The 57,443-nt window shown below is 71.3% G+C and carries 45 protein-coding genes, 1 tRNA gene, 1 pseudogene and 1 riboswitch (1 of these 48 running past the window's edge); of the genes and pseudogenes, 18 read left to right on the forward strand and 29 right to left on the reverse strand.

All coding sequences use genetic code 11. From position 1 onward, the window contains the following. Positions 1-92: 92 nt before the first annotated feature. A complete protein-coding gene (locus tag GVV76_RS00400) occupies positions 93-749 on the reverse strand; it encodes a nucleotide exchange factor GrpE (RefSeq protein WP_159624111.1) in 657 nt (218 codons plus the stop codon). Continuing rightward, entirely contained in the window at positions 746-2,620 is a 1,875-nt protein-coding gene (gene dnaK / locus GVV76_RS00405; protein WP_159624113.1) for a molecular chaperone DnaK, read from the reverse strand. Before dnaK ends, GVV76_RS00400 begins: the two co-directional genes overlap by 4 nt. Before the next feature lie 523 nt (positions 2,621-3,143). Between dnaK and GVV76_RS00410 the strand changes: the two genes are divergently transcribed. Further along, positions 3,144-3,479, forward strand: coding sequence for a type II toxin-antitoxin system VapB family antitoxin (locus GVV76_RS00410; protein WP_159522465.1), 336 nt, complete (start codon positions 3,144-3,146; stop codon positions 3,477-3,479). 87 nt (positions 3,480-3,566) lie between these two features. Beyond that, a complete protein-coding gene (locus GVV76_RS00415) occupies positions 3,567-4,187 on the forward strand; it encodes a LytR C-terminal domain-containing protein (RefSeq protein ID WP_159624115.1) in 621 nt (206 codons plus the stop codon). A gap of 126 nt (positions 4,188-4,313) precedes the next feature. On the opposite strand, the gene GVV76_RS00420 is transcribed toward GVV76_RS00415, so the two are convergent. Beyond that, a complete protein-coding gene (locus tag GVV76_RS00420) occupies positions 4,314-5,714 on the reverse strand; it encodes a uracil-xanthine permease family protein (protein ID WP_159522461.1) in 1,401 nt (466 codons plus the stop codon). Positions 5,715-5,978: 264 nt separating this feature from the next. Here GVV76_RS00420 and GVV76_RS00425 point away from each other — a divergent pair, with 264 nt between their 5' ends. After that, a complete protein-coding gene (locus GVV76_RS00425) occupies positions 5,979-6,290 on the forward strand; it encodes a DUF4190 domain-containing protein (RefSeq protein WP_159624117.1) in 312 nt (103 codons plus the stop codon). A gap of 105 nt (positions 6,291-6,395) precedes the next feature. Then, entirely contained in the window at positions 6,396-7,130 is a 735-nt protein-coding gene (locus GVV76_RS00430; RefSeq protein WP_159624119.1) for a glutamine amidotransferase-related protein, read from the forward strand. A gap of 44 nt (positions 7,131-7,174) precedes the next feature. On the opposite strand, the gene GVV76_RS00435 is transcribed toward GVV76_RS00430, so the two are convergent. Both GVV76_RS00435 and GVV76_RS00440 read right to left on the reverse strand, forming a co-directional pair. Continuing rightward, complete coding sequence (locus GVV76_RS00435) at positions 7,175-8,026, reverse strand: purine-nucleoside phosphorylase (RefSeq protein ID WP_159624121.1); 852 nt, start codon at positions 8,024-8,026, stop codon at positions 7,175-7,177. Between the two features lie 135 nt (positions 8,027-8,161). Then, on the reverse strand, positions 8,162-8,350 hold the full coding sequence (locus GVV76_RS00440) for a helix-turn-helix transcriptional regulator (RefSeq protein ID WP_159522453.1): 189 nt from the start codon (positions 8,348-8,350) through the stop codon (positions 8,162-8,164). 151 nt (positions 8,351-8,501) lie between these two features. On the opposite strand from GVV76_RS00440, the gene GVV76_RS00445 reads away from it, so the two are divergent. Together GVV76_RS00445 and GVV76_RS00450 are read left to right on the forward strand one after the other, a co-directional pair. After that, positions 8,502-11,549 carry an ATP-dependent RNA helicase gene (locus GVV76_RS00445; protein ID WP_159624123.1) on the forward strand — a complete coding sequence of 1,016 codons (3,048 nt, stop codon included), beginning with the start codon at positions 8,502-8,504 and terminating at the stop codon, positions 11,547-11,549. Positions 11,550-11,700: 151 nt separating this feature from the next. Continuing rightward, on the forward strand, positions 11,701-12,642 hold the full coding sequence (locus GVV76_RS00450) for a fructosamine kinase family protein (RefSeq protein ID WP_159624125.1): 942 nt from the start codon (positions 11,701-11,703) through the stop codon (positions 12,640-12,642). Positions 12,643-12,739: 97 nt separating this feature from the next. Here GVV76_RS00450 and GVV76_RS00455 read toward each other — a convergent pair. From GVV76_RS00455 to GVV76_RS00465, 3 genes are all read right to left on the reverse strand, one after another. Further along, a tRNA-Ser gene (locus GVV76_RS00455) sits at positions 12,740-12,828 on the reverse strand. 162 nt (positions 12,829-12,990) lie between these two features. Then, positions 12,991-13,575, reverse strand: coding sequence for a DapH/DapD/GlmU-related protein (locus GVV76_RS10640; RefSeq protein ID WP_159624127.1), 585 nt, complete (start codon positions 13,573-13,575; stop codon positions 12,991-12,993). A 138-nt stretch (positions 13,576-13,713) separates the two neighbouring features. Further along, positions 13,714-14,145: a nucleoside deaminase gene (locus GVV76_RS00465; RefSeq protein WP_159624645.1), complete on the reverse strand. Its 432-nt coding sequence runs from the start codon at positions 14,143-14,145 to the stop codon at positions 13,714-13,716. A 309-nt stretch (positions 14,146-14,454) separates the two neighbouring features. Between GVV76_RS00465 and betT the strand changes: the two genes are divergently transcribed. Continuing rightward, positions 14,455-16,629 carry a choline BCCT transporter BetT gene (betT, locus tag GVV76_RS00470; RefSeq protein WP_159624129.1) on the forward strand — a complete coding sequence of 725 codons (2,175 nt, stop codon included), beginning with the start codon at positions 14,455-14,457 and terminating at the stop codon, positions 16,627-16,629. 52 nt (positions 16,630-16,681) lie between these two features. Further along, entirely contained in the window at positions 16,682-17,320 is a 639-nt protein-coding gene (upp, locus tag GVV76_RS00475) for a uracil phosphoribosyltransferase (protein WP_159522444.1), read from the forward strand. Positions 17,321-17,567: 247 nt separating this feature from the next. Here upp and GVV76_RS00480 read toward each other — a convergent pair whose 3' ends face one another. The 3 genes from GVV76_RS00480 to GVV76_RS00490 all read right to left on the reverse strand — a co-directional run bounded on the left by GVV76_RS00480 (position 17,568) and on the right by GVV76_RS00490 (position 20,338). Continuing rightward, positions 17,568-18,416: a MetQ/NlpA family ABC transporter substrate-binding protein gene (locus tag GVV76_RS00480; RefSeq protein ID WP_159624647.1), complete on the reverse strand. Its 849-nt coding sequence runs from the start codon at positions 18,414-18,416 to the stop codon at positions 17,568-17,570. 114 nt (positions 18,417-18,530) lie between these two features. Beyond that, on the reverse strand, positions 18,531-19,262 hold the full coding sequence (locus tag GVV76_RS00485; RefSeq protein ID WP_235905005.1) for a methionine ABC transporter permease: 732 nt from the start codon (positions 19,260-19,262) through the stop codon (positions 18,531-18,533). Further along, the gene (locus tag GVV76_RS00490; protein WP_159522442.1) at positions 19,259-20,338 is read right to left on the reverse strand and encodes a methionine ABC transporter ATP-binding protein; all 1,080 of its coding nucleotides are present in this window, start codon (positions 20,336-20,338) and stop codon (positions 19,259-19,261) included. The genes GVV76_RS00485 and GVV76_RS00490 overlap by 4 nt, the downstream gene beginning before the upstream one ends. Positions 20,339-20,342: 4 nt before the next feature. Continuing rightward, a riboswitch (SAM riboswitch) is annotated at positions 20,343-20,433 on the reverse strand. 114 nt (positions 20,434-20,547) lie between these two features. On the opposite strand from GVV76_RS00490, the gene GVV76_RS00495 reads away from it, so the two are divergent. Beyond that, entirely contained in the window at positions 20,548-21,561 is a 1,014-nt protein-coding gene (locus GVV76_RS00495; protein WP_159624131.1) for an alpha/beta hydrolase, read from the forward strand. A 120-nt stretch (positions 21,562-21,681) separates the two neighbouring features. Here the strand turns inward: GVV76_RS00495 and GVV76_RS00500 are convergent, their stop codons facing one another. After that, complete coding sequence (locus GVV76_RS00500; protein ID WP_159624133.1) at positions 21,682-22,341, reverse strand: low molecular weight protein-tyrosine-phosphatase; 660 nt, start codon at positions 22,339-22,341, stop codon at positions 21,682-21,684. A gap of 26 nt (positions 22,342-22,367) precedes the next feature. Here GVV76_RS00500 and GVV76_RS00505 point away from each other — a divergent pair, with 26 nt between their 5' ends. Continuing rightward, positions 22,368-24,119, forward strand: a complete 1,752-nt coding sequence (locus GVV76_RS00505) for a DUF885 domain-containing protein (protein WP_159624135.1) — start codon at positions 22,368-22,370, stop codon at positions 24,117-24,119. A 366-nt stretch (positions 24,120-24,485) separates the two neighbouring features. Here GVV76_RS00505 and GVV76_RS00510 read toward each other — a convergent pair whose 3' ends face one another. Both GVV76_RS00510 and GVV76_RS00515 read right to left on the reverse strand, forming a co-directional pair. Continuing rightward, complete coding sequence (locus tag GVV76_RS00510) at positions 24,486-25,841, reverse strand: amidohydrolase (RefSeq protein ID WP_159624649.1); 1,356 nt, start codon at positions 25,839-25,841, stop codon at positions 24,486-24,488. A 354-nt stretch (positions 25,842-26,195) separates the two neighbouring features. Then, positions 26,196-27,107 (reverse strand): ribokinase, encoded by a 912-nt coding sequence (locus GVV76_RS00515; RefSeq protein ID WP_159624137.1) that lies wholly within the window; start codon positions 27,105-27,107, stop codon positions 26,196-26,198. A gap of 192 nt (positions 27,108-27,299) precedes the next feature. Between GVV76_RS00515 and uriH the strand changes: the two genes are divergently transcribed. The 3 genes from uriH to GVV76_RS00530 are packed head-to-tail and all read left to right on the forward strand — an operon-like array spanning position 27,300 to position 30,653. Further along, on the forward strand, positions 27,300-28,244 hold the full coding sequence (gene uriH, locus GVV76_RS00520) for a uridine-preferring nucleoside hydrolase UriH (RefSeq protein WP_159624139.1): 945 nt from the start codon (positions 27,300-27,302) through the stop codon (positions 28,242-28,244). Positions 28,245-28,290: 46 nt separating this feature from the next. Continuing rightward, entirely contained in the window at positions 28,291-29,688 is a 1,398-nt protein-coding gene (locus GVV76_RS00525; RefSeq protein ID WP_159624141.1) for a NupC/NupG family nucleoside CNT transporter, read from the forward strand. A 14-nt stretch (positions 29,689-29,702) separates the two neighbouring features. Beyond that, a complete protein-coding gene (locus tag GVV76_RS00530; protein ID WP_159624143.1) occupies positions 29,703-30,653 on the forward strand; it encodes a nucleoside hydrolase in 951 nt (316 codons plus the stop codon). Positions 30,654-30,673: 20 nt separating this feature from the next. Here GVV76_RS00530 and GVV76_RS00535 read toward each other — a convergent pair whose 3' ends face one another. The 3 genes from GVV76_RS00535 to GVV76_RS00545 form a co-directional block, all read right to left on the reverse strand. Further along, positions 30,674-31,480: a hypothetical protein gene (locus tag GVV76_RS00535; protein WP_235904990.1), complete on the reverse strand. Its 807-nt coding sequence runs from the start codon at positions 31,478-31,480 to the stop codon at positions 30,674-30,676. A gap of 350 nt (positions 31,481-31,830) precedes the next feature. Continuing rightward, positions 31,831-32,805, reverse strand: coding sequence for a class 1b ribonucleoside-diphosphate reductase subunit beta (gene nrdF, locus GVV76_RS00540; protein ID WP_159624145.1), 975 nt, complete (start codon positions 32,803-32,805; stop codon positions 31,831-31,833). 112 nt (positions 32,806-32,917) lie between these two features. Next, the gene (locus tag GVV76_RS00545; protein ID WP_159624148.1) at positions 32,918-36,160 is read right to left on the reverse strand and encodes a glycoside hydrolase family 2 TIM barrel-domain containing protein; all 3,243 of its coding nucleotides are present in this window, start codon (positions 36,158-36,160) and stop codon (positions 32,918-32,920) included. A 222-nt stretch (positions 36,161-36,382) separates the two neighbouring features. Here GVV76_RS00545 and GVV76_RS00550 point away from each other — a divergent pair, with 222 nt between their 5' ends. From GVV76_RS00550 to GVV76_RS00560, 3 genes and pseudogenes are all read left to right on the forward strand, one after another. Next, positions 36,383-37,456 (forward strand): LacI family DNA-binding transcriptional regulator, encoded by a 1,074-nt coding sequence (locus GVV76_RS00550; protein ID WP_159624150.1) that lies wholly within the window; start codon positions 36,383-36,385, stop codon positions 37,454-37,456. Positions 37,457-37,469: 13 nt separating this feature from the next. After that, positions 37,470-38,172, forward strand: a pseudogene (locus GVV76_RS00555) (phosphoribulokinase). A gap of 75 nt (positions 38,173-38,247) precedes the next feature. Beyond that, positions 38,248-38,568, forward strand: a complete 321-nt coding sequence (locus tag GVV76_RS00560) for a thiamine-binding protein (protein WP_159522418.1) — start codon at positions 38,248-38,250, stop codon at positions 38,566-38,568. 5 nt (positions 38,569-38,573) lie between these two features. Here the strand turns inward: GVV76_RS00560 and GVV76_RS00565 are convergent, their stop codons facing one another. The 5 genes from GVV76_RS00565 to nrdH all read right to left on the reverse strand — a co-directional run bounded on the left by GVV76_RS00565 (position 38,574) and on the right by nrdH (position 43,252). Further along, the gene (locus GVV76_RS00565) at positions 38,574-39,686 is read right to left on the reverse strand and encodes a hypothetical protein (protein WP_159624152.1); all 1,113 of its coding nucleotides are present in this window, start codon (positions 39,684-39,686) and stop codon (positions 38,574-38,576) included. A gap of 126 nt (positions 39,687-39,812) precedes the next feature. Beyond that, positions 39,813-40,403, reverse strand: coding sequence for a DUF1349 domain-containing protein (locus GVV76_RS00570; protein ID WP_159624154.1), 591 nt, complete (start codon positions 40,401-40,403; stop codon positions 39,813-39,815). Positions 40,404-40,440: 37 nt separating this feature from the next. Next, entirely contained in the window at positions 40,441-42,597 is a 2,157-nt protein-coding gene (gene nrdE / locus GVV76_RS00575; protein ID WP_159624157.1) for a class 1b ribonucleoside-diphosphate reductase subunit alpha, read from the reverse strand. Beyond that, positions 42,582-42,992, reverse strand: a complete 411-nt coding sequence (nrdI, locus tag GVV76_RS00580; RefSeq protein WP_159522410.1) for a class Ib ribonucleoside-diphosphate reductase assembly flavoprotein NrdI — start codon at positions 42,990-42,992, stop codon at positions 42,582-42,584. The genes nrdE and nrdI overlap by 16 nt, the downstream gene beginning before the upstream one ends. A gap of 14 nt (positions 42,993-43,006) precedes the next feature. After that, on the reverse strand, positions 43,007-43,252 hold the full coding sequence (gene nrdH / locus GVV76_RS00585; protein ID WP_159624159.1) for a glutaredoxin-like protein NrdH: 246 nt from the start codon (positions 43,250-43,252) through the stop codon (positions 43,007-43,009). Between the two features lie 596 nt (positions 43,253-43,848). Between nrdH and GVV76_RS00590 the strand changes: the two genes are divergently transcribed. After that, complete coding sequence (locus tag GVV76_RS00590) at positions 43,849-44,562, forward strand: DUF4956 domain-containing protein (RefSeq protein ID WP_159624161.1); 714 nt, start codon at positions 43,849-43,851, stop codon at positions 44,560-44,562. An 81-nt stretch (positions 44,563-44,643) separates the two neighbouring features. After that, positions 44,644-45,552: a polyphosphate polymerase domain-containing protein gene (locus tag GVV76_RS00595; RefSeq protein ID WP_236263126.1), complete on the forward strand. Its 909-nt coding sequence runs from the start codon at positions 44,644-44,646 to the stop codon at positions 45,550-45,552. Positions 45,553-45,701: 149 nt separating this feature from the next. Here the strand turns inward: GVV76_RS00595 and GVV76_RS00600 are convergent, their stop codons facing one another. From GVV76_RS00600 to GVV76_RS00630, 7 genes are all read right to left on the reverse strand, one after another. Beyond that, entirely contained in the window at positions 45,702-46,916 is a 1,215-nt protein-coding gene (locus tag GVV76_RS00600) for a type II toxin-antitoxin system HipA family toxin (RefSeq protein WP_159624162.1), read from the reverse strand. A 7-nt stretch (positions 46,917-46,923) separates the two neighbouring features. Further along, entirely contained in the window at positions 46,924-48,570 is a 1,647-nt protein-coding gene (locus GVV76_RS00605) for a DUF262 domain-containing protein (RefSeq protein ID WP_159624164.1), read from the reverse strand. A 575-nt stretch (positions 48,571-49,145) separates the two neighbouring features. Further along, the gene (locus GVV76_RS00610) at positions 49,146-50,429 is read right to left on the reverse strand and encodes a CAP domain-containing protein (protein WP_159624166.1); all 1,284 of its coding nucleotides are present in this window, start codon (positions 50,427-50,429) and stop codon (positions 49,146-49,148) included. A gap of 540 nt (positions 50,430-50,969) precedes the next feature. After that, positions 50,970-53,015, reverse strand: coding sequence for an alpha-amylase family protein (locus GVV76_RS00615; protein WP_159624168.1), 2,046 nt, complete (start codon positions 53,013-53,015; stop codon positions 50,970-50,972). A gap of 123 nt (positions 53,016-53,138) precedes the next feature. Beyond that, positions 53,139-53,723: a methylated-DNA--[protein]-cysteine S-methyltransferase gene (locus GVV76_RS00620; protein WP_159624170.1), complete on the reverse strand. Its 585-nt coding sequence runs from the start codon at positions 53,721-53,723 to the stop codon at positions 53,139-53,141. Positions 53,724-53,744: 21 nt separating this feature from the next. After that, positions 53,745-54,950, reverse strand: a complete 1,206-nt coding sequence (locus GVV76_RS00625; protein WP_159624172.1) for a DUF3322 domain-containing protein — start codon at positions 54,948-54,950, stop codon at positions 53,745-53,747. Beyond that, positions 54,947-57,443: the 3' portion of an ATP-binding protein gene (locus tag GVV76_RS00630; protein WP_159624174.1), read on the reverse strand. It continues 1,040 nt past the right edge of the window; the window shows 2,497 of its 3,537 coding nt (coding positions 1,041-3,537); its start codon lies beyond the right edge, outside the window; the stop codon is at positions 54,947-54,949. Before GVV76_RS00630 ends, GVV76_RS00625 begins: the two co-directional genes overlap by 4 nt.

Here is a 57,443-nt window from a genome sequence, read left to right on the forward strand (position 1 = left end):
CCCGCGCCCCGCGGGGGGGGGGGGGCGCGCGGGGGGGCGGGGCCCCCCCCCGCCCCCCCCCCCCCCCACCACTCCTGACCAGCGCCGCTGGGTCAGGCCGGGTTGGACACCTGCACGCGGGCGGGCCGCACGACCCTCTCGCCGAGGCGGTAGCCGGGCTGGAGGACGAGGGCGATCGTCGGCTCGCTGACCTCGTCAGACTCGGTGGCCATGAGCGCCTCGTGGATGGTGGGGTCGAAGGCCTCTCCCGCGGCGCCGAAGCGCTCCAGGGCGAACTTGTCCGCCAGGATCGTCTCGAGCTTGGTGACCGTGGTCTCGAAGGGACCGGTGAGGTCGCCGTGCTGGCGGGCGAGCTCGGCCTCGTCGAGGACCGGGATGATGGCCTCGACGACGCCGGCGGCGCCGGCCTCCTGATGACCCGCCACCGATTCGCGGGAGCGGCGCACGAAGCCCTGGTACTCCTGCTGGAGGTTGTACAGGTCCGCGCGGGCGCGGGCGAGCTCGTCGGTCAGGCGGGCGGACTCGGCCCGCGCCTCGGCCAGGGGATCGGGCTGGCCCTCCTCCTCCCCCTCGCGAAGCCCGGCCCGGTCGTCATCGCCCGCCGCCTGGGCGGCGCCGCTCGGAGCGCCGCCCGGGGCGGCGTCGAGGTCGACGCCGTCGAAGACGGACTCGACCGCCTCGGCGAGGCTCGGGTCGATGGGCTCGCGGTCCGCGCCGTCGCCCTGGGGAGCGCTAGGGCCGGCGCTCACTTGGACTCCTCGTCGTCGACGATCTCGGCGTCGACGATGTCCTCGTCACCGGCCGCGGCACCGGCGTCCCCGGCGGCGGACTCCCCGCCCGCCGCGGAGCCGGCGGCCTGGGCCGCCTGCTCGGAGGCGTAGAGGGCCTCGCCGATCTTCTGAGAGACGCTGGACAGCTTCTCCCGGGCGGTCTTGATCGCCTCGGCGTCAGTGCCCTCCAGAGCCTTCTTGAGGTCGTCAACGGCGGTCTTGACCTCGTCGTGGACCTCGGCGGGCAGCTTGTCCTTGTTGTCGTTCAAGAGCTTCTCGATGGAGTAGGCCTGCTGCTCGGCGAGGTTGCGGGTCTCGGCTTCCTCGCGGCGCTTCTTGTCCTCGGCGGCGTGGGCCTCGGCGTCCTTGACCATGCGGTCGATGTCCTCCTTGGGCAGCGCGGAGCCGCCGGAGATGGTCATGGACTGCTCCTTGCCGGTGCCGCGGTCCTTGGCGGAGACGTGGACGATGCCGTTGGCGTCGATGTCGAACGAGACCTCGATCTGCGGGATGCCGCGGGGGGCCGGGGCGATGCCGGTGAGCTCGAAGGTGCCCAGCGGCTTGTTGTCCCGCGCGAACTCGCGCTCGCCCTGGTAGACCTGGATGAGCACGGAGGGCTGGTTGTCCTCAGCAGTGGAGAAGACCTCGCTGCGCTTGGTCGGGATGGCCGTGTTGCGCTCGATGAGCTTGGTCATGACGCCACCCTTGGTCTCGATGCCGAGGCTGAGCGGGGTGACGTCGATGAGGAGGACGTCCTTGCGGTCGCCCTGGATGACGCCGGCCTGCAGGGAGGCGCCCACGGCCACGACCTCATCCGGGTTGACGCCCTTGTTGGGCTCCTTGCCGCCGGTGAGCTCGCGCACGACGTCGGTGACGGCGGGCATGCGGGTGGAGCCACCGACGAGGACGACGTGGTCGATCTCGGACAGGGCAACGCCCGCGTCCTTGATGACGTTGTGGAAGGGCAGCTTGGTGCGCTCGAGCAGGTCCGCGGTCATGGACTCGAACTGGGCACGGCTGAGCTTCTCATCGAGGTGGATCGGGCCGGCCTCGCTCATGGACAGGTACTGCAGGTTGATGTTGGTGCTCATCGCGCTGGAGAGCTCCTTCTTGGCCTGCTCGGCGGCGTCCTTGAGGCGCTGCATGGCGATCTTGTCCTTGGACAGGTCGACGCCGGAGGAGTCCTTGACGCGCTTGACGAGCCACTCGACGATGCGGGCGTCCCAGTCGTCGCCGCCCAGGCGGTTGTCGCCGTTGGTGGCGCGCACCTGGATGGTGGAGAAGCCGTCATCGTCCTTGCCGACCTCCAGCAGGGAGACGTCGAAGGTGCCGCCGCCCAGGTCGAAGACGAGGATGAGCTCGTCCTCCTTACCCTTGTCCAGGCCGTAGGCGAGAGCCGCGGCGGTGGGCTCGTTGACGATGCGGTCGACGGTCAGGCCCGCGATGGTGCCGGCCTCCTTGGTGGCCTGGCGCTCGGCGTCGTTGAAGTAGGCCGGGACGGTGATGACGGCGTTGGTGACGCTCTCGCCGAGGTAGGCCTCGGCGTCGGCCTTGAGCTTGGCCAGGATGCGGGCGCTGATCTCCTGGGCGGTGTACTTCTTGTCGTCGATGTCGACGGTCCAGTCAGTGCCCATGTGGCGCTTGACTGAGGAGATGGTGCGGTCGACGTTGGTGACCGCCTGGCGCTTGGCCACCTCGCCGACGAGGACCTCGCCGGACTTGGAGAAGGCGACGACGGAGGGCGTGGTGCGGCCGCCCTCGGCGTTGGGGATGATGGTGGGCTCGCCGCCCTCCAGGACGGCGATGGCGGAGTTGGTGGTTCCGAGGTCGATTCCGACGGCGCGTGCCATGTGGCGCTCCTTGATGCTCGTGGGGTCGCGGGCCGTGAGCCCCTGGTTGAGTCGTATGCGCTCAAGGATTGTGATTGAGTCAGTCGTTGTCAACTTCCCAACCGGCCACCTTGAGCCTGACTGACTCAACCCTGCCACCCTGCGAGCTATTCCCTCTGACCCTTAGTGACGCCCACCACTCGGCGAACCCGGGACTGGGTTGCGCCGCGGATGACCTAGCCGAGCCTAAGCGCGCCTTCAGGTTTCTTTCAGGTGACATAGGTTCAATGAATCCACCGTCGGACGATGCGCGACGCGAGGGTTGGGGAACCCGATGACCCGAGAGCATCGAGACCGGCAAGGGTCCTAGGGAGCCTGCGCGGGTCGTTTCGGCGAAGGAGGCTGCCTCCTCCCCTGTCATGGGAACCAGGGAAGTCGAGCAGCCTCACGAACGAAGGGCCCGCGGCCCCGAGAATCGCCACTCGGGGACGCGGGCCCCTATCATGCCGGGGCGCGCCCCCGGATCAACCGTTAGCATGAGGCCGTGATCTTCAAGGCCGTGGGAGAGTCCGCCCCCTACCCCGATCACGGGGCGAGGGAGCAGCGCGTGTGGGCGACGATCGCTCCCCGCCAAGTGCGGCTCGACCAGCTCATCACCACTCGCGCCACCCTCGACCTACGCGACCTGCTCGATGAGCACTCCACCTTCTACGGGGATCTGTTCGCGCATATCGTGTCCTGGCGTGGCAGTCTCTACCTGGAGACGGGCCTGCACCGAGCCCTGCGCGCGGCCCTCCACGGGCGCACCATCATCCACGGCAGGATCCTGGAGCTTGACGATTCGGGGCGCCCGCTCCTGGCCCCGCTCCCGCCGTCCTGATCGGCTCGGGCCCGCTGCCGTGGCGGACCGCCCACCACCTTGGGTAACGGCCCGCGTGCCTCGCAACGGTCCATTAGTCTGGGGAGCATGAGCGCTTCGGACCCCCGATCTGAGTACCGCCGGCACCTTCAGCACCGGCAGAAGGTCGTCATCGGCAGCGTGCTGGTCGCCCTCGCCATCGTCCTGGTCACCAGCATCGGCGTGTACACGGGGCTGCTCCCCTCCTACAACCCGGGCTTCTCAGCCGATCCCAAGGCCGCCGCGACCGCCGTCGCCCAGCCCTGCCCGCCCGCCGGGGCGACCACGGTGGACCTCACCACCATCCAGGTCAGGGTCTACAACGGCACCCAGAACGCGGGGCTGGCCAGCATCGTCGGCGACTCCCTGGAGCGGTCGGGCATGACGATCCTGGAGCGCTCCGACTGGCCCGACGGCGACTACAACGGCGACGTCGCCATCTCCGCCTCCAAGGCGGGGCTCGCCAATGCCTACTCCCTGGCGCGCGCCTTCAAAGGCGTCGTCATCGTCCTGCTCGACACCAACCGGGACCCCACCGACACCTCGGTCTCCGTGATCATCGGCACCGACTACAACTCCGGCCTCATGTCCCCAGACGCCATCGGCGAGCTCACCGCCGGGGAGAAGATCCAGGCGCCGTCCGCGTGCGCGTCAACCGTCCCCGACAGGCCCTTGGCCACCGCCCGCTGAGCCGCTCCGCCCAACGACCTCGCGCCGTCGCCCCGCAGGACTGCTGCGGGGCGACGGCGCGAGGTCGGCGATGCCACGGGCCCGGGGCGCCCTCATCGAGGCCCGGACCGGCGGCGCGGGCCGCCCCTACTTCTTGACGCTGCGCCGGGAGTAGGCGGGGCCCTCCAGTTCGGTGCCCGCGGGCGCGGAGGCGGGCGAGACCTCCTCAAGGTTCGTTCCCCGCGCCTTCGAGATGGCTCGCATGCAGTGGTAGACGATGATCGCCGCGCCGGAGCCCAGCGCGATCCCGGAGAAGGTCATGTCGCCGATGACCCAGGTGTAGTCGGCGATCGCCACGACCATCGCGACGGCGGCGGTGTTGAGGTTGACCGGGTCGGAGAAGTCCACGCGGTTCTGCACCCAGATGCGCACCCCCAGCATGCCGATCATGCCGTAGAGGATCGTGGCCGCGCCGCCGAGGACGCCCGCGGGGATCGTGTTGATGAGGGCGCCGAACTTCGGCAGCATCGACAGGCCCAGAGCGCCAATGGCGGCGACGACGTAGGCCGCCGTGGAGTAGACGCGGGTGGCGGCCATGACGCCGATGTTCTCCGCGTAGGTGGTGGTTCCCGAGCCGCCGCCGGAACCGGCCAGGATCGTGGACAGGCCGTCGGAGATGAGGGCGCGGCCGGTGAGGTCGTCCAGGTTCTCCCCGGTCATCGCGGAGACGGACTTGACATGGCCGATGTTCTCGGCGATGAGGACGAGCACCACGGGGACGAACAGTCCCATGAGGCTGAGGTCGAAGGTCGGCGCCCGGAAATGCGGGGCGCCCACCCAGCCGGCGGCGTCGATGGCGGAGTAGTCGACCTCGCCGCGAATCATCGCGGTGGCGTAGCCCACGAGCACGCCCAGCAGGATCGCCAGCCGCCCCATGATCCCCTTGAACAGGACGGTGATGAGCAGGATCGCCACGATGGTGACGACGGCGGTCACCGGGGCGGTCTTGACGTTGTTCCAGGCGGCGGGGGCCAGGTTGAAGCCGATGAGGGAGACGATGGCGCCGGTGACGATCGGCGGCATGAGGCGGTCGATCCAGGTCACGCCCGCGAAGTGGACGATGACGCCGATGATCATCAGGGAGGCGCCCGCCATGATGATGCCGCCCTGGGCGAGCGAGGCCTTGGCCTGGTCAAGAGGAGTCCCGCTCTGGGCGTCGAAGCCGGTGACGGCGGCGATCGGGGCGATGAGGGCGAAGGATGAGCCCAGGTAGGAGGGCAGGCGCCCGGCGGTCACGGCGAGGAAGAGCAGGGTTCCCAGCCCGGTGAAGAACAGTGTCGTCGCCGGGTCGAATCCGGTCAGGAGCGGCACGAGGAAGGTCGCGCCGAACATCGCGACGATGTGCTGCATGCCGATGCCGATGGTGCGTGGCCATGAGAGGCGCTGCGACGCGGTGACGACGGCGCCGGGGGTGATGGAGCGTCCGTCTCCGTGGAGGGACCAGCCCCGGAAGAGCGGGGATGAGGATGTTGGGGGCGTTGAGGGCACTGCGCTTCTCCTGTCGCGGGTTGAGGAAGGGCCAGCGGCGTCGCCTCCCGTGGGATCGGGGGCGCTCGCTTGCGACAGGACCTGGCAGGACCCTGCCAGGCCTCCAGCATAGGCGCACCGGGGGCATGGTCCTGACCGCGGCCGGGACCCGCCGATGGTGGCATCGGTCGCAATGGGGCCGCGGCCGGTCGGGCCGTGCCGGCGCTCGCAGCTTCCTCCGCCGAGAGGATGCGGGAGGCGGCCCGCCGGGGCGAGGATGCTGCCATGACCCCGCCGCGCCCCCCATTCCCGGGAACCGAGTCCCTTGATCCGGCGCGGATCTTCTCCGGCCCCGGCTACCAGGCGCCCCCGGTGCGCACCGACGGCGTCGCCACGGCGGCGCTCCTGTGCGCAATCCTCTCCTTCATCCCCCTGCTGGGGCTGGTCGCCGCGGGTCTCGGAGCCTGGGCGCTCCGGCGGCTAGGGCGCTCCTACGGCACGGGCAGGACCCTCGCGCGCCTGGCTATCGTCGTGGGCGCGACGGCGTCCGCCCTGCAGCTGTGGTTCCTCGTGGGCCTCATAGCGGTCAGGGGATGACTGGAGGCGGCGCGGGCGGGGCCCGGAGCGCCGGGCTCGCGCCGGCCCGTTCGGGTCGCGGCCATGACATCTGCCCGTAGCGAGGCCTGCCCTAGGGTGGGCCGCATGAAGCCCTTCATCATGGTGTCGACGCGTCCCGAGATCAGCGCTGCCGAGGACGAGTACGAGTCCTTCCTGTCCCTGGGCCGGATCGACCGCGCGGACCTGACCCATGTGCTCCTCGAGGAGGTCGACTTCCTCGGCTCCTTCAACGCCGAGGACATCTCCGGCGTCGTCATCGGCGGAAGCCCCTACAACGTCTCGACCCCCGAGGCCTCCAAGACCCGCTCCCAGTTGCACATCGAGGAGCAGGTCAGCGAGTTGCTCGCTGTCGCCCTGGCCAAGGGGGTCCCCGTCCTGGCCACCGGTTTCGGCCTGGAGGTGCTGGCCTCCTACCTGGGCACGACCACGTCGGCCGAGTTCGGTGAGCCCCTGGGCGCAGCGGAGGTGTTCGTCACCGAGGAGGGGCGCCACGACCCGCTCCTGGAAGGCATGCCGCCCTCCTTCACCGTGCTCGTGGGCCACCATGAGGGCGCCGTGGGCGTGCCCGAGCGCGCCACGCTGCTCGCCTCCTCCCCCGACTGCCCCGTGCAGATGCTCCGGGTGGGCTCCTCGGTCTACGGCACCCAGTTCAATCCCGAGCTCGACGCCGACCGCTTCGCCCAGCGCATGAGCGTCTACAGCGACGCCGGCTACGGGCATCCCGGGCATGCCGACGAGCTCCTGCGCGTCGTGCGCGGCGGGGAGCACGTGGCGGGCCGGATCATCGCCCGCTTCTTCGAGCACTTCGCCCGGGACTGATGGCGGTGGCCGCCCACGGCCGCCCCATCCGCTGAGCCCGCGGGTCAGCCCAGAGTGGCCAGGGCAGCCTCAATGACGTCGCAGATGACGACGGGCGCGGGCCTGTGGGCCGCGGGCATCCCGACCGGCGGGGTGACGGCGGCGCGGCGGCCCGCCGCCCGGGCGGCGCTGCGACGGCCCGAGCCCGGGCGCGGGGGCGCACCCGCGATCGAATCGACGTAGAGCAGGCCCGCCACCTTGACCCCCCGCACCGCCAGGGCCATGGCCTCGGCGACCGTGTCCATGACGACGACGTCGGCGCCGAGACCCCCGAGGACCGCGGCCTCGGCGGGGCCGGGACGCACCGGCCCGGGGACGAGCGCGGCGACGGCGCTGCCGCTGACGCCGTCGACACCGGCGACGACCCCCGTGAGGGGCTCGTCCCAGGTGGCCTCGACGGGGCCGGTGGCGGGGAAGAGCGGGGTTCCGGAGAGGTTGAGGTGGTCGCCCATGGTGAGGAGGTCCCCGAGTTGCGGGGATCCCAGTGAGGAGGCGCGGCCCACGAGGAGGGCGGCGCGAACACCGGCGCCCGCGGCGATGCGGGCGAAGGCCGTGGTGCGGCGGGCGGCGCGGCCCTCGAACAAGCAGGTGCGGCCGCGGGCGACGAGCACGCCGAGACCCCCGCGGTCGTAGGACATCAGGGAGTCCTCCTGGCCCGAGGAGCCGGGCGCGGACACACCGGGGAGGAAGGAGAGGCGGACGCGGGAGGTCGGGCGCCCCCAGGCGTCGTCGAGGTCGGTCAGGAGCGCGGGCTCGGCGATGACGAGCAGGTCGTGGCGGGCGCGGCCCGTGGCGAGAACGATGGAGGCGCCCGCGGGGTCCTCATCCCATGTTCCGGCGGCGGGGGACGTTGCCACGGGGTCTCCCTCCAGTTGTCTCCGAGTGCTCCGGGGGCAGCCTACCCGTTGATGCTGTCAGGGCCCTATGAGGCCCATCGCTGCCGCACCGCCGGGCGGGCCACCGTTCAAAGCCGGCGGCGCCCGCGGGCGGGGTCAGGCATGGAAGATGTCCTCAACAGCCAGCCCGAAGTAGCGGGCGATGGCGATGGCCAGCGGCAGGGAGGGATCGTATTTCCCCTTCTCGATCGAGTTGACCGATTGGCGGGACACACCGAGGGCTTGGCCCAGCTGCGCCTGGGTCAGGCCCTTGGCCTCCCGCAACTCGCGGACGTCGTTGTTCATCCGGCCACCACTCCCGCAGCGCTCCTCGAAGTCGAATGATGTCAGGCTTCCTTGACATGTTTAGTGTCCGTGCTGGGCGGCGCGGCGTCAAGCGCGCGGGTCGGCGCGAGGCAGCCAGACCCGCGGGGAGCCCTGGGGGGACAATGCCCCCATGACACCGGCCGACCGCACGAGTCCGGGCGCTCCCGGGCAGGCCGCCCTGGAGGCGCTCCTGGCCTCACCACCCGCCCTCCCCGTCGTCGCCGGGTTGTCGCGGCTGAGCTCCATGCTGGCCCGCCCCGCTCCCGACGGCGGGGCGCCGGCCGTCGTCGTCACAGCCCCTCCCGGAACGGGCAAGACCACGCTCGTGCCACCGCTCGTGGCGCGGGCGCTCTCCGAGGCCGGGGAGAACGGGGAGGCCGCGGCCGTCGGACGCGTCGTCGTCACCCAGCCGCGCCGCGTGGCCGCCAGGGCCGCCGCGCGGCGCCTGGCCGGCCTGCTGGGCGAGGAGCCCGGGGGAACCGTCGGCTACGCGGTGCGCGGCGAGCGCCGCGCCGGGCCGGGCACCCGCATCGAGGTCGTCACGGCGGGCCTCCTCCTGCGCCGCCTCCAGGCCGAGCCGGACCTGCCGGGCGTGGGCGCCATCATCCTCGACGAGGTCCATGAGCGGGCTCTCGATGCCGATCTCCTCCTCGCGCTGCTGCTCGACACGCGCGCGGGGCTTCGTGAGGACCTCACTCTCATCGCAATGTCGGCGACCCTGGACGCGGGTCGTCTGCGCGAGCTGCTCGGTGGGGCGACTGGGGGCGCGAGCGGCGGGACCGGCGGCGGAGCGGGGGCGGCCGGAGCGCTCGCCCCGCTGCTCGACGTGCCCGGCGCGCCCCACCCCATCGCCGAGCACTGGGCGCCCCCGCCGACGACCACGGCGCGGCTGGGCCCGCGCGGGGTGCCGAGGGACTTCCTCGCGCATGTCGCCGCCACCACGGCGCGGGCGCTGACGGAGCACGACGGCGATGCGCTCGTCTTCCTCCCCGGCGCGCGAGAGGTCGACGACGTCGTGAGCCGCTTGCGCCAGAGCCTGCCGGCGGCCGGGGCCAGCGTGGGAGGAGCGGATGCGCTGCCGCTGCACGGGCGGCTTCCCGCGGCGGCGCAGGACGCGGCGCTGGCGCCCGGCCCGCCGGGGCGGCGCCGGGTGATCGTGTCAACGAATGTCGCCGAATCCTCGCTGACCGTGCCGGGGGTGCGGATCGTCGTCGACTCGACACTCGCGCGCGAACCGCGGCTCGACGTCGCCCGCTCGATGAGTTGGCTGGCCACGGTGGGCGAGTCGCGGTCAGCGGGGGCTCAGCGGGCGGGCCGCGCCGGCCGCGAGGGGCCGGGCGCGGTCTACCGGTGCTGCACGGCGTCGGACTGGGCGCGCGCGGCGGCCTCCCCCACCCCGGAGATCCTGTCCGCCGACCTCACCAGGCTCGCCCTGGAACTGGCGGCCTGGGGCGCCCCCGGCGGGGTGGGACTGCACTCGCCGGCCTGGATTGATCCACCGCCGGAGGCGGCGATGCGGGCCGCCGAGGAGGCGCTGGTCTCACTCGGGCTGCTTGAGCCCGCCGGGTGGGGCGGCGGCGCGGGAGGTGACCGCAGTGGCGCCGACGGGGGCCGGGCTCCGGGCGCGATCACCCCGCTGGGCCGGGCTGTCGCGGCGATCCCGGCGCCGGTGCGGGAAGCTCGGGCTCTTCTCGTGGCGGCGGGCATGATCGGGGCGCGGCCAGCCGCTCGCGCCGCGGCGCTCCTCACCTCCGACCTGCGGGCGCCGGGGGCGGATCTGACGGCGCTGGCGAGGTCGGTCCGCGAGCGCCGGACGGGCGCGCGGGACGCCGGGCAGTGGGGCCAGGAGGCCGCGCGCCTTGAGCGATCGGTCACGGGCGCGCTCGCCGATGCGGGGGTCACGAGGGGCTCGGGCGCGGCGGCGGGCGCCCAGGAGGCGCTGCGCGCCCCGGCCCCCCTCAGGGCCCTGAGCGCTCCGGGGACCGACGGCGCCCAGGTTCTGGGCGGGCTGGGCGGGCTGGGCGGCCTGGGCGGGCTGGGCGGGTTGGCCGGCCTGGCCAGGCTGGGCGGGCTGGGTGGCGCCGAGGAATCGGTGGCGCTGGTAGCGGCGCTGGCCCACCCCGAGTGGATCGCGCGCCGCCGCGACTCGGTGGGCTCAGCGGGCCGAGCGGGCACGGGCGGTCGGGCCGCACCCGGTGGCTCCTCGCGTCCCGACGGCCCCGCCCCCGGGCGGGCGCGGGCGGAGGTCGCCTACGCGAGCGTGGGCGGCACGGGCCTGCGCCTGCCGGCGGACTCCCCGCTCGCCTCCTCGCCCTGGCTGGCGGTGGCCGATGTCGACCGCTCCCCGGGCCGCGGCGATGCCCTCATCCGCGCGGCGGCCCCTCTTGACGAGGAGGTAGCCCTCGCCGTCGCCGCGGATCGGCTCAGCGAGGAGGCCCGGACCGTGTGGGCCGAGGGCCGCCTGCGCACCGAGCGCGCCCGCCGCCTCGGCACGATCGTCCTGGCAGCCACTCCCGGTCCGCCGCCGAGCCCGGGCGAGGCCGCGAGCGCCGTCGTCCAGGCGGTACGAGGGGAGGGACTGGGGATCCTGCCCTGGGGCGAGGAGGCGCGCGAGCTGCGCGGCCGCCTGGCGCTGCTGCGCGCCGAGATCGGTGAGCCCTGGCCGGCTATGGACGACGAATCGCTGGTGGGCGCTGCCGAGATGTGGCTGGGGCCGGCCGTCCAGGCGCTCATGGCGGGCGGCAGGCGCTTCGACCTGGGGAGGCTGGACACACTGGCCGCGCTGCGGGCGCTCCTTCCGTGGCCTGAGGCGGCGCGTCTCGATGAGCTCGCCCCGGAGCGCTTGGAGGTGCCGTCCGGCTCGCGCGTCCGCCTGTCCTACACGGGCGACGACGGCGAGCCACTGCCCCGCCCAGTGCTGGCGGTGCGGGTCCAGGAGTGCTTCGGCTGGGCGAGCACGCCGCTCGTGGCGGGCGGTCGGGTCCCGGTGCTCATCCACCTGCTCTCCCCGGCGCGCAGGACCGTCGCGGTGACGGACGACCTCGCCTCCTTCTGGGCCCAGGGGTATCCGCAGGTGCGCGCCGAACTGCGCGGGCGCTACCCGAAGCACGCCTGGCCGGAGGACCCATGGTCCGCCCCGGCGACACGAGGGACGGGGCGGCGCCGCCCCCGGGTCTGAGGAACGGCGCACCCCCGCTGGCGGCTCCGCCGCGCCCTGCGGCCCGAGGGGCGCGGCAGCGGGACGCGGGGAGCGGGCGGCGGGACGCGGGGAGTGCCCGCCTCACCCCGGCGTGCTGCGCGTCGGTGCCCGAGCGTGCCAGGCTGGTCCCATGAGCGCGAGCGTGTTCCGCAAGGTTGATGAGGGGCCGGTCTCCACGGCGGTGGAGGCGCAGGGCCTGAAATGGCTCGCCGAGGCGATGCCCGACGGCGGCGCGCACGTCGTCCCGGTGACGCAGGGCGAGGGGTGGATCGAGGAGCCGCGGCTCAGCCACGGGGGCACCACGACCGAGGCCGCGGAGGCCTTCGGCCGCGCCTTGGCGGTCACCCACGCGGCGGGCGCCCCGTTCTTCGGGGCATCTCCCCCGGGATGGGACGGCGTCGGCCAGATGGGGCGCTCGCGCATCCGAGTGCACCCCCATGATTCCTGTGATCCAGCGGTCATGAGCCGACCGTGGGGAGCCTTCTACGCCGAGGACCGCATTGGCGCCTACATCGCCGACTGCCGGGACTCAGGGGCCCTGAGCGACAAGGGCGCGCGGGTGCTGGAGAGGGTCTGTGCGCGGCTGGCCGACGGCGTCTTCGACTCCCCGCAGCCGGCGCTCGTCGAGGCGGGGGCGGCGGCGCGGGGGCGGGCGCGCGCGGTGTCCCGCACGCATGGGGACCTGTGGTGCGGCAACGTGCTGTGGGTGCCGGTCGGGGAGGCCGACTGGGCGCCGCCGGGCGCGGGAGGCGGGCCGCGGCTGACCGGGGCCGCGGCGCGGGCGGCAGCAGTGGGCTCGGGTTCGGGCGGAGGCCTGCCGGGCGACGTCGGCGTCCTCATCGACCCGATGGCGCAGGGCGCGCACGCAGAGACGGATCTGGCAGCGCTGGGGATGTTCGGGCAGTCGCATCTCACGCGGATCATCGGGGCCTACAACGAGGTCTCACCGCTGGCCGACGGGTGGCGCGAGCGGGTGGGACTGCACCGCCTGCACATGCTCATGATCCACGTGTTCCTCTTCGGCGGCGGCTACGGGATGGAGGCGGTCAACCAGGCGCGCCAGTACGTGTGAGCCGCTGGCGCTGCCCTTCACGCCTGTCGGCCGGGCCCGCGATGCCGACGAGCCACGAGTGAGGGCCCCGATCACGCGGATCGGGGCCCTCACTCACTGGCGGTAGCGCTGGGATTCGAACCCAGGGTGGCTATGAACCACACAGACTTTCGAGATCTGCACCTTCGGCCGCTCGGACACGCTACCTCAGGCGTCGAGGGTACACGCCCGTGAGCGTTCAGCCCAATCGGCCGCCCCTGCGACCTCCCTCACCCCCCTCGCCGAGACCGGTCGAAATCATGACCGAGACCGGTCCGCGGACCGGTCTCGCCCCTATTTTCGACCGGTCTCGGTAGGCGGCGGGCGGCCTCAGGAGGCCGGGATCTCGCGCAGCACCACGGCGGGGACACCACCGACGACGACGCCCGCGGGCACATCCCGCGTGACGACGGCACCCGCGGCGATGACCGCCCCGTCTCCCACGGTCACGCCCTTGGTGATGACGGCCTTGGCCCCGACCCAGACATCGTCTCCGAGCCGGATGGGGGCGGGGTAGGTGGTGGCGCGGTCGGCGACGGCGAGGCCGTGATCGAGGGTCGCCATGACGACGTCGTGCCCGATGAAGCAGCGATCGCCGATCCAAATGCCGCCCTGATCCTGGAAGCGGCACCCGGAGTTGATGAACACGTCGTCGCCGAAGTGGGTGTTGACGCCGAAGTCAGTGGTGAAGGGCGGGAAGAGGCGCAGTGTTTCGGGCACCGGGCGGTGGGCGATCCGGGACAGCAGATCGCGGATCCCGTCGGGATCGTGGAAGGCGGAGTTGAGCTCGGCCGTGAGGCGCTGCGTCTCGACGGCGAAGGCACCCTGGAAGGAGCCCTCGGGAGTGCCAGGGCGCACGGGCCTGCCGGCGTTGACGTGGTCCAGGAAGGCCTGGAGGGTCATCTCCTCGCTCATCGCGCTCTCCTTAGCCGCCGAACAACCGCCCCGCTGTTCTCCACCGGGGCGCGCACGCTGATGCTACACGCCCGCCTGTGGAGAACCGCCCGGTTTCGATGCTGTTTTCGACCGGTCTCGACGAGGGGGCGGGGAGGATCAGCGGCGGGGGGCGAAGAAGTCCCGGAGGAGAGCCGCGGAGGCCTCGGCGCGCAGCCCGGCGACGACCTCCACCCGGTGGTTCGCCCGGGGATCGCGCAGCACATCGCGGATCGAGCCGCAAGCCCCGGTGCGCGGCTCCCAGGCGGCCAGCACCACGCGGGCGAGCCTCGCCAACTGGATCGCACCGGCGCACATGGTGCAGGGCTCCAAGGTCACCACCAGCGAGCAGCCGTCCAGGTGGGAATCGCCCAGAGCCCTCCCGGCGGCCCTCAGAGCCCGCATCTCGGCGTGGGCGGTCGGGTCGCACTCGGCCTGACGGGCGTTGGCCGCCTCAGCGAGGACCTCGCCGCCGGCATCCAGGACGACGGCGCCCACGGGCACCTCCCCGGCCCGCGCCGCCCATTCCGCCAGGGCCAGCGCGCGGTCCATCGCGGCGCCATAGCGCTCCTCCAGGAGCGCGGGGCGCCGGTCGCCCGAAGCGGCCCCCGCGAGGGCGCGGGGCGCGGGCGAGGATCGATCGGTCACGCCCCAAGCGTCCCACACGCCGCCGGACCCGCCGGCGCGAGATCGCCGCCGCGAGCGCCCGCGCCGCCGCGGTCCCCCGCCGCCCGCGCCCCCATCACCGCCACTTCGGATCACCATCGTTCCGATCTATCATTCCCAGGAACCTCCCAGCCTCAAGGGGGTGAACATTCAGCGAGCACCCCGGCCCTTGGGCCAGGTGGAAGGAGACTACGGGTGAGCACTCAGGCAGAGGATGACGCTCGCGGCTCCCAGGCCCGCGAGCCCGAGCCGGCCACCGACAAGCGCCTCAACACCACTGTGTTCGCGGTCTCCGGCGGCGTCATCGGCGCCCTCGCCCTCGCGGCGATCCTCGTCCCGCGCACCATCCAGGGCATCTTCGGAACCGCCGTCGCCTGGGCGTCACGCTGGTTCGGCTCGTTCTACATCCTGGAGATGACGGCGGTCCTCGTGTTCGTCGTCGTCCTGGCGCTGTCGCGCTACGGCACCACGCGGCTGGGGCCCTCCAACTCCACCCCAGAGTTCTCAACGTTCTCCTGGGCGGCGATGCTCTTCGCGGCGGGCGTGGGCACGGGGATCATGTTCTTCGCCGTCGCCGAGCCCGTCTCCCAGTACCTCTCACCGCCCGCGGGGGCTCCCCAGACCGAGGAGGCCGCCCGCAACGCTATCGTCCTGACCCTCCTCCACTACGGGGTATCGGGCTGGGGACTGTACTCCCTGGTGGGGATGGCACTGGCCTACTTCGCCTACCGGCGCCGCCAGCCGCTGGCGGTTCGCTCCACGCTGCGCCCGATCCTGGGCCACCGCACGGATGGGATCCTCGGCGACGTCATGGACGCGGCCGCGCTCATCGGCGGCGCGATCGGGATCGCGGCCTCCCTCGGCGTGGGGATCGTCCAGTTGAATGTCGCGCTGACGATCCTGTTCGGCATCCCGCAGGGCACAGCGGCCCAGATCGGGCTCGTGGCGCTGTCAGTCCTCATGGCGACGGCATCGGCGGTCTCGGGGGTGGACCGCGGAGTGCGCATGCTATCGAGCGTCAACGTTCTGCTAGCGATCGCCCTGGCGCTGTGGGTGCTCGTCACGGGGGACACGGCGTTCCTGCTCGACGCGCTGGTGGGCTCGATCGGCGACTACATCACCTCGTTCCCGGGCCTGACCCTGGAGACCTACGCCTGGAACCGCCCGACCCAGTGGCTCAACGGCTGGACGCTGTTCTTCTGGGCGTGGTGGATCACGTGGGCGGCCTTCGTGGGGATGTTCCTGGCGCGCATCTCCCGCGGCCGCACGATCCGCCAGTTCGTGCTCGGCTCGCTGGCCCTGCCGCTGACCTACGTCATCATGTGGGTGTCGATCTTCGGCAATCACGCCCTGTCCATCGTCAGGGGCGGGGACCGGGTTTTCGCCGAACTGACGGCCTCCACCCCGGAACAGGGCTTCTACGCGCTGCTCAAGTCCCTTCCAGGGGGCCCCGCCTTGGTGGCGCTCTCGCTGTTCATCGGGATCCTGTTCTACGTGACCTCGGCGGACTCGGGCGCCCTGGTGATGGCGAACCTGTCCACGCGCACGCGCACCGGGGATGAGGGCGATGCCCAGCCGTGGCTGCGGATCTTCTGGGCGATACTCGTGGGCGTGCTGACGATCGCCATGCTGCTGGCGGGCGGCATCCCGATCCTCCAGCAGGCGACCATCGTGATGGCGCTGCCCTTCAGCGCCGTCCTGCTGCTGATCATGTACGGGCTGTGGAAGGCACTGCGCACGGAGGCGAGCCACCACGACGCCCGCTCGCACGTCTTCCGGAACCGGGCGCTGGGCCTGACGGGCACGGCCGCGGGCCTCAAGCGCGTCTCGTGGCGGGATCGGCTGTCGCACACCTTCGAGTCGGTCTCCCCCGCCCAGGCCCAGCGCGCCCTGGACACCAGGATCGTGCCGGCTCTGGAGGCGGTGGCCGCTGAGCTGCGCAAAGAGGAGCTGGGGGCCGAGGTGTACGTGGAGGGACCGGAGGCGCAGGACCCCGACGACGAGCGCAACTTCCTGGGCCGCGCCACCCTCCTGGTCACAGTCGGCCCCGAGGCCGGCGACGGCGAGAATGCCGCCGAGCTGGCCGTGGCCCCGACGGCCGAGGGCGCGGCGGAGGGCGGAGCGGTGGCACCCACGGTCGAGCGCTCCAGCGGGCTCGACTCCTTCCGCTACGTGGTGCGGATGGTGCAGGCCCCGGTGGCGGCCTTCGGCGTCGTCGTCCATGAGGCGGACGACCTCACGGTGCGCCTGGAGGTGCGCCCGCGCGGCGGTGGCCAGGGCTACGACGTCATGGATTGGACCGCGGACCAGGTGGCCCACGACGTGCTGGACCACTACGAGAGCTGGCTGGACTATCTGGGCAACGCCTGAACCGTGGCCCGGCGCGCCCACGCCGGCGCCCCGAGCGCCGTAGGCTGATCCCATGCATCTCATCGACGTCGACCACCCCCTCATCGATCACAAGCTGGCGGTCCTGCGGGACCGGACGACGAACTCGGCGGTGTTCCGCCAACTCGTGGACGAGCTCGTCACCCTGCTGGCCTATGAGGCGACGCGCCATGTGCGCACCGAACCGGTGGAGATCGCCACCCCGGTGGCGGTAGCGCAGTGCCATCGGATCGCGGCGCCGCGGCCGATCGTCGTGCCGATCCTTCGGGCGGGCCTGGGAATGCTGGAGGGCATGACACGCCTCCTGCCCACGGCCGAAGTGGGGTTCCTCGGGATGAAGCGCGATGAGCGGACCCTGGAGGTGGACACCTACGCCAACCGCCTGCCTGATGACCTCTCGGGGCGCCAGTGCTTCATCGTCGACCCGATGCTCGCCACCGGCCACACGCTCACGGACGCCACGAACTACCTGCTGGACCGGGGCGCGCGGGATGTGACGGCCCTGTGCCTGCTGGCGGCGCCGGAGGGCCTGACCTACCTGGAGGAGGCCATCGGGGACCGCGCGAACGTCACGGTCGTGACGGCCGCGGTGGACGACCACCTCAACGAGCTGGGCTACATCGTGCCGGGCCTGGGTGACGCCGGGGACCGCCTCTACGGCATCGTCGACTGAGGCGCCACGGGGAGTCGCGCTGCGAGGCGGGGCTCGTCGAAGCGGTGATGGCCAGCGCCGGCGCACGGCGCCCCGCCGATCAGCACGGCCCCACGGCCCCACGGCCCGGCGGCTCCGCGGTCAGAAAGCCCCCGCCGCCTCCGCGGCGAACCGACTGGTCCGACCGCGCTCTCGCACGGCCGGACCAGTCAATAGGGCCAGAGCCAGGCATTCACGGCCCGGTGAGGCCGAGGACCTGGGAAGGCGATCAGAAGGCCGGGAGGACGGAGCCGTCAGCCCAGGTGCTCTCGATGTAGGACTTGAAGTCCGCGGAGTTCATGATCTCGGCGAGCTTCTTGAGGGACTCGTTGTCCTTGTCCTCCGAGCGCACCACGAGCTGGTTCGCCGGGGCGGCCTCGACGGACTCGAGCCTCAGGGCGTCGACGGCGGGCTTGAGCCCGGCGTCGAGGGCGTAGTTCCCATTGAGGACCACGGCGGCGGCGTCCTGCATCGTGTTGGCCACCTGGGCGCCGTCGACCGTCGTGAACGTGAAGTTATGCGGGTTGCTGGTCACGTCGGAGTCCGTGGGCAGCGCAGCGGCGGGGTCGAGGGTGATGAGCTTCGCGGCCTCGAGCAACTTCAGCCCGCGGGCGGTGTTGGCCGGGTCGTTGTTGAGGACGATCTGCCCGCCATCGGGGATCTCCTCCAGCGTGGTGGCCTTCTTGGAGTAGATGCCCATGGGCTCCACGTGGACGTCCGCGATGGCCACGAAGTCGTAGCCGTGCTCCTCGATCTGCTGCTTGAGGTAGTTGGGCGTCTGGAAGAAGTTGGCGGCAATGGAGCCGTCCTTGAGGCTGATGTTCGGCGTCGTGTAGTCGTTGATCTCCTTGATGTCCAGCTTGATGCCGGTGCCGGACAGGAGGTTGTCCTTGATGTGGGTGAGCATCGTGACGTGGGGCTGGGGGGTGGCCCCGATGGAGATGACGACGGTGTCGCCGTCCTTCTTGATGCCCTTGGGCTGGCCGTCGGAGTCGGAGCCGCAGGCGGCCAGGGTGGCGGCGACGGCGGTGGCCAGGGCGCCGGTGGCGAAGGCGCGCCGGGATATCGCGGAGGGCAGAAGCGTGGTCATGGGGTTTCCTTTCGATGGTGGAGCCGTGGTGCTGGGGCGGATTCGATCGGGTTGCGGCGATGCGCGCCGCCGTCGATGGGCTCGGTGCCGGCTGGCGGGGCCTCAGCGGTGGTCCACCAGCCGGCTGAGCATGTCGCCGGCGAGCTGGATGATGCCGACGATGAGGACGATGAGGACGACAGTGACGATCATGACATCGGTCTGGTTGCGCTGGAACCCGTACTGCACGGCCAGGTCCCCCAGCCCGCCGCCACCCACGGCGCCCGCCATAGCCGAGTAGCCCAGCAGCGTGATGAGCGTGACCGTGGCCGACTGGATGAGGGTGGGCAGGGCCTCGCGCACGAGCACACCCCAGGTGATCTGATTGCCGGAGGCGCCCATCATGAGGGCGGCCTCGACCTTCCCGGCCTCCACGTTGTTGACGGCGGTCTCCACCAGGCGCGCGTAGAAGGGGATGGCCCCCACGGTCAGGGGGACGCAGGCTGCCTGCCAGCCGAGCGAGGAGCCGACGATCATGCGGGTCAGCGGCAGGATCGCCACCATGAGGATAATGAAGGGCAGCGAGCGGCCGATGTTGACGACCTGGGAGAGGACCTCGTAGACGAAGCGGTTGGAGTGCTGGCCGCGCTTGCCCGTGGTCACCAGGGCCAGCCCCAGCAGGAGGCCGAGCAGCACCGCGAGCGCCCCGGAGATGAGAGTCATCTCGAAGGTCTCGATGGTGGCGGGCCAGAGCTTGTCCGTGATGGCGGGGTTGTCCAGCCATCTCTTGTCCCGCGCGCCCGCGGGCAGGACGATGAGGGGCTCCAGGTGGGCAGCGGCGTTCAGGGCGATCATGAGCGCACCTCCGCGGTGGCGCCGATGGCGGCCAGGGCGTCGACAACGCCGGGGGCCCTCTCGGCGGGGACGGTCAGGGCGAGGCGGCCGACCTGGGCCTGCCCCAGGGTCTCGAAGACTCCCCCGGCCACGTCCGCGCCGTGCTCGGAGGCGATGGCGAGCAGGTGCGCGGCCGCCGGCTGGCCCGGGTGGGCGGTGAGCGCGACGTCGATGACGGCGTCGCCCTCGGCCAGCGAGCCATCCGGGATCGCGGGGACGGGCACGAGCTCGTGGGACAGGCGCGAGTCGACGTCGGAGACGACCTCCTCAATCGGCCCGGACTCCACGATGCGGCCGGCCTCCAGGAGGCTCACGGAGTCGCAGACCTGGCGGACGACGCTCATCTCGTGGGTGATGATGACGACGGTGACGCCGAGGCGATCGCGCACGTCCTTGATGAGGTCGAGGATCGAGCGGGTGGTCTCGGGGTCGAGGGCGCTGGTGGGCTCATCGCACAGGAGCACGGCGGGCTGATCCGCCAGCGCCCGGGCGATGCCGACGCGCTGCTTCTGGCCGCCGGAGAGTTGGCTGGGGTAGGAGCCGCCGCGATCGGCGAGGCCCACGAGGTCGAGCATCTGGGCGACCGTCTCGTGGCGCTCCCCCTTGGCGACTCCGGCCAGGGCGAGCGGGTAAGCGATGTTCTGCGCGGTCGTGCGCGAGTCGAGCAGGTTGGCGTGCTGGAAGACCATGCCGATCCTGCGGCGGGCCTCGCGCAGCTCGCGGGGCCGCAGGGCGGTCATGTCCTGGCCAGCGACGCGCACCTCACCGCTCGTGACGGGCTCAAGGGCGGTCAGGCAGCGGATGAGCGTGGACTTGCCAGCCCCAGAGGTCCCCACGATCCCATGGATCGATCCCGCGGGCACGTTGAGGGTGAGACCGTCGAGGGCACGGACCCGCGTGCCGTCACGCAGGGTGTAGATCTTGACGACGTCGCGCAGGGAGATCATCGAGCCGTCCGCCGATCCCGCATCGGCGAGCGCGCCAGTGCCGACGGCGTCGGCCTTGACCGGCTCGGTACCCGGGTTTGGATCGCTCATGAGTCCTCCATCGGTCCTGGCGGAAGCACCCTCACCATCGCAGGGGGTTGCTGCAGCGTCATCGAGCCAGGTCTCTCAACTGCTCTGGATGGTCGGGAGAACGGTATAAAGCCGAGTCACGGGCGCGCAAGCCAGACGCCGATTCCGGGACCAAGGTCACGAAATGACGACGCGGCACGGGAAGGACCACCCGGATCTACGATGCCAGCATGACCACGATCATCCCGGACCTCCTGGGCGAGCCCTGGGTGGCGCGCCACATCCCCGTCACCCCCTCTGAAGCCGCGCCCGGGGCGGATCACGCGATCCTCGTCCACCAGCGCGATGCCGGCGCCGCCCGGCACGCGCGGGCGGTGCTGTACATCCACGGCCGCACCGACTACTTCTTCCAGACGCACCTGTCGGCCGCGCTCGATGCGGCGGGCTACGAGTTCTACGCCCTGGAGATGCGCGGCTGCGGGCGGGCGGGCGCCGATCTGCCCGAGGGCTCCTTCCCGCACGACACCACGGACCTGCTCGTCTACGACGAAGAGATCACCGAGGCGGTGCGGATCCTGCGCGAGGACAAGGGGCACGACGCCGTCGTCCTCAACGCGCACTCCACGGGCGGGCTGTCCGCGGTGCTGTGGGCGGCGGACCACCCGGGACAGCTCGCGGCCGTCACGCTGAACTCCCCATGGCTGGATCTCAACGCCTCGGGCTTCATGCGCTCCTACGGCACCGCGGCGGTGGACCTCATGTCGCGGTGGATGCCGGGGCGGGTCATCACGAACCCGGCGGCGCCGCAGGCGGATGACGAGGACGCCTTCGAGGCCGACCCCTACGCCCGCTCCCTGCACGTCAAGTGGGGCGGGGAGTGGGACTGGGACCTCGCGCTCAAGCCCTCGCCCGGTTGGCCGGCGCGAGCGGGCTTCCTCACGAGCGTGCGCCGCCTGCAGCGGCGGGTGCGCCATGGCCTGGGGATCGAGGCGCCGGTGCTCCTGTGCTGCTCGACCGCGTCGGCGGCTCCCGGCGCCGGTCGCGAGGCCGTGCTGCGGGCGGACACGGTGCTCGATGTCACGCAGATGGTGGAGCGCGCGCCTTTCCTCGGTGAGGATGTCACCGTGCGGCAGATCCCCGGCGGGGTGCACGACCTGACGCTCTCCCCCGAGCCCGCCCGCGGCGAGTACCTGGCGACCCTCACCGGCTGGCTCAGCGCCCGCCTCCCCCAACCCTCTCACTGATCAATCCGCGCGAGACCGGTCGAAAACAGCGGCGAGACCGGTTCGCCGTCCACAGGCCCGCCTCCGCTCTTGCGGGACGAGGAGGGCCTGTGGACAACCGGCCGGTCTCGATCGTTATATCTACCGGTCTCGCATGAGGGTGGACAGGGCGGGGGTGAGTTCGTCGACGACGCGCTCGATCGTCGCCAGGGTGTCCTCGAAGTCCTCCATCCCGCCGTACCACGGGTCGGGCGCGTCGAGCCGAGACCGGGAGACCAGCCCCTCCGCGATCGCCGCCAGATCCGCCGCCCTCTCAGGGTCGAACTCGCGGAACATGAGGATACGCCGCCCCGCGCCCCGGACCCCCTCCGGCTCGTCAATGACCACGCCCGCCCGCTGCGCGCGGCGAACCAGCTCGCGCTCATGCGAGGCGGTCATCGCCAGGATGAGATCGGAGCCCGCGATCTCGGCATCCGTGATGCGGTGGGCCCGGTGCGAGGCGATGCGCGCCGCCACCGCGCCGTCGCGGCCTTCGCTGTAGCCGCTGCTGAGCAGGAGGCGCCTGGCCCGCGAATCCATCGGGTTGCCGCGCTCCTCGCTGGACACCCCGGAGGAGGCCACCTCCACGCGCCCGGCCAGGCCCGCCGCACCGAGCCGATCGAGGAGGACCATCTCCGCCATCGCGGAGCGGCATATGTTGCCCGTGCACACCATCATGACCCGGTAGGGGCCGCCGGGGTCGCGCGGGGCGGGCAGGACGTAAGGCTCGCCGGGGGCGGAGCCGATGGGATTCGAGATCATGACCCGATCGTGCCAGGCTCGCCCCCATGACTGATCCCCGCGCGCCCCACGGGACCCCCGCGCGCCCCACGTCCCCTCGCACGCCCACCGCGGTCGACGCGGTCGCCGAGCGCCATGTGGAGCGCCTGGCGGCGCTATCCCCCGAGTTCGCCCTCTACTCCGGCCTGCCCGGCCGGGGCGGCGCCCTGGACGACTACTCCCCCGCCGGCTTCTCGGCCCTGGCCGATCTGCGAGCCCAGACCCGGGCCGCGCTCGATGCCGCCACCCCCGTTGACGACGTCGACCGTGTGACGATCGCAGCCATGCGCGAGCGCTTCGGCGTCGAGGACGAGTCGCACGAGGCCGGCGAGGACCTGCGGGCGCTGAACAACATCGCCTCTCCGATCCAGACGATCCGCGACACCTTCGACAACCACCCCATGGCCACCACGGGCGACTGGGAGGACTTCGCCTCCGCCCTACGGGCGGTGCCCGGGGCGCTCGCCGGGCACCGCGAGTCGCTGCGGGTCGCGGCCGCGCGCGGGCTCGCCCCCGCCGCCCGGCAGGTGCGCGCCTGCATCAAGCAGGCCCAGGACCAGGCCGGGGAGGCGTCGTCGTCCTTCACAGCGCTGATCGAGGAGGCGCGCCTCGCCGACGGAGGCGCTCTGCCCGCCGCCCTCACCGCGGACCTGCGGGCGGCCGCACGCGAGGCCCGCGCCGCCTACGCCGAGGCGGCCCGCTGGCTGGCCGCCGATGTCTTCCCGCTCGCCACCGGCGACGACGCCGTCGACCGTGAGCGCTACGAGAGATTCAGCCGGCAATTCCTGGGCGCGCGCATCGACCTGGACGGGACCTACGAGTGGGGCCGGGAGCGCCTGGCGGCCATTGACGCCGAGCAGCGGGCCATCGCGGCCTCGCTCTACGGGCCGGGGACCACCGTGGCCGAGGCCCTGGAGCGGTTGGGCGCCGACGCCTCGCGGCAGGTGCGCGGCACGGCGGCGCTGCGGGCGTGGATGCAGGAGACCTCGGACGCGGCGATCTCGGCGCTCGACGGCACCCAGTTCGACATCCCCGCTCCCCTGCGCTCCCTGGAGTGCCGGATCGCACCGTCGTCCACCGGCGGCATCTACTACACCGCGCCGAGCGACGACTTCTCCCGCCCGGGCCGCATGTGGTGGTCCGTTCCGGCCGGGACGGAGGACTTCGCGACCTGGCAGGAGCGCACCACGGTGTTCCACGAGGGGGTGCCGGGGCATCACCTTCAGATCGGCATGCAAACCCTTCTGCACGATGAGCTCAATTCCTGGCGGCGCCACGGCTGCTGGGTCAGCGGGCACGGCGAGGGCTGGGCCCTGTACGCCGAGCGGCTCATGGCGGACCTCGGCTTCCAGGAAGATCCGGCCGACCGCATGGGGATGCTGGATTCCCAGCGGCTGCGGGCGGCGCGAGTCGTGCTGGATATCGGCGTGCACCTGCGCAAGGAGCGGCCCGCCGAGCTCGCCGCCCTGCCGGGTGTGGGCGAGGGGCACTGGGACGCGGGCTCAGCATGGGCCTTCCTGAGGGCCAATGCCGCGATGGGCGAGTCCTTCCTGCGCTTCGAGCTGGACCGTTACCTGGGCTGGCCAGGGCAGGCTCCGTCGTACGCCGTCGGTCAGCGCCTGTGGGAGGAGGCGCGGGACGCCTCGCTGGCGGCGGCGCGCGCGGCAGGGGCCGATGACTCCCTCAAGGCCTTCCATGCCAGGGCGCTGCGCCTGGGCAGTGTGGGCCTGGACGTCATGCGCGAGGCGCTGACCGCCTGAGGCCGGCCGAGAATCCGGGGGTTGACACGCTCAGACGGCCTGGATCATCGACTTTTCGCTGGAATCACGTTGAACTGAACTTCACGGAAAACCTCGTATGTGCATTCTGACGTCGAATGCACATACGAGACTCGGCTTTGAGAGCACGACCCGCGCCATTCCAACGATTCATCTGGCGAGCCGCCTCGCGAGCGTGCCGAACGCTCCCATCGCGTGCGCACGGGCGCCTCCAGCCGGGCGGCGGGTCAGGCGCCCGTGGCCTCAGACGCATCGGTCGCTCGCGGGCCGCGCTCGCGGGCCGCGCTCGCGGGCAAGGCCCGGGCGCGCCGCGGGTGGGTCCAGGCGCGGCCCGCGCCGACGCGCCCCTCACTCGTCCCAGAAGGAGGCGACGTCGACGGCCCCGCCGGTGGCCTCGAAGTCCGCCCTGGCGGCCTCGCGCACCTCGGCGTCATGGAGCCAGTCGAGGGCCACGGAGGCGAGCCCGTATGCGCCATCGAGGCAGGCGGCATCCCCGGTGGGCGAGCCTGCCGCCTCGGCCATCGCGGGGGTGTGGAGGGCGACGTCACCGCCCGTGGTGATCTTGATGAGCGGGTGAATGCCGGGCACGCGCTGCGAGACGTTGCCGAAGTCCGTGCCCGCGGCGATGGTCTCGGGCAGAACGCCGGCGGGCAGGGGCTCGCGCCCACGCTCGCGCTGGGCGCGCACCCAGGAGGCCAGGAGGGCGGCGTTGTCCCGCACGGGCATCTCATTGGGGTGGGGGTCCGGGGTGATCTCAACGCCGGTACCGGTCATGAGGGCAGCGCCGCGGAAGACGTCCTCCACCCGGGCCACGAGGTCGCGCAGGGTGGTCAGGTCCTTGGACCGGATGAAGGCGTTGAGCTCGGCGCGCTCGGGGATGATGTTGGCGGCGTCACCGCCATGGGTGACGACGGCGTGGATGCGGTCCATGGGCAGGATCTGCTGGCGCAGCAACCCGATGCCGGTCAGCGCGAGGGTAGCAGCGTCAAGGGCGTTGCGGCCCATGAAGGGCTGGGAGGAGGCGTGCGCGGGGATGCCGTGGTAGGTGACGCGCATGCGCCGCTGCCCGAGCCAGGTCTGGTGGGTGACGTCGGCGGCGTAGGAGTGGGTCTGGATGGCGGCGTCGATGCCGTCGAGCATGCCGGCCTGAGCGAGGGCCTCCTTGGCGGTGGAGCACTCCTCGGCGGGGGTGGTGGTCAGGACGACGGCGCCCGGCAGGCTCCCGGGGCGCTCGGCCTCAAGGGCGGCCAGGGCGAGGAAAGCCCCCACGGAGTTGGCGCACATGACGTTGTGCCCGCAGGCGTGGCCGATGCCCGGCAGCGCGTCGTACTCGGCGAGGATCGCGATGGTGCCGGGGTGGGAGGACGCGGTGCCGCCCATGGCGGAGGCCGCGCCGTCGGAGATGCCGGCGGGCGCGACGGGCCCGATGCTCGCGCGGAGGGCGGTCTCCATGCCGAAAACCCCCAGTTCGGGCTCGATTCCGTGGGCGCGCAGGAGGCCGGCGACGGCGGCCATCGCGTGGTGCTCCTCATGGCCGACCTCGGGATGGGCGTGCAGGTCATGGGACAGGGAGAGGAGCTCGGGGGCGAGGCGCGCGACGATGTCAGCCAGAACGGAGCGCAGCGCGGCGGGGGCGCCTGCGCCGTCGGCGAGGGCCGGGGCGGGGCCGGCCGCGAGGCGCCGCGCCTCAGTCTCGGCGGCCATGAGCTCCTGGATGGCGTCGCAGGGCCGGGTGGGCCGCGAGAGGTCGGGCGGGTCGGGGCGGGCGGTTCGACGGGGGTGAGAGGGGCGGTCAGTGGGGTCGGCGGGTCCTCGATCAGCGCTCATGGCCCCATCATGCGCCGCGCGCCGCCGCTTCTGAAGTGGAGGGCCCTACTGGCGGCCGCTGCGACCCTGCGCTCCAGGCGCCGTATCAGCCGCCCCCACGAAACGCGACGGGCACTGGTGTCGCATGGGGGACGACGGTGCCGGGAGGTGGTGCCCGGTCCCGCGGGGCTGGTGCGGGAGTGGCGCTTGAGAACCGCGACCGGTCTCGATCGTGATTTCGACCGGTCTCGCTCAGGAGGCGGGGGAGACGGGGGCGATGGCCGCGTAGGAGGCGGCGGCGCCGGCGGCGAGGACCGCCGTCGAGCCGGCGCGCATGCCCTCGGCCACGGCCGAGGCGAAGCCGTGCCCCGCGGCGAGGGCGGCGGCGAGCACGCCGACGCTCGCGTCCCCGGCGCCCGTCGTATCCACCACGGGCCCCAGATCAATGGCCGGCACATGCCCGCTGCCCTCGGCGCAGGCCCACACCGCCCCGGCGGCGCCGAGCGTGACGAGCACGCCCTCGATCCCCCGCTCACGCAGGGCGGCCGCCGCCGTGATCGCCTCCTCCGGAGTGCTGGGCGCGGGCGAGCCCAGCACGAGCCCGCACTCGGTCTCATTGACCACGAGCACGTCGACACTGGCCAGGGCGTCCGGCGCGATCGGGTAGACGGGCGCGAGGTTGAGGACCACGCGGGCACCGGCCCGGTGGGCCCATTCGATGATCTCCTCATTGGTCGCCGCCGGGATCTCCCCCTGGAGGACGATGATGTCATCGGCGCCCGCATCGATCGCCTCTGCGGCCTGAGCGCCGGTGACGCGGGCGTTGGCGCCGGCGTCGAGGATGATCGTGTTCTCCCCGGCGGCGCTGACGGTGATGAACGCGATGCCGGTGGTGATCTCCTCATCGGTGCGCAGCGCACTCACGTCCACGCCGTGGCTGCGCAGATCCTCGCGCAGGGTGATGCCCGCGGCATCCCCGCCGACGCGGCCGACGAGCAGGGCCTCAGCGCCCCCGTGCGCGGCGGCCGCGGCCTGGTTGGCGCCCTTGCCGCCAAGCCGGTAGCTCGTGGACGTCCCCGCCAGGGTCTCCCCCGGCGCGGGGAAGCGCTCGACGGTGACGGTGATGTCCTGGTTGATCGACCCGACGACGATGACGCGCCCCATGGCATGCAGCTCCTTCGCTTGGGCGGACGGACTATCAGGGTACCGCCCATTCCCCTGCCATCCCTGCCTTTTCTGATGGTCGATGGCCTAGTATGGGCGATTGTTGATCAGGGGGCGCCGGCATGCTCGCCGCATGTCCGGCGCGCGACCGGCGAGTTCCCCCTGGCAGTCACGCTGACAAAGGAGTCGAATGTGACCACCACGATGATCCTCGACTGCGACCCGGGGCATGATGACGCCATCGCGATCCTCCTCGCCCTGGGAAGCCCCGATGTCGATCTGATCGGCATCACGACGATCGGCGGCAACCACAGCCTGGACAAGGTCACCTATAACGCCCGCGCCGTTTGCGAGCTCGCGGGCCGCCCGGAGGTGCCCATCCACGCCGGCTGCCGGCGCCCCCTCATCCGCCAGCCCATCGACGCCGCCTATATCCACGGCGAGACCGGTCTCGACGGCGTCGACCTGCCCGAACCGTCCCGGCCGCTCGCCGCCCAGCACGCTGTCGACTGGCTCATCGAGACGATCATGGGCCGTGAGCCCGGGACGATCACGATCGTCCCCACGGGTCCGCTGACGAATATCGCGATGGCGGCCCGCCTGGAGCCGCGCATCGTCGCGCGGGTCAAGGAGATCGTCCTGATGGGCGGCGCCTACGGGGTCGGCAACGCGACGCCGGTGGCCGAGTTCAACATCCTGTGCGACCCCGAGGCAGCCCAGATCGTGTTCAGCGAGTCCTGGCCCGTGACCATGATCGGGCTGGACGTCACCCATCGGGCGCTGTGCACTCCCGAGGTCCAGGCGGCCCTGTGCGGGGCGAACCCGCGCCTGGCCGATGCCGTCGGCGGGCTCATGGACTTCTTCCGCTCCACCTACCGGGACCAAGAGGCCTTCCCGGATCCGCCCACGCACGACCCCTGCGCCGTCGCCCGCGTCATCGACCCGAGCCTCGTCCCCACTAGGCGCTGCCCGATCGACGTCGAACTGCGCGGCGCGCTGACCTACGGGATGACCGTGGCCGACATGCGCGCGCTCGTCGACGACTCCGACCCTGCCTGCACCACCCAGGTGGGGATAGGCCTGGACACCGAGCGCTTCTGGGCGCTCGTGGCCGACGCACTCGCGCGCCTCGGTTGACTCATCCCCTCCCTGACCCCCACACGTCTCTCGAAGGAACCGATCCATGTACCTGGCCATCAACGTCCTGGGCCTCGCCGTCTTCCTGGCGGCGGGCTGGCTGCTCTCCCATGACCGCAAGAAGATCCCCTGGCAGTCCGTGGCGATCCTGACCGCCCTCAACCTCGTGATCGCCTGGGTCCTCACGAGCTTCACCTGGGGGCGCGCGGCCGTCCAGGGCGCGGCCGCGGGCTTCAACGAGCTCGTCTCCGTGGCCTGGAAGGGCATCAACTTCGCCCTGTCGAACTGGGTGGGGGCCGAGGGCGTGAACCCGGCGCCCGTGAACTTCGTGGTCAGCGCCCTGCTGCCGATCCTGCTGGTGGTGCCCGTCTTCGACATCCTCACCTATATCGGTTTCCTGCCCTGGATCATCAAGTGGATCGGCCGGGGGCTCAGCGCGGTCACCCGCCAGCCCAAGTTCGAGGCCTTCTACTCCATCGAGATGATGTTCCTGGGCAACACGGAGGCCCTGGCGGTCTCCAAGCTGCAGGTGCAGCGGATGAGCCCGGCGCGCAACGTCGCCATCGCCATGATGTCGATGAGCTGCGTGACGGCGTCGATCCTGGCGGCCTACATCCAGATCGTTCCGGCGGAGTTCGTGCTGACGGCGGTGCCCATCAACTGCCTCAACGCGCTCATCGTCACCTCCATGCTCTACCCCGTCCACGTGCCGCCCGAGGAGGACATCATCGTCACCTACGAAGGAGGCGACGACTCCGGGGACGCCGACGGCGCCCAGGGCGGCGCGGGCGCGGGCGCCGCCGCGGCCACCAGCGCGGGCGCCGATCCGGCCGCCGCTGGCCCGGGCTCGCCGAGCCGCGGCAACGCCCTCGGAGGCCTGGCCGCCCTGGCCACCAGGGTCGCGCGCCGCGACCCGGGACGCGCGGCGAGCCGGCCCGCGAAGGAGCCGTTCTTCTCCTTCCTGGGCGACTCGATCCTGGGCGCGGGAAAGCTCATCCTCATCATCACCGCCAACGTCATCACCTTCGTGGCCCTGGCGGCCCTTATCGACAAGATCCTAGGAGCAATCTGGGAGCCGCTCTCCCTGGAGTCGGCGCTCGGCGTCGTCATGTACGCGCCCGCGCTCCTGCTGGGCCTGGACACCTCCACTGCCTGGGACATGTCCCAGATCATGGGCCTGAAACTGGTCACCAACGAGTTCGTGGCCATGGGGCAGGTGAGCGGTGAGATCAGCGGCTACGCGCGCCACTACCAGGCGGTGGTCACGGTCTTCCTGACGTCCTTCGCGAACTTCGGGACGCTGGGCATGATCATCGGCTGCTTCAAGGGCCTGGTGGACAAGGAGCGCAATGACCTCATCTCCAAGAACGTGGGGCGGATGCTCCTGTCCGGGATCCTCGTCTCGCTGCTGTCGGCCGGGATGGTCGGCCTGTTCGTCTGGTGAGGGAGGAGCGAATCATGACCCGCAAGCTCATTCTGGACCTGGACACCGGCATCGATGACGCCCTGGCGATCGCCTACGCCCTGGGCAGCCCGGAGGCCGAGCTCATCGGCATCACCACCACCTACGGCAACGTCCTCGTGGAGGACTCGGCGCGCAACTCCCTGGCGGTGCTCGACCTGCTCGGAGCGCCGCATGTGCCCGTCTACCCCGGCCTGCCTCACGCCCTGGCCCGCGACGGCTTCGAGGTTCTGGAGATCTCCGCCTTCATCCACGGCCGCAATGGCGTGGGCGATGTGGCGCTCACTCCCTCGCCCCGCGCCGCGGAGGGGACGAGCGCCGTCGACTTCATCATCGAGGCCTCCCGGACCCACGGGGAGGACCTCGTGTACGTGCCCACGGGTCCGCTGACCAACCTGGCCGCCGCCCTGGAGAAGGACCCCGGCCTGGCTCAGCGGCTGACCGTGGTGCTCATGGGCGGGGCGCTCACGGTGAGCGGGAATGTCAGCCCGTGGTCGGAGGCGAATATCAGCCAGGACCCGGAGGCCGCCGACGCCGTCCTGCGCTCGGGGGTGAGCGCGACGATGGTCGGCCTCGACGTCACCCTCCAGACCCTGCTCACCTACGAGCACACGCGGCGCTGGCGCGATCTGGGCACGGCCGCGGGCACGTTCCTGGCGGATATGACGGACTACTACATCCGGGCCTATGAGACGACGGCGCCCGGGCTCGGCGGCTGCGGCCTGCACGACCCGTTGGCGGTCGGCGTCGCCGTGGACCCCTCCCTGGTGACGATGCTGCCCATCAATCTCGCGGTGGATCTGGCCGGCCCGACTCGGGGGCGCACCATCGGGGACGTGGCGCGCCTGAGCGCCCCGAGGACGAGCCGGGCGGCCGTGGCCGTGGACACCGAGAGGTTCCTCGCCGAGTTCATGTCCCGCATCACCGCCTTGGCGCGGGGCCGCTGAGCGGCGCGGCCCGGGGGCGCTCAGCCTTGCTGGGGCATCACGTAGGAGCAGCCCAGGGCGAAGGGGAAGCCGGGCTTGAGCAGGCAGGCGACGACGGGCTCGGCGAGCTCGATGAGCAGGCCGGCGTCCAGGCCCTGCTCGGCCTCGGGACCAGCGCCGGCCAGGAGGGACTCGTAGGGGATGGACAGGTCGAGCAGCGACATGCCGCCCCGGCGATCCGCCTTGTCCCAGGCGCCTCCCTCCATCTCCATAAGCGTCCCCAGGTGGAAGCGCATGACGCGCTGGGAGTCCACCTCGGAGGGCACGGAGAGGATGTGGTGGGCCTCGGGGTCGCGAGGAGCGCGCAGGGTGAACACGAGGATGGCGCCGTCGCGCGCCGCCCTCAGCATGAGCCGGGCGATGTGGACGGCGAAGGATGCCGTGTCGAAGCCCCCGCTCATCGCCTCGGGCACGCTCAACGGCCCGCCGAGGGGGACGAGGACGCCCCTGCCGACGTCATTGATGGCGCGCCGCCCGGTGGGGCCCTCCGCGCGCAGGCGCAGGCCCCCCTCCTCCAGCGTCCCGAACTCGACGCGCTCAGCCCACCCTTCGGGCACGGAGGAGGGCCCGGGCTCGGTCTCCACGTGCCCTAGGCCCAGGACATCGGCGAGGTCGGTGCCATCGGCGGGCCGGTACCAGGCGATCTGATCGCCGTCGAACCACAGGGGGACGACCCCGTTGAAGGGGATGCCGAAGCGCACATGCGCCGGCAGCGGCGGGATCGTCGGCGCTGGGGCGGGCTCGCCGGTGGGGTCGTCGGCGCTGGGGCCCACGAGGTAGTCGCTCATGGGGCCAGGGTAGCGGGGCGCGCCGGCCTGGCGGATGGGATCACAACGGGCCCGAACGAGAGGGCGGCCCGGGCGCCGTCTCCCTTCGGCGTCCGGGCCCGCCCGGCCCGTGTCATGCGGCGCGATCCGCCTTTCCACCCGGCCCACCCAGGGCGCGTGATCGGATGCCGCATGGAGGTCGACCAGGAACGATCGCCTCTGCCCGGCGATCGATCAACCTCATGGCTCAAGCATGCTGCGCCGCGGCTGGTCGCGCCATGGATCGCGCTACCCACCGGGCCGGATGGGCGGGGCCGGCGGAGCCTGCGGACCCGGCGGGGCCGGCGGGGGCGGGCCCCCGCGCGGTCACGTCAGAAGTCCCAGTCGTCGTCCTCGGTGGCCTCGGCGGTGCCCATCACGTAGGAGGAGCCGGAGCCGGAGAAGAAGTCGTGGTTCTCGTCCGCGTTGGGGGACAGGGAGGCGATGATCGCGGGGTTGACATCGACGGCCTCGGCCGGGAAGAGCGCCTCGTAGCCCAGGTTCATGAGGGCCTTGTTGGCGTTGTAGCGCAGGAACTTCTTGACGTCCTCGGTCAGACCCAGCTCGTCATACAGGCTCTCGGTGTAGGACTCCTCGTTGTCGTAGAGTTCCATGAGCAGGTCGAAGGTGTACTCCTTGAGCTCGGCCTGACGCTCCTCGGAGGACTCGCGCACGGCGAGCTGGTACTTGTAGCCGATGTAGTAGCCGTGCACGGCCTCGTCGCGGATGATGAGGCGGATGAGGTCGGCGGTGTTGGTGAGCTTGGCGTGGCTGGACCAGTACATGGGGGCATAGAAGCCGGAGTAGAAGAGGAAGGACTCCAGCATGGTGGAGGCGACCTTGCGCTTCTCCGGATCGTCACCCCGGTAGTAGTTGAGGATGATCTGGGCCTTGCGCTGGAGGTTCTCGTTCTCCTCGCTCCAGCGGAAGGCCTCGTCGATCTCCGCTGTCGAGATGAGGGTGGAGAAGATCGAGGAGTAGGAGCGGGCGTGCACGGACTCCATGAAGGCGATGTTGGTGTACACCGCCTCCTCATGGGGGGTGCGGGCGTCGGGGATGAGGGAGACGGCGCCGACGGTGCCCTGGATGGTGTCCAGGAGGGTCAGGCCGGTGAACACGCGGGTGGTCATGTTCTTCTCGGCCTCGTTCAGGGTGGCCCAGGACTGGATGTCGTTGGACAGCGGCACCTTCTCGGGCAGCCAGAAGTTCCCGGTGAGGCGGTCCCAGACCTCGAGGTCCTTGTCGTCGACGAGGCGGTTCCAGTTGATCGCCTGAACGCGGTCGATGAGCTTGATGGGCTCGTGCATGTTGTTCCTCCGAAAGGGGTGGGCGCCCGCGGGCTGGCCGCGGTGCGCCCATGCTAACGACGGCGCCCGGCGGCGCCCAGCCCGCGCCGCGGGCCCGCCGCCGTGGCGCTCACTACTCCCGCGAGCTGGCCTGCTCCTCCTCGCCGCGTCCCCCAGTGACGAGGGGATGGCAAGTGTCGCGATGATCATGGCGGCTCGGACGCAGGGTGAAGGTCAGGGCGAGGTCGCGCTCGGCCACCCGGTAGCGCTCGGCCAGGACGGGCCCGCAGCTGTTCGACCCGATGCCCGCCATGGCAGCGTCGAGGGTGAGGACCGTGGAGCCGCACTCGACGAGCTCGGTGTTGTGGCGGCAGGCCGTCAGCTCCTCCGCGGTGTAGGGGGAGGCGTTGAAGGAGAAGGGGCTGCGGCCGATGGCGGTCAGTCCGGGGCCCCGCCCGCCCGGCGCCACCCCTCCCGCCCCATCACCGCTGACGACGGCAACGTAGTCGCAGTCGGCATGACTGCCGTTCTCCTGGGGGTTGATGTGGTCCTCGTGCAGCTCACGCAGGGCCGCGGTGAACTCACCGTGGCGGCTGGCGCGGCGCTTGTCGACGTAGGCGCCGCCAGGGCCCAGCCCGTAGTAGGAGACCCGGTCCATCCCCTCTGGGAGGAAGAGCCGCAGGCCCAGGCGCGGAAGGGCAGGGAATCCCTCGGCGCGGCTCATGTCGAGCGCGAGGTCGATATCGCCGTCGGCCCGGACGGTCCAGGTGATGGTGCCGCGCAGGGCGGGCTGGAGGGCGGGGGCGACCATGGCGATCTCACCGCTCAGGACCACGCAGCCCTCCCCGGAGGGCTCCACGACCCGCAGGCCCTCAGCGCGCGCCGTCGCCCAGTGGTAGCCGGCACGCTCCCATTGGGCGCGGATATGGCGGTCGTTGTCCGTGGGGGCGCGCCAGATGATGAGCTCGGCCGGGCGGTCCAGGAGTTCGGCCGAGCCGGCGCGGATGCTCGTGGGCAGGGCGGTGCGCGTATCGAAGGAGCAGGTGAGCCCGGGGGCGACGACGTCGATCCGCGCCCCGCTGCGCGTGGCGGTCACGGGGCCCTGCGGGGCGGGGCGCTCATCCAGGGCGGCCACCGCCCGGTGGCGGCGATCCGCGCCGGGCAGGGCGACCTCATCGAATCCGAGCTCGTGGCCGGCGCGGAGAAGGGGCTCGTCGCGGGCGAGACGGTAGGTGATGACAAGGTGGCAGCGCCCGGTGTCCGGGATGCTCAGGGGTAGCGGGAGGCGGGCCTCGCCGTGGGGCGGGATGGGAGCCGTCAAGGGGATGTCCCCGCTGGCCAGGCTCTCGCCGTCGCGGGTGAGCTCGTAGGTCACGCGGGCGTAGGAGGCCAGGTCGGTGTGGTCGAGCTCGTTGCGCAGGGTGAGGGCACCGGCCTTAGCGTCGTAGGAGACCACGCGCGCGGGGCGCTGGACGTTCTTGAGCTCGGCGAGCCCGGAGTGGGGCACGCGATCCGGTGAGACGAGGCCGTCCACGCAGAAGTTGCCGTCATGGACCCGCTCGCCGCTGTCCCCACCGTAGAGGTAGATGGCGCGACCGTCCGGGGCGGTGCCGGCGGCGACGGCGTGATCGCACCACTCCCAGACGAATCCGCCGCACATGCGCTCATCGGCCCGGATGATCTCCCAGTAGTCCTCAAGGTCGCCGGGGCCATTGCCCATGGCGTGGCAGTACTCCACGAGGAGGAAGGGCTTGTCCGGGCCGGAGTCGAGGTAGGCGCGGATCTCGTCGAGGCTGGGGTACATCCGCGAGTAGAGGTCGAGATCGGAGTAGTCGTAGGCGCGCCTGGAGCTGCGGTGGATGGCGCTCTCGTAGTGAGTCAGGCGCGTGGGGTCGAAGCCTTTGACCCAGGCCAGCGCCGCTTCGAAAGTGCATCCGTAGGCGCACTCGTTGCCAGCCGACCAGGCGATGACGCTGGGGCGGTTCTTCTCCCGGTGGACGCACAGGCGCATGCGGTCGACGGTGGCCCCGATCCATTCAGGGTTGTCGGCGATGGGCTCGTTCCAGTGCTCGACCTGGTTGTCCCAGGAGGGGTCGGCAAGGAAGCGGGCCTGGGCGCCATGGCTCTCGTTGTCCGCCTCGGACATGACGTAGAGGCCGTATTCATCGCAGAGCTGGTAGAAGCGGGGGTCGTTCGGGTAATGGGAGGAGCGCACCGCGTTGATGTTGTGCTCCTTCATGAGCCGCAGGTCGCGCTGCATGTGGGTGAGGGCGACGGCGGGCCCGGTGACAGGATCGGAGTCATGGCGGTTGACGCCGCGCAGGGTGATGGGCCGCCCGTTGAGGCGCACGACGACGCCGTCGACGCTGACCTCCCTCAGGCCGACGCGGTCGGCGATGGACTCGCCGGGAGTGATGAGGGTGAGGGTGTAGAGGTAGGGGTCCTCCGCGGTCCAGGGATGTGGATGGGGGACCTCCAGCCGCAGCCGGTGGGTGTAGGGGGCGTCGGCCTGGTCGTCGACCGCCTCAGCGCCGGTGGCGCCCGCTGCCGGGACGACGTCGGGCTCGAAGGCGCCCGAGGCGATCTTGACGCCGTCGCGGTCCGTGAGCACTGCCCTGGTGGGGACGGCCCCACCCCGGTAGGAGGCCCGGATCTCGACGGCGGCGGGAGCGCTGTCGCCGTCGCCGAGGGTGGTGGTGACGGCGTAGTCGAGGAGGGAGGCGCGCGGGCGGGACAGGAGGTAGACGTCGCGGAAGATGCCACTGGTGCGGAACTTGTCCTGGTCCTCCATGTAGGTGCCGTCGCACCACTTGAGGACGAGGACGGCGAGGCGGTTGGCGCCGGGGCGGATGTGCTCGGTGACGTCGAATTCGCTCGTGGCGTGGGAGACCTGGCTGTAGCCGACGTAGGCGCCGTTGAGCCAGACGTAGAAGCAGGAGTCGACGCCCTCGAAGACGAGGTGCGCGCAGGGGGCCTCGACAATGGGGGCGTAGTCGAATTCGCGCAGGTAGGCGCCACAGGGGTTGTCCTGGGGGACGCGGGGCGGGTCGAAGGGGATGGGGTAGCGGACGTTGGTGTACTGGTGGTGGTCGTAGCCGGTGTGCTGCCAGGTGCTGGGCACGGGCACCTCGGCGAAGTCGAGGGCGGCGGCTGCGCCCGGGGCGGCCTGGCCCTCCCAGAAGGGAGTGGTGAGGTCGTGGACCGATGGCAGGTAGGCGAAGCGCCAGGTGCCCGACAGGAGCTGGAAGCGGTCGGAGTCCTGGCGCTTCCAGGGGCTGGGGTCGGGCGGGGTGGAGGCGGGGACGTAGTAGGAGCGGGCAGGGAGGGTGTTCTCATGGAGGACGCCGAGGTCCTCATAGTGTCGGGGGATGATCATCGCTTGCGGTCTCCTGCGACTGGCGGCCTTGGGGCCGGGCCGCTCCGACGCGTCCCGTTCGAGCCCTTCAATGTTGACGTTATCATGCGAGCGACTCGCGACACAGGAAAGAGACTGTCTCCGCGCACGTCAGGGCATCGGTCATCGCCTCGGCTCCCCCATGGGAACGTCCCCATGAACGGGTGCCAGAATGCCGGGACCCGCCCCTGATAGCCTCGCGCCATGGCCGGTGGGAGCAGGAGTTCGGGGGCGCCGTCGCTCGGCGATGTCGCCCGCCTGGCCGGCGTCTCCACGCAGACGGCCTCCCGCGTGTCCATGGGCGCCAGCAATGTTCGCCCGGCCACCCGCGAGCGCGTTCTACGGGCCATGAGCCAGCTCGGCTACTCCCCCAACCGCGCGGCTCAGGCGCTGCGCCTGGGCTCCTTCAAGACCATCGGCGTCCTCACCCAGCAGATCCAGCGCACCGGTGAGGCCCTGACCACGGCGGGCGTCGTCGAGGAGGCGACGGACGCGGGCTACGCGGTGAGCCTCGCGCAAGTGGAGCGGCCCGAGTCCGATGACATGCGCGCGGCGGCGGTCCGGCTTACCCACCAGGCGATCGACGGGCTCGTCGTCGTCCAGGCGGGACGGGCGGGGCGCGAGCACCTCGCCCTGCCGCCGACCATGCCCGTGGCCGTCTCGGACTCCGCGCTCATGGGCCACTACCCCTCGGCCAGCGCGGATCAGGCCGGCGGGGTGCGCGAGGCCGTCGGTCACCTGCTCGCCCTGGGGCACCGGGCCGTCCATCACGTGGCCGGCCCCGAGGGCTCGCAATCCGCGCTCATCCGCCGCGCCGCATGGGCGGCGAGCCTGCGGGAGGCCGGCGCGCCGGTGCCCGAGCCGCTGCCCGGGGACTGGAGCGCGGCGTCCGGGTACCGAGCGGGCCTGCGCCTGGCCGCCGACCCCGGGGTGACGGCCGTGCTGTGCGCGAATGACGAGATGGCGCTCGGCCTCATCCGCGCCATGCACGAACAGGGGCGCTCCGTGCCGGCCGACGTGTCCGTCGTCGGCTTCGACGGGCTGGATCTGGGCGAGTTCAGCTTCCCGCCGCTGACGACGGTCCGCCAGGACTTCAAGCGCCTTGGGCGGGAGATGGTGCGCCTCGTCCTGGAACAAGTGGCCTCCGGGGTGGGGGATGGCTCGCGGAGCGTCATCATCCCCACCGAGCTCGTCCTACGGGGCTCGACGGCGCCCCCGAGCGCACGGGTGGGCGGCGGGCGGAGACGGCTGAGGCGTGCGAGCGCGCCATCGGTGTGAGCACAATCGAGTCATGCTGCCCAAGGCCGACGCGTCCAGTGCCCCGCCGATCACCCGCAGCGGCACCGCCGCCGGGCTCGTCTCCGACCTGGCCGAACGCCTGGCGCGGCGGGTCGAGCGCGATCCGGGTGGGCGCCTGGTCGTGGGGCTCACGGGGGCGCCGGGATCCGGGAAGTCGACGACGGCGCGCGAGCTGACGGGGCTCCTGGCCAAGGCGGGGGCGCTGGCGGGCGAGGTGCCGATGGATGGCTTCCACATGTCCAACGCGGTGCTCGACGAACTGGGGCGCCATGGGCGCAAGGGCGCTCCGGACACCTTCGACGTGGGCGGCTACCTGGCGGCCCTGGATCGGGTGCGGCGCGGCGAGGAGGTGCTGGCGCCGGTCTACCGGCGCGACCTGCATGAGCCGGTGGCCGCGGGCACGCGGGTGTCCGGGGGCGGCGTGGTCGTCACGGAGGGGAATTACCTGGCGCTGGCGGACGGCGGGTGGCAGGCCGCGCGTGAGCGCATCGACCTGCTCATCATGCTGGTGGTGGGGATCGAGGAGCTGGCCGCCCGGCTCGTGGCGCGGCACATGAGCTTCGGGAGGGACCGCGTCGCCGCGGCGCACTGGGTGCGCGTCGTCGATCTTCCCAACGCCGCGCTGGTGGAGGCCAGCGCCCCCCCGGTGCGACGAGCTCTGGACCTGCGCCCCACCCTCCCACCGAGACCGGTAGAAAACAGCATCGAAACCGGTCGATATCACGATCGAAACCGGTTCGGCCCGCTGAGCAACGGCCTACGCTGGCATCATGCTCGTGGCCTTCTCGGTGTCCCCTTCCACCACCGACGACCCCGATGGGTCGCTGTCCGCTGCTGTCGCCCGCGCCGTGCGCGTGTGCCGCGATTCGGGCCTGCCATGCGAGACGACGTCGATGTTCACCACCCTGGAGGGCGAGTGGGACGAGTGCATGGCGGTGGTCAAGCGCGCCTGCGAGGCCGTGGGCGAGGTGAGCCCGCGCGTCAGCCTTGTCCTCAAGGCGGATATCCGACCGGGCTTCACCGGCCAGTTGACCGCGAAGGTCGAGCGGGTGGAGGAGCACCTGCGCCGGGGGCGCGACGACGTCGGCTGAGCCGGTCACCGGCGCGCCTCCTCCAGCAGGTCCGCGGCCGGCCCGGGGTTGTTGACGGGCTTGGTGAAGGCGCTGCTGAGCGCGGCGCTCTCGTCAACCTCCAGCCGCCCGCCCACGCAGGCGTAGGCGAGGTATCCGGTCGGGTGGGTGGCGTCGCCCGCGTGCAGGACGACGGGGGTCCGGCCGCAGTCGTCGGCGGCGCGCAGGATGTCCACGGCCGTGTCCGCGTCGGGCCCATCCTCGTCACCGCGCAGGCCGCCCACCGTCAGGACGTGGCCCTTCGTGTGGAGCTCGAGCTCATCGGCGAGCTGGGGGATCCACGGATCGTGGGCGTCCAGGATCCGCCCCACCATGCCCGGCAAGGCACCCGCCGACGGGTCCCCGGGCTCGACGACGACGCGAACCTTCCACCGCCGGGTCTCGGTCCTGAAGACGACGGACCGCATGCCGGTGGGCGGGGCGGAGACGAGGGCGACCATCCCCTCGCGTAGGGAGTCCTCGTCAGGGTAGGTCAGGGTGACGACGCCCTCCGAGGTGACGATCGCGCTCCGGGCCCCTCGAGTGTCCACGGTCCGCGCCGCGTCGATGACCCGCGCCTCGGCGCCGTGGTCAGCGGACTGCCCGGAGCCGGTGATCTCCAGGGCCATGGGCACGTCCATCACGCCCGTCATCTCGACGAGAACCTTGAGCACCGCGTTGACGCTCGGATGCTCGCCCGTCGCCTCAGGGGGAAGGTTCTGGGAGAAGGCGGTTCGAACGTCGTCGACGAGGGCGAGGAGGTCGTCGGTGGCCAGGCCCTCGCGCGGGACCAGGCGCACGCTAAACCTGCTGACATGGGAGGCTCCGGAGCTGCGGACGCGGAAGGAGACGAGCTCGTCCGCGTGCTCGGCCAGGGCGTCCTCAAGGGCCTGGCCCATCGTCTGATCCGGCGCCCGCCCCGACGTGGAGGCGGTGGAGGCCGGGGCGGACCTCCAGTCAAAGGGCATCTCGCGGCCCTCGAAGGGGTCCTCCGGAGCCCCACCGGTCCCACGGCCGCTGAGGACGAGAGCCGCGAGCACGAGGGCGGCGGCGATGACGGCGGTCCGGAAGACCGGACGTCGGCGGAGCAGAGCATCCATAACGACATGGTGTCCAGTGGGCGCGACGAGGTCGATGGGGCGCGATGCCCACGCCCCCGGGGTGGGGGCCGCGCGCCCGCGCTGGGAGCGGCCGAGGCGGCGGGATGGGCTCGCTCTCAGCCCGGGTCAGTGCAGGGAGGCATCGGGCTCGGTGAGCCTCCAGGCGTGAATCGGCACGGTCAGACCCGCGCGGGTCGGCGAGCACACGAGCGGTCCCGCCTCAGCCCGGGCGCCCGCGGGAATCGGAAGGACTCGCACGAGCTGCAGGTCGGCTGCGCCGTCGGCGCCGACGAGCCCCGCCCGCACGGTCATGGCGCCGCCGCTGCGGGAGACCCGCACGAGCACCCGGTGATCGCGCCACCGGGGCACGGGGGCGACGGACCAGTCCGAGGAGCCGCTGGTGACGACGGCGCCGACCTGGCACGCGCCATCGGCGTACTCGACGCCGGCCTTGACCCAGTGCTCGTCGTCGAGGCGCACGAAGACGCCCGCCTGGTCGAACTGCTCGCGGAAAGCGGCAGTGAACTCGACCTCTACGGCGCAGTCATCGGGAAAGGCGGCGAGCAGGGCGTGCTCGGAGTCATGGATGAATCCGTAGGAGGTGATCCGCCAGGCGTCCGAGCCCTCGACGGCGGTGACGAGCAGGTCGCCGCCGCTCACCTCGGCACGCGCCGGCTCGTGCGTCCAACGCCCCTGGTCCCAAGTGATCCGAGTCATGGCGCCAACCTACCTGCCGTGAGCCCACCGCCGTCGTTCACAGCATGCAGCTCACGCAGCCCTGGACCTCAGTCCCCTCAAGGGCGGCCTGGCGCAGGCGGATGTAGTAGAGCGTCTTAATGCCCTTGCGCCACGCGTAGATCTGGGCGCGGTTGACGTCGCGGGTGGTCGCGGTGTCGGGGAAGAACAGCGTGAGGCTCAGGCCCTGGTCGACGTGCTGCGTGGCCGCGGCGTAGGTGTCGATGATCTTCTCCGGGCCGATCTCATAGGCGTCCTGGTAGTACTCCAGGTTGTCATTCGTCATGTAGGGAGCCGGGTAGTAAACGCGCCCGATCTTGCCCTCCTTGCGGATCTCGATCTTGGCCACGATCGGGTGGATCGAGGAGGTCGAGCCGTTGATGTAGGAGATCGAGCCGGTGGGCGGCACCGCCTGGAGATTGCGGTTGTACAGGCCGTGCTCCTTGACCTTGACGGCCAGGCGCGCCCAGTCCTCGCGGGTGGGCACGCGCACGCTGGAGGCGTCGAAGATGGCCTTGACCTTCTCCGTGACGGGGACGAAGTCCTGCGTGGTGTACTTGGTGAAGAACTCGCCGCTGGCGTAGGCGGAGTCCTCGAAGCCCACGAAAGTCTGGCCCCGCTCGATCGCCAGGTCGCAGGAGGCGTCCAGAGCCGCGAAGAGGACGGAAGCAAAGTAGACGTTGGTGAAGTCCAATCCCTCCTCGCTGCCGTAGAAGATGGACTCGCGCGCCAGGAAGCCGTGCAGGTTCATCTGGCCCAGGCCGATGGCGTGGGACTCGTGGTTACCACGGTCGATCGAGGGAACGCTGGGCAGGTGCGTCTGGTCCGAGACGGCGGTCAGCCCGCGCACGGCCGTGCGGATAGTGCGCGCGAAGTCCGGGGAGTCCATGGTCTTGGCGATGTTGAGGGAGCCCAGGTTGCAGGAGATGTCCTTGCCGACATGGGCGTAGGAAAGGTCCTCGTTAAGCTCGCTGGCCTCGGAGACCTGTAGGATCTCGGAGCACAGGTTCGACATGACGACCTTGCCCTTGATGGGGTTGGCCTTGTTGACCGTGTCCTCGAACATGACATACGGGTATCCGGATTCGAATTGGATCTCGGCCAGCGTCTGGAAGAAGACGCGGGCGTTGACCTTCTTCTTCTTGATCCGGCCGTCGTCCACCATCTCGCGGTACTTCTCGGTGACATTGATGTCCGAGAAGGGGACCCCGTAGACGCGCTCGACGTCGTAAGGGGAGAACAAGTACATGTCCTCGTTGTTCTTGGCGAGCTCGAAGGTGATGTCCGGGACGACGACGCCGAGCGAGAGGGTCTTGATGCGAATCTTCTCATCGGCGTTCTCGCGCTTGGTGTCCAGGAACCGCATGATGTCCGGGTGGTGCGCGTGCAGGTAGACCGCGCCCGCGCCCTGGCGGGCGCCGAGCTGGTTGGCGTAGGAGAAGGAGTCCTCCAGGAGCTTCATGACGGGGATGACGCCACTGGACTGGTTCTCGATCCGCTTGATGGGAGCGCCCATCTCACGCAGGTTGGTCAGCAGCAGGGCGACGCCTCCACCGCGCTTGGACAACTGGAGGGCGGAGTTGATGCCGCGGGCGATGGACTCCATGTTGTCCTCGATGCGCACGAGGAAGCAGGAGACGGGCTCGCCGCGCTGAGCCTTGCCCTCGTTGAGGAAGGTGGGGGTGGCCGGCTGGAAGCGGCCGGTCATCATCTCCTCGACGAGGTCCAGGGCGAGTTGCTCGTCGCCGTCGGCCAGGGCGAGGGCCACCATCGTGACGCGGTCCTCGAAGCGCTCCAGGTACCGCTTGCCGTCGAAGGTCTTGAGCGTGTACGAGGTGTAGTACTTGAATGCGCCCAGGAAAGTCTCGAAGCGAAACTTGTGGGCATAGGCGGCCTTGAAGGCGCTCTTGACGAAGGCCGGGTCGTACTTGTCGAGGATGTGCTTCTCGTAGTAGCCCTCCTCGGTGAGGTACTCGAGCTTCTCCTCGAGGTCGTGGAAGAACACGGTGTTCTGGTTGACGTGCTGGAGGAAGTACTGACGCGCAGCGGCGTGATCGGCGTCGAACTGGATCTTGCCGTTCGCGTCGTAGAGGTTGAGCTTCGCGTTAAGCGCGTGGTAGTCGAGCTCGGGGTCCCCAGAGGGCTCCAGACCGGTGTCCGTCAGCGTTTCTGCCAAAACTGTTCCAATCCTTGTGCGACGCGATCGACGTCGGTGGGCGTGCCGAGCAACTCGTATCGGTCCAGGTAGGGCACCCCGAGCTTGCTGGCGATGATGTCCCCGGCAAGGCCGTACGCCTCACCGAAGTTGGTATTGCCGGACGCGATGACGCCGCGGCACAGGGATCGGTTGTGCTCGTCGTTGAGGAAGCGGATGACCTGCTTGGGCACCGCCCCCTTCACGGCGCCACCACCGTAGGTCGGCACGACGAGGACATACTCGTCGTCAACCCTCAGGGGGGACTCCTTGGGAAGGAGGGGGATCCGCTTCGTCGGGAAGCCGAGCTTCCCGACGAAGCGATGCGTGTTCTCCGAGACGGAGGAGAAGTAGACGAGGAGGGGCGCGTCAGGCACGACTCGCCGCCGGCTCAGATGGCGACGGCCTCAGCGGCCGCGACGAGGCCCTTGATCTTGTCCGGGCGGAAACCGGACCAGTGCTCCCCACCGGCGATGACGACAGGGGCCTGGGCGTAGCCGAGGGACTTGACCTGCTCGAGGGCCTCGGCGTCGACGGAGATGTCCACCGTGCTGTAGGACAGGCCGGCCTTGTCCAGGGCGCGGTAGGTCGCGGTGCACTGGAAGCAGTTGGGCTTGCTGTAGACGGTGATCGGCATGGCTGGGCCTTCCTCTTGATCGGAGCCCCCTGCGGCCGCCCCGACCTCACTGCGATGAGGAGGTTCCACGGGCGTAACCACACGGTTGTCATTCTCGGGAGGGCACGGGTCCCTCGCCGCTCTAAACACTACCCCTAGGGGTGGATGTGGTCCACCGCCCCAAGATGATGTGTCCACCACGATGCTGTGCATAGCACTCCTCCTCCCTGTGGACAGCGGGCCGAGGCCTGTGGACAGCCGGTGGACGACGCTGCCCGACGGCCCCGGGGACGATGGGCCCCGACCCCTTCGAACCCGCGTCACCATGCTGCCGCGGGGGTCTGACACGAATCCGGGGGCGTTAGCCACAGCCGCGGCAGGCGCCGCTCGCCAGGTGCCTCCCCACCCTGGGGATCGAGATCGAAAAGTCATCCACGTCGCAGCGCGGCGTCGGCGTGTCGCCCCTCCCGCGTCCCACGGCTCGGACCTGGCTCATCGCGGGCCCGGCCCTTGGGGCGAATCTCATGCGCGCTCTCACTGTTCTCACAGGTTGCCCATGGGATCATGGCATTTCACCAGTCCTCATCAGCCAGTTTCGACACTGAGGAGTGTTTCTCATGACCGCCCTCTCCCTCGCCTATATGGCTGCAGACATCACCGCGCTCAGCATCCTCGTGGGCGCCCTCTACTCCCGCCGGCACCACCGCAAGGACCTCGTGGCCGCGTACATCGGCGTCAACATTGGCGTTCTGGCGGTCACCCTCCTGCTCTCGACGGCGTCCGTGGCCGCAGGCCTGGGCCTGGGCCTCTTCGGCGTGCTGTCCATCATCCGCCTGCGCTCCACCGAGTTGGAGCAGCACGAGGTCGCCTACTTCTTCGCCGCTCTGGCGCTCGGCCTCCTCGGCGGGATCCAAACTGCGTCACTGGCGATGGTCGCCGCGCTCATGGCGCTCGTCGTCGTCTCCCTGTGGATCGGCGACCACCCCGCGCTCCTGGGGCGCAACCGCCACCAGATCATCACCGTGGACCGCGCCATCCCCAACGAAGCCGAACTCAAGACGCACCTGGCATCGCTCCTGGGAGGAACTGTTCGCAGCCTCACCGTCCAGAGCCTCGACCTCGTCAATGACACCACGCTCGTGGATGTCCGCTACACCCTTCCCCGCTCCGGCGCGGCCACGGCCCACCTGAGCGGCTGGAGCGGGTCCGCGGGGATCGCGGCCCCCATGACCGGCCCGCAGGCCCCCATGACCGGCCCGCAGGCCCCCGCGGGGACGCCCGTCGGCGCGCCATTCCCCTTCACCACCGCGCCCGGCGCGCCCGGGGAGTGACACCCCTGCGCCCCGCCGCGTCCGAGCCTCGGCCCGTACGCCCATACCAGCCCGCCGCCACACCCCAGACAGGAGAGGATCATGACCGCCGCAGCACCGCATCCCGCCCTGAGCACGGGGACCCTCGATGCGATCAGCCTCGACGAGCTCAACGCCACTGCGGACCTCCTGACCCGCATGGACCGCAAGTACATCGTGCCCATCGAGGCGGCGCAGGGCCTCCTGGACGCGCTCGCCTCTAGGATCGCGGGCAGGTCCCGGGCGCTGGAGATCAAGGGGCAGCGCTCCTTCGCCTACGCCTCAACCTATTTCGACACCCCCGATCTCGCCGCGTATTACCTCACGGCCCGCAAGCGCCGGCGGCGCTTCAAGGTGCGCACCCGCTCCTACCTCGATTCCGACTTGTGCTTCCTCGAGGTCAAGACCCGGGGGCCCCGCGGCGCCACCATCAAGGAGCGCATCCCTTGGGCCCTCGACGACGCCGACCGCCTCACCCCGGAGGGGCGCGCGTTCGTCGCCGAACTCCTGCTCGGCTCGGGCGTGTGCCGGGCACGGGACGAGGCGGAGCGGACCGCCACCGCGCTCACGCCTGTCATGGGCACCACCTACGAGCGCATCACCCTCCACCTGCCGCAGGCTGAGGCGCGCTCCACCATCGACACGCGCCTGGCCTGGACGCCTATGCGGGCCTCGCGCGACTCGGCAACAGGCGCGATCCGGGGCGCAGCGAGGCCCGCCGGGCAGCAGGCGATCATCGAGACGAAGAGCCCCGGGACGCCGTCGCCCGCCGACCGCTTCCTCTGGGGTCTGGGGCACCGGCCGGCCAAGATCTCGAAGTACGCCACCGGCCTGGCCCTGCTCAACCGCGACCTGCCCGCCAATAAGTGGCACCGGGTCATCAAGAACGATCTGGCCGGAGCGGCCGGCGCGGGAGGCTCCGGGGACTTTGCCCCGGGAAGAGCCCCGGCAGCGCCTGGCGGTGGGGGCTGAGCCCTCTCAGGAGGGCACTCAGATCCAGGCGGCGGCGTCGGCGAAGGAGCGGAGGTAGATCTGGTAGACGACGGCGTCGCGCCACCACTCGGGGTCAGGGGCCGGGGCGTTCACGGGGCGATGAGGTCACGGGCCCGACGCCGCTGAACTCACGCTGAGAGCCGCCGCGACGTGGGGTCCAGGTGCGCGGCGATCCAGGCGGCCGCGGCGTCGGGCAGGTCGGGGCCGGCGGCCCAGGCCTCGCGGAAGCGCTCAACGGTCTCATCGACGACGTCGAGCACGTCCTCATCCCCGACGCGGAGCTCCTTTTGCAGCCGGGCGAAGAGCCCCCGGGTGACATCGTTGAAAGAGCTCTCGCCGAAGAAGGGGAGAGCGAGTGTGGGGTTCTCCGGGTCGGGCAAGTACGGCGCGGTGCACACGAGGTCGTAGGCGGGCGAGAGCCGGGCGGTGCGGCGATCGGGGTAGATGAGGGACCAGTTCTTCAGGTGCGCGTCCTCGTTGCCCGCCAGGAGGTTGAAGACGGTGCGGCGCACGAGCTCCCGCAATGAGGCGCGGTCATGGCCGCGGTAGGCGATCACGGCGGTCCACCGCACATCGGATCGGTACTTCAAGTTCCCGATGCCGTGCTTCCCGAGAACCTGGGCGAAGTCCTCGATGTGCACGCGCCCCTGCTCGCTGCGGTCGAAGCGCCGGACGGCGTATGCCCGGGACTCCTCGGTGGGCCAGGCCCCCGGACCGAGATCCTCGATGGAGGAGCGATCCCACAGCGCGGTCTGGGGAACGTCGATGCCGACCTGACCGGCCAAGCGCATGGTGGCGTGCTCGTTGGCGGGGAGCCCGGGGTACTGGGGGTCCGGCGTCTTGAGGATCCAGTCGCCGTCCTCACCATGGACGGGGATGGCGAGGCGGTCCCCTTTCCGGCGCACGGAGAACTTGAGCGCCATACCGGCCAGGGACGCCCGCTTGGGCCCCACCACTGCCAGAGCAGGCGCTTCGCCTCTGGGCATCTCCTCAAAGCCCGACTCCAACTCCGCCACATCTTCGAGGGAGATGACCACGGCACCGGGCAGGTCGCCACCGATCCGGGAGAGGAGGTCGATCTCCGCGTAAGCGCTCACGCCCTGCTCACCGGCGATGAGGTCGCGAAGACGACCCTCGGGCAGGAGATTGGAGAACCATGCGGGGAGGCTGTTCCTTGCCTGGGGGCGGGCCCGTCGGTGCTCCTCGAACCACTGCCCGAGCACGCTCCGACCGGGCTGGTCCCAGTAGTCGGCATCCATGACGAACGTGGTGAAGGCGTCCCGCCTTCGCAGCACGCCCACGCGCTCCCCATGAAGAGCGACCGCGTAGATCTCCTCCCTCATCCGGGCCTCACCCCGCAGACGCGGGATCGTCGGGGTGGAGGATCGCGTCCAATGGCGGGGTGTCCTCGTAGCCGAGGGCGGTCCGCACAGCCACGAAGCGGCGCAGATGCTCGTCAAGAAGGTCGCCCCGAAGCCGGATCGCCTTCGCGCCGTCGTTGTTCTGCAGGCATGCGACGATCTCCTCGGTCAGGAGGAGGGAACCCAAGCGCTTAACGCCGTCCCCCAGGAACTCCATGACCGTCCGTCGATCAAGCCCTGAGATCATCCGATTCGCCGCCACTGAGGCGACTGAGGCGCCCTCGTCGAGGGCATCGGCGGGCACGAGCTCCGTCAGGGCCGCGCTCGGCGTGCCACTGGAAGCCAGCATGTCCGCGAGGGCCTCAACCGTCATGGGCTCACCCGTGCGCAGATCGGTGGGCTCAAGGCTCCACAACGCGCTGGCGATGACCTTGGAGTCGGAGCGGGTGGCCCGGAACACGCTCACGTCCGGCAATGGCGGCTCATGCTCCAGGCGGGCCGCGGCGAGGAGGCGCTGGACGGAGTCCGACTCCTGACCCGCCACGAGGCAGGCAGCCATGCTCCGCAGATCGGCCTGGGATCCGCTGATCCCGAGCTCATCGGCGCCCACGCTCGTGCGCCACAGCCAACGGCCGAGCAAATCGAGGTTGCGATCATGCGCTCTGGGGAAGAGCGCGAAGAAGCGGGTGAGGACCAGCAGTTGGAATCGGAAGGGCAGGAAGGTCCAGTGCGGTACGCCTTGCCCCTGGAGGAAGCGGACAGCCGCGAGCAGCGCCGCCTCCGTGCCCTGGTAGGCCTCCTCCTCGCTCTCGCCTGGGAAGTCGCTCACCCGGCGTCGGGACTCGGAGAACTCGCCGCGCGGATTCCGGGTGATATCCGTGCGCCGACGCACGAGGAGCGCCTGGACGACTGCGGCGCGCGGAAGCAGGCCGAAACTCGTTCGGGAGGCGACAGAGGCCCGTATGCCCTCGATAGTCAGGCCCTTGCCCGGGCCTCCGTGAAGCGCGTCGAACACCTCGGCGTCGCTGAGCGGCTTGCCGCTATTGTTGATGCGGTCGAAGACCTCCCTCAAGATGCTCTCTTCAGCGTCATGCATGATGGTCGCCGCGATCTCCACACCAGCCAGCCGGGTGACCGCTCCCTGAAGGCGGTCGGCCGACTCCGCCGCCTCAGGATGATCCCCCAGCCAGGCGAGTGCACGGCCGAGGTCGAACAGGTCGGGAAGGGGGACCACGAGGTCCTCCTCTGGATCACGCCGCCGCACCACCTTCCCGGTCTTCAGGGAGTAGCCCAGGGCGAAGCATCGATCACGGCCGCCGTCCGGGTCCACCGCGTTGACGAGGCTTGTGATGCGCTGCTGGCCGTCGACCACCCACAGGGCGTCGGGCACCTCCGAGGCATCGACGTCGAGCGCGCCGATCCGCAGGCGGGCGGCCTCGGCCGGCCGCTTCCACAGCAGGAGACTGCCCACGGGGAAGCCCCGCAGGAGTGAGTCGAATAAGTCGAGGACATCCTTGGTCTCCCACCGGAAGGAGCGCTGGAACTCGGGCACGCGGATGCGCCCCGCGCGCACAAGGGCGTGCAACTCGCGGATGGTGTAACTCTCCGCCCGGGAGGTCGCCTGGGACTCGTCCATGTGCCCATCATGCCAGGCCGCACCGACACGATCCTCGGGCGATGGGGCCCCGCGCGGAGGGCCCCGGCTGAGTGCGCACAACTCGTATGCGCGGAGGCCAGGTGAGCCGGGCGCCGGAGGCGCTCTTGAAGTACCCGGCGCTGGCGCCGTTGATCCAGCCGGTCTTGGGGTCCTCAGGCTTGGCGGTCTCCGGCGGCTTGGCCGACGCCGAGAACGGCGTCGGCCATGGCCGCAGTCGCCCGGGCCTTGTTCATGGGATTGCCCATCGTTCACCGATCCTCAATGAGGATAGGGATGCGCTGCGGCGAGGAGGGGGATCACGCCGAAGCGGAAACTATGCTGGCACAGATCGCTGACGAATGACACCCGAAAAATCACGAATCAGCAACTACATCTATCCCTTTTTCCCGCGAATCGATCACCTTCTGATAACGCTGGGCGACTGACCTGCGAGCATGTCCGCCACCGTGAGCGAATAACGATTCGGGTTCAGTTCGTTCCGGCGGGGATAGGGACCGTGCCCGCCGCCCCCTCAGGCAGCGGGCACGGGGCTGGCAGCAGGACGGCGATACGGCTCAGCGCGCCCAAGCGCCCGAGGCATCGAGGAAGTACCACTTCCCGCCGTCGGCCACCCAGCCCGTGGCCATGGCACCGTCGGGGCGCAGGAAGTACCACTTCCCGCCCTCAGCCACCCAGCCCGTGGCCATGGCACCGTCGGGGCGCAGGAAGTACCAGTGACCACCGTCGACCACCCAGCCCGTGGCCATGGCACCGTCGGGGCGCAGGAAGTACCACTTCCCGCCCTCAGCCACCCAGCCGGTGCGCATCGCGCCCGAGCCGTCCATGAAGTACCACTTCCCGCCGTCAGCCACCCAGCCCGTGCGCATCGCGCCCGAGCCGTCCATGAAGTACCACTTCCCGCCGTCAGCCACCCAGCCCGTGGCCATGGCGCCGTCGGGACGCAGGAAGTACCAGGAGCCGCCGATGAAGCGCCATCCGGTGGCCTTGGCGCCCGTGGACGGGTCGATGTAGAACCAGGTCGCACCCGAGCGGATCCAGCCCGTCGCCTGGCCGGCGGCCGCGGGGCGCGCAGGGGCCGCGGCCGCCGGCTTGGAGCCGGAGAAGGAGTTCCTCGACGCCCCCACCTGGGAGCCGGCGGCCGGAGTCAGGGCGCCGACGCTCGCGGGATTGCGGTACAGCGCGAAATTCTGGGTGGCATACCAGGAGTGAGTGGCAGCGCAATAGTGGACGGCGATGCCGATATGCGTGAAGGACGGATCGAGCATGGCCCCCAGATGGCCCGGGGAATGCAGCCACTGATTGAACAGCGAGTACCCTTGGTTGCCATTCTTATGCCCATAGTAGTACTGCCAGGCGATGTTCTCTGATCCACCACCCCAGCCGGAGGGATACAGGTCCCAGAAGTTCTCCGGGGCCCCATTCTCTATGGTGTGATGGTGGAACCCCTTGGGAAGATTATTCGATCCCACACCGTAGGAGGCCATATGGGCGCTCCAGGCACGCGCGACGGCGTCGAGCCTGACCGCGCGCTTAACCGGGTTGAGCCCCTGCTCGACTCGGAGCTGGTTGACACGGTCAAGGATCTGCTGCTCGTAGACGGCGATGGCGGACCGCGACCAGCCCAGCGCGTCATCGTCGGCAACCGTGCCCTCGGGGACATCGTTGACGGAGGGTGAGACCGTGACCTTCTTGGCGGCGGAGCCCTCCCCCGAGATCACCGTGGTGGCACGATGATCCTTGGGATTGGTCTGGCTGGAATCCGACACGACGGGGGCGGAAAGGGCGCCGACCGCGGGCATGATCGAGGCCGCCGCGCCCGGCACCACGGTCAATCCCACCAGGAGGGCAGAGGCGAGCGCGGTTACCAGCCGCGATCCGCACGACGAGACGCGTCGGGATTCTTTCAAGGAGGAGGACATGGGGATCTCTCAGGGGAGGGAAAGGGATAGCAGGAGCGGGGAATGAATGCGAGCGGTCGCGGGGATCCGGAATCCTGAACTCCGGGCGACCGGACAAGGCCGATGGTAGCAGCGCCCCGGCCACTCGAATATCGATATTCCCCCGTGATGAAACGCGCCCGGATAACGAATCGCCGACAGCACTCGGCGACATTCCCGTCACCCTCATTCATCGCGAGGCGGACTCGTATTCATCACGGTTCACCAATGACCTGGGAGACGCCGGCGCCGCCGCAGGACCGCGAGCGCGCCGCGCGGATGCCTCCCACCGCGCCCCGTGATCGCGGCGAGATGGGCAGGGCGCGATGACGCCCGGCTCGCGCCCCTTCGAGGGGCCCGAGCCGGGCGCCATCGTGATTCTTCCGCAACGGCCAGGAGACCGGGGAGTGACGCGGGAGCCGACGCGGCTCAGGCGGGCGCTCAGTCGGTGGGGCGAACGAGCCACCAGGCGGCGTAGGGCGGGACGGGGACCATGCCGTCGCCGTCGCCCTCGAGAGTCGCCGCGCCCGAGGGGACCGTCCCCGTCAGAGCGTCGGCGGCGCCGAGCACGCCGTGCTCCGCCAGCCGCCAGGCGGGGATCCTCCTCCAGTCCGGCGTCACGTTGTACACGCCCACGAAACTGCCCAGCGGGTGGTCGCGGAAGGTGACGAGCACGCCGTCGTCATCCAGGGGGGCCACCTGAGTGCGCACGTCGGCGCTGAGCACGGGCAGGGAGGCGCGAACCCGCCCCATGTGGACGAGGTCGGTGAAGACGCGGCCCTGGATGGTTGAGCGGTCCCAGCGGCCGGCCATGAGGCGCTCATCGAGGCGGGGGCGCCCCGCCCAGCGGGAGTCGGTCTCGTGGCCGGGCTCGGTGTCCCAGTTGGGGTCATTGAACTGGGCCAGCTCGTCGCCGGACCAGATGACGGGGACGCCGCCCCATCCGTAGAGGATCGCGTTGGCCATGCGCAGGGCGTTGATGCGCTCCTCGCGCCACCGCCACAGGGAGTCGACCTCGTGCTCGGGGGTGAGGTCGTTGATTCCCTCCCAGGCCTCAGCCACGGACTCCAGGCCGATGAGCGAGGCGGCGGTGCCGGAGATGCGGCGGTCCCCGGTGACCGGGTTGTGCTGGAAGACCAGGCCCCGCGCATCAGAGAAGGGGTAGAGGCCCGTGTACCAGTCGGACAGGAAGGCTCGGTGCCAGTAGCCGGACAGGCCCACGGCATCGGCGTCGCCGTCGTCGATCGCCCAGCCGATGTCATCGTGGCAGCGCAGGTAGGTGATCCAGGTGGAGTTGGGGGACTCGGCGGGGAGGTGGCGCAGGGCGTGGGCGCCGAGCACCGCGTTCCGCGCCGCGAGCATGGACCAGACCTGCACCATGAGGGAGTTGTGGTAGGCGAGGTCGGAGACCTTGTTCGTGTACCGGCCCTGGCCGAGGTACTGCACGAGCTCGGTGGGGGCCACGATCGCCTCGGCCTTGAGGATGATGGCGGGGCAGGCGATGCGGGTGAGGGCGCGCAGCACCTGGGTGATGGCGTGGACCTCGGGTTGGCCCTGGCAATCGGTGCCCTTGCGCTTGATAGTGAAGGCGATGGCGTCCAGGCGCAGCACCTCGACGCCGCGGTTGGCCAGTTCCAGGATGATGGAGACAAATTCCTCCATGACGTTGGGGTTGCGCCAGTCGAGGTCCCACTGGAAGGAGTTGAAAGTGGTCCACACCCAGGAGCCGAGTTCCTCGTTCCAGGTGAAGTTGCCGGGGGCGAAGTCCGGGAACACCTCTGGCAGATCGCGCTCGTACTCGTCGGGCTCGGCGCGGTCGGGGAAGAGGAAGAAGTAGTCCTGGTAGCGTTTCTCCCCCGCCCGGGCGCGCCGGGCCCACTCGTGCTCGGCCGCCACGTGGTTGAGGACGAGGTCGACGACGAGGCTCATGCCCTCCCCGCGCAGGGAGCCCGCCAGGTGCTCGAGGTCGTCCATGGTGCCCAGGTCCGGGCGGACGGAGCGGTAGTCGGCGACGGCGTAGCCGCCGTCGGAGTCCCCGGGACGAGGGGTGAGCAGCGGCATGAGGTGCAGGTAGTTGACGCCGAGCTCGCGCAGGTAGGGGATGCGGTCCTCCACGCCGCGCAGGCTCCCGGCGAAGCGCTCGGTGTAGCAGGCGTAGCCGATGCGCGAGGGGTCCTGGATCCAGGAGGGGTTGAGCATGCGCTGGAGGTCCAGGTGGCGCAGCTCGGGGCTGCGTTGGGCGTAGGCGGCTGCCGCCTCGGTCAGCAGGATCGTGGCCGCCCGAGTCGCTCGGGGCTCGCCGTAGAGGGTGACCAGGCCGTCGATGACATCGGGGTACCAGCGTTCCAGGCGGGTCGTGAAGATCTCCTGCTCCGTGGGGCTGAGCCCCACCAGGGGGGCGACGATGGCCTGGGACACCTCGTCGGGGATCCCGGCGAGCGGGGTGAGGACGGGCTGTGTCTCGGGGGCGCGGCGCTGGGAGGTCATGCAACCATGATTCCCTACGCTGGGCTTTCGCAACAGCCGATCCACTATTCGGCCTCGGCCGGCCGCGGGACTCCGGCGCGCACGCGCGCTGGGCGCAGTACGCGGCAGCGGGGCCGGTGGGGCTCAGCGCCATCGCCGGGGGGAATACTCGGCGTCGACCTCCTGGGCCCGGCGGCCCTCGCGGGCGAGCAGGCTCTGCTTGGTCGCCAGCCCGTAGCGGAAGCCGCCCAGGGACCCGTCGGCGCGGGCCACGCGGTGGCAGGGGACGAAGAGCGCGGCGGCGTTGAAGGCGCAGGCGCCGGCCGCGGCCCGCACCGCCCGGGGGCTGCCGCACAGGGCGGCGTACTCGGCGTAGCTCACCAGGCGCCCCGGGCCGATGCCGCGCAGCACCTCCCAGGCCCGCTCGCGGAAGGGGCCCGAGCGCTGGAGGACCGGCACCTGGGCGGGGGCACCCAACTCGCCGTCGTAATAGGCCTCCAGGGCGGGGAGTGCCTGGGCCAGGGCCCCGGGAGCGGATCCCGACGGCGCCTCCTCCAGGCGCCCGGGGCGCAGGCCGGGGTGGATGAGCGCGAGCAGCCCGGCGGGATCCTCGGTCCACCCCGAGGCCAGCACGGCGCTGCCCGCGATGATCGTGAAGGGCCCGTCCGGGGTGGGGACCGTGACCACGGAGGCCGTCAGCCCGTCCCGGTCCCGTAGAGGTCGCGCCATGCCCCTATCCTCCCGCATCCCTCATGCCAGGGCGAGGGACAGGGCGGACGTCGCCTCATCCCAGGGCAGGCGCTCCTGCTCCAGGCTCAGGCCCCAGTCGATGATCATCCGCCAGGCGCGCATCTGCTCGTAGCCCAGGCCCTCGGGCTGCGGGCCGTCGCGGCTCACCCGCTTGCCGGGGTCGGCCACCGCCAGGCAGCGCCAGCGCTCCAGGGTCGGGGCGTCCATGAGCACCGGCACGATCCCCGGCAGGCGCTGGCTGAGGCAGGCCAGGATCCTCATGCCGTCGGCATCGAGATCCCCCCAGTAGACGACGCGGCGCGCGCGGCGAGCCCAGGAGAGCAGGGGGAGCGTCTGGACGATCTTGTCCCCCGCGCCCCAGACGGCCACGGTTCGCGGCCGCTCCTCCAGGGCGAGGAAGGTGGCCAGGTTCTCCACGGCGATGACGTCGATGAACCCCGCCCGATCGGCCCACATGCGGCTGATCTCCTCCACCGGGGCCTCGACGTCGCGCAGGCCCCCGGCGGCCAGGCCCGGGTCGAGGATCCGCACGCGCACGGTCGTGGGAGGACGGCGCAGGCCCAGCCCGGACTCCACGGGGAGGCCCCCGCCCCGGGCCGCGCCGAGCAGGCGCTGCACCACGCGACGGTGCCGCTCCAGCCACTTGGTGTCCAGGCCGGCGATCGGCAGCTGGCGCAGGTAGAGGCCGGAGGCCGGATGCGAGGCCAGCCAGGCCACGGCGGCGACGAGGCGCTCGACGTCATCGTCCTCGTACTCGACGACCTCGCCGATGACGGCGGCCACCGCCTCGGCCGCGCCGCCCTGGCCTGACAGGCCGGTGGGCCCCACGCCCAGGGCCTCGAGCATGCCCGCGATCATCCCCGCCCGCGAGCTGGCCAGCCCCCAGTGGCCGGCGCGGCCCGCCGCCGATGCGATGGCATCGGCTCCCACAAGCTGGGCGCGCACGGGCAGGTGCTGGGTGCCCAGCGACGCCCAGCGGCGCCCCTCCCAGATGACGGTGCCGGGGGCGGAGCGCTCCCATTGGCGCCAGGCGGCGATCCACGCGGCGACGCCGTCGACATCCGCGAGCGCAAGGTCATGCGTGGGCGGGTCGAGGGACAGGGGCAGCACCTCGGCGCGCGCCTGGTCGGGGTTCGCGGCCCAGGCGGCGTAGACGCGCTGGTAGCGCACGGCGGCGCGCGCGGCGAGTTCGGCCGGGCCCCTCACAGCGCCTCCAGATCGAAGCCCTCGAAGAGGTCGCCGGGCCGCTCGGGGGCGGCCCAGGCGCCCCTGCGCGCCGGGGCGTCGAAGAGCACCATGGACAGGGCGGAGGCGTCCCCCTCGGGGGTGTTGGTGACCATGGCCGCGCCGCCCACGTGCTCCTCCAGGGTCTGGAGCATCTTCATGGGAGTGGCCAGCAGCAACTGGAAGCCGAAGCCGCGGAAGACCTCCAGGCCGGCGCGGGTGTAGTCGGCGTCGGTCTTGTCGAAGGCCTCGTCGAGGACCACCAGGGCGTAGCCGGGCAGCTGGTTCCCGGGGTCGGTGAGCTGGTAGCGCAGGGCGGCAGCCAGGCAGAACACGACGAGCTTCTGGCGCTGCCCGCCGGACAGGCCCGAGGCCCCCTCGTAGACATCGACGACGACGCCGTCGACATCGCGCTCCTCGGCGCGGAAGGCGACGTGGAGGCGGGTGTCGAGGCACTGACGGCGCCAGGCCGCGTCGCGGGGCTCGGAGGAGCTGAGCCGGCTCATGATGCGGCCGAGCAGGGCGTAGCGCTCCTCGGCGCGATCGGGGGACTCGTCGTCGAGCTCGAGGCTGCCCGAGGCGATGGTCGCCAGGTCCCGCAGGAAGTCATTGACCACGGGCAGGCGCCGCTCCTCGACCTTGATGCGCAGGTGGTGGCCGGGCGAGTACTCGGTGGTGGCCAGGGCGTCGTTGACGGGCCCGATCCGGGCCCTGACCTGGCTGACGGCGCGGCGGATCTCGGAGGCGAGGTGGCCGATGTTCTGGCGGGACTGGGAGCGCAGGAGGGCGGTGAAGCGGCGCTCGTGACGGGGCAGGTCGTCGGATTGGAGGCGGGCCAGGATCGCGAGGAACTCGTCGAGGTAGTCGATCTCGGGCAGGACCTGGCCGCGGGTCTCGGGCCAGGTGGCGACGAAGGTGGACATGGTGACCACGGCGCTGGCCACGGCGCGGGCCTCGCTACGGGCGGCGGCCTCGCGCTGCTCGACGATCTCCTTGGAGACGCGGGCGGCGACCTCGCTGATCTCCTCCAGGTTCGGGCGGCGGCGGCGCTGGGAGCGGAAGCGCTCGTCCAGCTCGACCCGCATGGGCCCGGACTCGGGGGCCGACAGGATGAGGGCCTCCTCCTCATCGCCCGGGGTGAGGGCGCCGGCGCGCAGGGCCTGTTCCCGCTCGCGCAGGCGGTCGAGTTCGGCGGTGGCGGCATCGCGGTTCTCGGCCTCTCGGACCAGGGAAGCGCTGAGCTCGCGCAGGGTCTGGCGGGCCCGGGAGAGCGCCTGGCGGGCCGTCTCGATGCGGGCGTCGAGCTGGGCCAGGCCCGGCTGGGCGTCCCGCAGTTGCTCGCAGCGCCGCGCCCACCGCTCGGCTTGGGAGGCCGCGGAGGCGACATCGATCTGCTCCCAGGTGAACTCCGTGGCGCGCTGGCAGGCGGCGAGCCGATCGCGCAGGACGGCCTCGCGGGCCTCCAGGCCGTCGAGGCGGGCGTCGGCCCCTGCCTTCTCCCGGGCGCGGGCGGCGAGCTCATCGACGACGAGCTCGAGCCTCTCGCGGGCGTCGACGCCGATCACCCAGGCGCGGGGGTCGGCCGGGTCGCGGCGGTCATCCTTGAGGTGGGCGGTGCGCGAGGACTTGACCTGGCCGGAGCGGGTGACGCCGCGGTCAACGGCGGCGAGCTCCTCGGCGCCCTCGACGCACAGGTGGTCGAAGCGCCGCATGAGCTCGACGTTGAGCCAGTCGGCGTGCTCGGTGCCGGGGATGGGCTCGATCTTGCGGGCCAGGGCGCCGCCGGGGACCCGGGGGACGCCGCGGGCGGCCTGCGCGGCGGGCAGGAGGCGGTCGAAGTGGAGGCGGGCGCCCAGGTGGAGGGTGTCGACGGCGGCGAGCACGTCCCGGTAGAGGCGGTCGGGGACGAGCATGTGGGTGGCGAAGCCCCCAGCGACGGCCTCGATGGCGACGCGCCAGTCCTCCTCGCCGTCGACGACGCGCAGGATCTCCCCGGCGAAGGGCAGGACGGAGGCGGGTTGGCCGATGACGGTGGCGATGAGGTCGCGGGCGCCGAGCAGGCGGGGAGGCATGGCGGAGCGGCTGGCGAGGATCTGCTCGCGCTCGGTGGTCAGGGCGTCGACGCGGCGCTTGAGGTCGAGGGCGGCCAGGCCGGCGGTGTCACGCTCGGCGCGCAGGGAGGCCAGTTGGCCTCGCAGGGAGGAGTCCTCGGCGGCCAGGACCGCCTGGAGCTCGTGGTGGGCGCGCGCGTCGGCGGGGGCGGTGGCGTCGAGCTCGCTCAAGCAGCGCTCCAGGGCGCGGACGGCGTCGGCACGACGGGCCGCCTCCGCCTGGGCGGCCTCAAGGCGGGCGGTCGCGGCGGGCAACCCAGCGCCGGCGGCCCCGTGGCGCTCGGCGCGCAGCAGGTCGAGGTCGGCGACGGCGGCGTCCTCGCGGGCGGCCGCCCGGGCGACCTCCGCCTCCAGGCCACTGACA

It is taken from the genome of Actinomyces sp. zg296, from assembly GCF_009829695.1.
Taxonomy (GTDB): Bacteria; Actinomycetota; Actinomycetes; order Actinomycetales; family Actinomycetaceae; genus Actinomyces; species Actinomyces marmotae.

Excerpts from the sequence above, each read along its gene's own strand:
- GVV76_RS00500 (WP_159624133.1), bottom strand. The coding sequence starts at position 22,341 with ATGATCTCGAATCCCATCGGCTCCGCCCCCGGCGAGCCTTACGTCCTG.
- GVV76_RS00485 (WP_235905005.1), bottom strand. The coding sequence starts at position 19,262 with ATGATCGCCCTGAACGCCGCTGCCCACCTGGAGCCCCTCATCGTCCTG.
- nrdH (WP_159624159.1), bottom strand. The coding sequence starts at position 43,252 with ATGCCGATCACCGTCTACAGCAAGCCCAACTGCTTCCAGTGCACCGCG.
- GVV76_RS00615 (WP_159624168.1), bottom strand. The coding sequence starts at position 53,015 with ATGACCTCCCAGCGCCGCGCCCCCGAGACACAGCCCGTCCTCACCCCG.
- GVV76_RS00605 (WP_159624164.1), bottom strand. The coding sequence starts at position 48,570 with ATGGACGAGTCCCAGGCGACCTCCCGGGCGGAGAGTTACACCATCCGC.
- GVV76_RS00430 (WP_159624119.1), top strand. The coding sequence starts at position 6,396 with ATGAAGCCCTTCATCATGGTGTCGACGCGTCCCGAGATCAGCGCTGCC.
- GVV76_RS00415 (WP_159624115.1), top strand. The coding sequence starts at position 3,567 with ATGAGCGCTTCGGACCCCCGATCTGAGTACCGCCGGCACCTTCAGCAC.
- dnaK (WP_159624113.1), bottom strand. The coding sequence starts at position 2,620 with ATGGCACGCGCCGTCGGAATCGACCTCGGAACCACCAACTCCGCCATC.
- GVV76_RS00525 (WP_159624141.1), top strand. The coding sequence starts at position 28,291 with ATGTACCTGGCCATCAACGTCCTGGGCCTCGCCGTCTTCCTGGCGGCG.
- GVV76_RS00600 (WP_159624162.1), bottom strand. The coding sequence starts at position 46,916 with ATGAGGGAGGAGATCTACGCGGTCGCTCTTCATGGGGAGCGCGTGGGC.
- GVV76_RS00595 (WP_236263126.1), top strand. The coding sequence starts at position 44,644 with ATGACCGCCGCAGCACCGCATCCCGCCCTGAGCACGGGGACCCTCGAT.
- GVV76_RS00490 (WP_159522442.1), bottom strand. The coding sequence starts at position 20,338 with ATGAGCGATCCAAACCCGGGTACCGAGCCGGTCAAGGCCGACGCCGTC.
- GVV76_RS10640 (WP_159624127.1), bottom strand. The coding sequence starts at position 13,575 with ATGAGCGAGGAGATGACCCTCCAGGCCTTCCTGGACCACGTCAACGCC.
- GVV76_RS00465 (WP_159624645.1), bottom strand. The coding sequence starts at position 14,145 with ATGGACCGCGCGCTGGCCCTGGCGGAATGGGCGGCGCGGGCCGGGGAG.
- GVV76_RS00440 (WP_159522453.1), bottom strand. The coding sequence starts at position 8,350 with ATGAACAACGACGTCCGCGAGTTGCGGGAGGCCAAGGGCCTGACCCAG.
- upp (WP_159522444.1), top strand. The coding sequence starts at position 16,682 with ATGCATCTCATCGACGTCGACCACCCCCTCATCGATCACAAGCTGGCG.
- GVV76_RS00565 (WP_159624152.1), bottom strand. The coding sequence starts at position 39,686 with ATGGATGCTCTGCTCCGCCGACGTCCGGTCTTCCGGACCGCCGTCATC.
- GVV76_RS00530 (WP_159624143.1), top strand. The coding sequence starts at position 29,703 with ATGACCCGCAAGCTCATTCTGGACCTGGACACCGGCATCGATGACGCC.
- GVV76_RS00425 (WP_159624117.1), top strand. The coding sequence starts at position 5,979 with ATGACCCCGCCGCGCCCCCCATTCCCGGGAACCGAGTCCCTTGATCCG.
- GVV76_RS00590 (WP_159624161.1), top strand. The coding sequence starts at position 43,849 with ATGACCGCCCTCTCCCTCGCCTATATGGCTGCAGACATCACCGCGCTC.
- GVV76_RS00535 (WP_235904990.1), bottom strand. The coding sequence starts at position 31,480 with ATGAGCGACTACCTCGTGGGCCCCAGCGCCGACGACCCCACCGGCGAG.
- GVV76_RS00560 (WP_159522418.1), top strand. The coding sequence starts at position 38,248 with ATGCTCGTGGCCTTCTCGGTGTCCCCTTCCACCACCGACGACCCCGAT.
- GVV76_RS00515 (WP_159624137.1), bottom strand. The coding sequence starts at position 27,107 with ATGGGGCGCGTCATCGTCGTCGGGTCGATCAACCAGGACATCACCGTC.
- nrdF (WP_159624145.1), bottom strand. The coding sequence starts at position 32,805 with ATGCACGAGCCCATCAAGCTCATCGACCGCGTTCAGGCGATCAACTGG.
- GVV76_RS00505 (WP_159624135.1), top strand. The coding sequence starts at position 22,368 with ATGACTGATCCCCGCGCGCCCCACGGGACCCCCGCGCGCCCCACGTCC.
- GVV76_RS00510 (WP_159624649.1), bottom strand. The coding sequence starts at position 25,841 with ATGGCCGCCGAGACTGAGGCGCGGCGCCTCGCGGCCGGCCCCGCCCCG.
- GVV76_RS00450 (WP_159624125.1), top strand. The coding sequence starts at position 11,701 with ATGAGCGCGAGCGTGTTCCGCAAGGTTGATGAGGGGCCGGTCTCCACG.
- GVV76_RS00545 (WP_159624148.1), bottom strand. The coding sequence starts at position 36,160 with ATGATCATCCCCCGACACTATGAGGACCTCGGCGTCCTCCATGAGAAC.
- GVV76_RS00445 (WP_159624123.1), top strand. The coding sequence starts at position 8,502 with ATGACACCGGCCGACCGCACGAGTCCGGGCGCTCCCGGGCAGGCCGCC.
- GVV76_RS00495 (WP_159624131.1), top strand. The coding sequence starts at position 20,548 with ATGACCACGATCATCCCGGACCTCCTGGGCGAGCCCTGGGTGGCGCGC.
- GVV76_RS00550 (WP_159624150.1), top strand. The coding sequence starts at position 36,383 with ATGGCCGGTGGGAGCAGGAGTTCGGGGGCGCCGTCGCTCGGCGATGTC.
- GVV76_RS00570 (WP_159624154.1), bottom strand. The coding sequence starts at position 40,403 with ATGACTCGGATCACTTGGGACCAGGGGCGTTGGACGCACGAGCCGGCG.
- GVV76_RS00620 (WP_159624170.1), bottom strand. The coding sequence starts at position 53,723 with ATGGCGCGACCTCTACGGGACCGGGACGGGCTGACGGCCTCCGTGGTC.